The organism is Streptomyces sp. NPDC107517 (genome assembly GCF_055582645.1).
In genome coordinates this window covers 1-51,682 of the sequence record NZ_JBVJPM010000037.1, presented here as the reverse complement: position 1 = coordinate 51,682, position 51,682 = coordinate 1, and the positions used below count along the sequence as shown (strand labels likewise).

Annotated in this window: 46 protein-coding genes and 2 pseudogenes; 28 read left to right on the top strand and 20 right to left on the bottom strand. The window is 69.2% G+C overall.

All coding sequences use genetic code 11. The annotated features are described in order from the left end of the window. Nucleotides 1-344 (bottom strand): transposase (locus ACZ67T_RS41175; protein ID WP_469991531.1); only part of this gene is annotated, 344 nt, incomplete at its 3' end. 103 nt (nucleotides 345-447) lie between these two features. Between ACZ67T_RS41175 and ACZ67T_RS41170 the strand changes: the two genes are divergently transcribed. After that, entirely contained in the window at nucleotides 448-666 is a 219-nt protein-coding gene (locus ACZ67T_RS41170; protein WP_469991529.1) for a hypothetical protein, read from the top strand. 1,591 nt (nucleotides 667-2,257) lie between these two features. Beyond that, a complete protein-coding gene (locus ACZ67T_RS41165; protein WP_469991527.1) occupies nucleotides 2,258-2,527 on the top strand; it encodes a hypothetical protein in 270 nt (89 codons plus the stop codon). 633 nt (nucleotides 2,528-3,160) lie between these two features. Here ACZ67T_RS41165 and ACZ67T_RS41160 read toward each other — a convergent pair. Both ACZ67T_RS41160 and ACZ67T_RS41155 read right to left on the bottom strand, forming a co-directional pair. Next, on the bottom strand, nucleotides 3,161-3,838 hold the full coding sequence (locus ACZ67T_RS41160; protein ID WP_469991525.1) for a response regulator transcription factor: 678 nt from the start codon (nucleotides 3,836-3,838) through the stop codon (nucleotides 3,161-3,163). Next, complete coding sequence (locus ACZ67T_RS41155) at nucleotides 3,835-5,088, bottom strand: sensor histidine kinase (protein WP_469991523.1); 1,254 nt, start codon at nucleotides 5,086-5,088, stop codon at nucleotides 3,835-3,837. The genes ACZ67T_RS41160 and ACZ67T_RS41155 overlap by 4 nt, the downstream gene beginning before the upstream one ends. Before the next feature lie 138 nt (nucleotides 5,089-5,226). Between ACZ67T_RS41155 and ACZ67T_RS41150 the strand changes: the two genes are divergently transcribed. The 4 genes from ACZ67T_RS41150 to ACZ67T_RS41135 all read left to right on the top strand — a co-directional run bounded on the left by ACZ67T_RS41150 (nucleotide 5,227) and on the right by ACZ67T_RS41135 (nucleotide 10,254). Next, nucleotides 5,227-6,174: an ABC transporter ATP-binding protein gene (locus ACZ67T_RS41150; protein WP_469991521.1), complete on the top strand. Its 948-nt coding sequence runs from the start codon at nucleotides 5,227-5,229 to the stop codon at nucleotides 6,172-6,174. A 50-nt stretch (nucleotides 6,175-6,224) separates the two neighbouring features. Then, nucleotides 6,225-7,730, top strand: a complete 1,506-nt coding sequence (locus ACZ67T_RS41145) for a DUF1349 domain-containing protein (RefSeq protein WP_469991519.1) — start codon at nucleotides 6,225-6,227, stop codon at nucleotides 7,728-7,730. After that, on the top strand, nucleotides 7,727-8,563 hold the full coding sequence (locus ACZ67T_RS41140) for an ABC transporter permease (RefSeq protein ID WP_469991517.1): 837 nt from the start codon (nucleotides 7,727-7,729) through the stop codon (nucleotides 8,561-8,563). The genes ACZ67T_RS41145 and ACZ67T_RS41140 overlap by 4 nt, the downstream gene beginning before the upstream one ends. 470 nt (nucleotides 8,564-9,033) lie before the next feature. After that, complete coding sequence (locus tag ACZ67T_RS41135) at nucleotides 9,034-10,254, top strand: metallophosphoesterase (RefSeq protein ID WP_469991515.1); 1,221 nt, start codon at nucleotides 9,034-9,036, stop codon at nucleotides 10,252-10,254. Nucleotides 10,255-10,501: 247 nt separating this feature from the next. Here the strand turns inward: ACZ67T_RS41135 and ACZ67T_RS41130 are convergent, their stop codons facing one another. After that, entirely contained in the window at nucleotides 10,502-12,556 is a 2,055-nt protein-coding gene (locus ACZ67T_RS41130; protein ID WP_469991513.1) for a TerD family protein, read from the bottom strand. A gap of 514 nt (nucleotides 12,557-13,070) precedes the next feature. Next, nucleotides 13,071-13,565, bottom strand: coding sequence for a P-loop nucleotide/nucleoside kinase family protein (locus ACZ67T_RS41125; protein ID WP_469991511.1), 495 nt, complete (start codon nucleotides 13,563-13,565; stop codon nucleotides 13,071-13,073). Between the two features lie 373 nt (nucleotides 13,566-13,938). On the opposite strand from ACZ67T_RS41125, the gene ACZ67T_RS41120 reads away from it, so the two are divergent. After that, nucleotides 13,939-14,544, top strand: coding sequence for a hypothetical protein (locus ACZ67T_RS41120; RefSeq protein WP_469991509.1), 606 nt, complete (start codon nucleotides 13,939-13,941; stop codon nucleotides 14,542-14,544). Nucleotides 14,545-15,008: 464 nt separating this feature from the next. On the opposite strand, the gene ACZ67T_RS41115 is transcribed toward ACZ67T_RS41120, so the two are convergent. Continuing rightward, the gene (locus ACZ67T_RS41115) at nucleotides 15,009-16,112 is read right to left on the bottom strand and encodes a hypothetical protein (protein WP_469991507.1); all 1,104 of its coding nucleotides are present in this window, start codon (nucleotides 16,110-16,112) and stop codon (nucleotides 15,009-15,011) included. 723 nt (nucleotides 16,113-16,835) lie between these two features. Here ACZ67T_RS41115 and ACZ67T_RS41110 point away from each other — a divergent pair. Then, nucleotides 16,836-17,216, top strand: coding sequence for a helix-turn-helix domain-containing protein (locus tag ACZ67T_RS41110; protein WP_469991505.1), 381 nt, complete (start codon nucleotides 16,836-16,838; stop codon nucleotides 17,214-17,216). 136 nt (nucleotides 17,217-17,352) lie between these two features. Next, a complete protein-coding gene (locus ACZ67T_RS41105) occupies nucleotides 17,353-17,613 on the top strand; it encodes a hypothetical protein (protein ID WP_469991503.1) in 261 nt (86 codons plus the stop codon). Between the two features lie 91 nt (nucleotides 17,614-17,704). On the opposite strand, the gene ACZ67T_RS41100 is transcribed toward ACZ67T_RS41105, so the two are convergent. After that, the gene (locus ACZ67T_RS41100; protein ID WP_469991501.1) at nucleotides 17,705-18,019 is read right to left on the bottom strand and encodes a hypothetical protein; all 315 of its coding nucleotides are present in this window, start codon (nucleotides 18,017-18,019) and stop codon (nucleotides 17,705-17,707) included. 395 nt (nucleotides 18,020-18,414) lie between these two features. Next, nucleotides 18,415-18,738, bottom strand: a complete 324-nt coding sequence (locus ACZ67T_RS41095) for a hypothetical protein (RefSeq protein ID WP_469991499.1) — start codon at nucleotides 18,736-18,738, stop codon at nucleotides 18,415-18,417. A 284-nt stretch (nucleotides 18,739-19,022) separates the two neighbouring features. On the opposite strand from ACZ67T_RS41095, the gene ACZ67T_RS41090 reads away from it, so the two are divergent. The 7 genes from ACZ67T_RS41090 to ACZ67T_RS41060 all read left to right on the top strand — a co-directional run bounded on the left by ACZ67T_RS41090 (nucleotide 19,023) and on the right by ACZ67T_RS41060 (nucleotide 23,133). Next, nucleotides 19,023-19,229: a hypothetical protein gene (locus tag ACZ67T_RS41090; protein ID WP_469991497.1), complete on the top strand. Its 207-nt coding sequence runs from the start codon at nucleotides 19,023-19,025 to the stop codon at nucleotides 19,227-19,229. 30 nt (nucleotides 19,230-19,259) lie between these two features. After that, complete coding sequence (locus ACZ67T_RS41085; RefSeq protein WP_469991495.1) at nucleotides 19,260-19,472, top strand: hypothetical protein; 213 nt, start codon at nucleotides 19,260-19,262, stop codon at nucleotides 19,470-19,472. Nucleotides 19,473-19,541: 69 nt separating this feature from the next. Beyond that, on the top strand, nucleotides 19,542-21,407 hold the full coding sequence (locus tag ACZ67T_RS41080) for a hypothetical protein (RefSeq protein ID WP_469991493.1): 1,866 nt from the start codon (nucleotides 19,542-19,544) through the stop codon (nucleotides 21,405-21,407). 106 nt (nucleotides 21,408-21,513) lie between these two features. Beyond that, nucleotides 21,514-22,191, top strand: a complete 678-nt coding sequence (locus ACZ67T_RS41075) for a hypothetical protein (protein WP_469991491.1) — start codon at nucleotides 21,514-21,516, stop codon at nucleotides 22,189-22,191. Nucleotides 22,192-22,284: 93 nt separating this feature from the next. Then, on the top strand, nucleotides 22,285-22,587 hold the full coding sequence (locus tag ACZ67T_RS41070) for a helix-turn-helix domain-containing protein (RefSeq protein WP_469991489.1): 303 nt from the start codon (nucleotides 22,285-22,287) through the stop codon (nucleotides 22,585-22,587). Nucleotides 22,588-22,607: 20 nt separating this feature from the next. Beyond that, nucleotides 22,608-22,877, top strand: a complete 270-nt coding sequence (locus tag ACZ67T_RS41065; protein WP_469991487.1) for an IS3 family transposase — start codon at nucleotides 22,608-22,610, stop codon at nucleotides 22,875-22,877. Between the two features lie 13 nt (nucleotides 22,878-22,890). Beyond that, nucleotides 22,891-23,133: a hypothetical protein gene (locus tag ACZ67T_RS41060; RefSeq protein WP_469991485.1), complete on the top strand. Its 243-nt coding sequence runs from the start codon at nucleotides 22,891-22,893 to the stop codon at nucleotides 23,131-23,133. A gap of 18 nt (nucleotides 23,134-23,151) precedes the next feature. Here ACZ67T_RS41060 and ACZ67T_RS41055 read toward each other — a convergent pair whose 3' ends face one another. From ACZ67T_RS41055 to ACZ67T_RS41045, 3 genes are all read right to left on the bottom strand, one after another. Continuing rightward, on the bottom strand, nucleotides 23,152-23,574 hold the full coding sequence (locus tag ACZ67T_RS41055) for a helix-turn-helix domain-containing protein (protein WP_469991483.1): 423 nt from the start codon (nucleotides 23,572-23,574) through the stop codon (nucleotides 23,152-23,154). A gap of 123 nt (nucleotides 23,575-23,697) precedes the next feature. After that, nucleotides 23,698-24,387 (bottom strand): type 1 glutamine amidotransferase domain-containing protein, encoded by a 690-nt coding sequence (locus ACZ67T_RS41050; RefSeq protein ID WP_469991481.1) that lies wholly within the window; start codon nucleotides 24,385-24,387, stop codon nucleotides 23,698-23,700. 269 nt (nucleotides 24,388-24,656) lie between these two features. Next, a complete protein-coding gene (locus ACZ67T_RS41045) occupies nucleotides 24,657-25,100 on the bottom strand; it encodes a VOC family protein (protein WP_469991479.1) in 444 nt (147 codons plus the stop codon). Between the two features lie 849 nt (nucleotides 25,101-25,949). On the opposite strand from ACZ67T_RS41045, the gene ACZ67T_RS41040 reads away from it, so the two are divergent. Then, the gene (locus tag ACZ67T_RS41040; RefSeq protein WP_469991477.1) at nucleotides 25,950-26,561 is read left to right on the top strand and encodes a muconolactone Delta-isomerase family protein; all 612 of its coding nucleotides are present in this window, start codon (nucleotides 25,950-25,952) and stop codon (nucleotides 26,559-26,561) included. 449 nt (nucleotides 26,562-27,010) lie between these two features. Further along, entirely contained in the window at nucleotides 27,011-28,069 is a 1,059-nt protein-coding gene (locus tag ACZ67T_RS41035; protein WP_469991475.1) for an alpha/beta fold hydrolase, read from the top strand. A 240-nt stretch (nucleotides 28,070-28,309) separates the two neighbouring features. On the opposite strand, the gene ACZ67T_RS41030 is transcribed toward ACZ67T_RS41035, so the two are convergent. The 4 genes from ACZ67T_RS41030 to ACZ67T_RS41015 form a co-directional block, all read right to left on the bottom strand. After that, nucleotides 28,310-30,424, bottom strand: a complete 2,115-nt coding sequence (locus ACZ67T_RS41030; protein ID WP_469991473.1) for a PTS fructose transporter subunit IIABC — start codon at nucleotides 30,422-30,424, stop codon at nucleotides 28,310-28,312. Between the two features lie 166 nt (nucleotides 30,425-30,590). After that, nucleotides 30,591-31,538: a 1-phosphofructokinase gene (pfkB, locus tag ACZ67T_RS41025; protein WP_469991471.1), complete on the bottom strand. Its 948-nt coding sequence runs from the start codon at nucleotides 31,536-31,538 to the stop codon at nucleotides 30,591-30,593. Nucleotides 31,539-31,657: 119 nt separating this feature from the next. After that, nucleotides 31,658-32,419 (bottom strand): DeoR/GlpR family DNA-binding transcription regulator, encoded by a 762-nt coding sequence (locus ACZ67T_RS41020; protein ID WP_469991469.1) that lies wholly within the window; start codon nucleotides 32,417-32,419, stop codon nucleotides 31,658-31,660. Nucleotides 32,420-32,859: 440 nt separating this feature from the next. Next, entirely contained in the window at nucleotides 32,860-33,354 is a 495-nt protein-coding gene (locus ACZ67T_RS41015; RefSeq protein WP_469991467.1) for a PaaI family thioesterase, read from the bottom strand. Nucleotides 33,355-33,446: 92 nt separating this feature from the next. On the opposite strand from ACZ67T_RS41015, the gene ACZ67T_RS41010 reads away from it, so the two are divergent. From ACZ67T_RS41010 to ACZ67T_RS41000, 3 genes are all read left to right on the top strand, one after another. Then, a complete protein-coding gene (locus ACZ67T_RS41010) occupies nucleotides 33,447-33,914 on the top strand; it encodes a winged helix-turn-helix transcriptional regulator (protein ID WP_469991465.1) in 468 nt (155 codons plus the stop codon). 336 nt (nucleotides 33,915-34,250) lie between these two features. Further along, nucleotides 34,251-35,405 (top strand): CapA family protein, encoded by a 1,155-nt coding sequence (locus ACZ67T_RS41005; RefSeq protein ID WP_469991533.1) that lies wholly within the window; start codon nucleotides 34,251-34,253, stop codon nucleotides 35,403-35,405. A 316-nt stretch (nucleotides 35,406-35,721) separates the two neighbouring features. Further along, entirely contained in the window at nucleotides 35,722-36,312 is a 591-nt protein-coding gene (locus ACZ67T_RS41000) for a hypothetical protein (RefSeq protein ID WP_469991463.1), read from the top strand. A 104-nt stretch (nucleotides 36,313-36,416) separates the two neighbouring features. Here the strand turns inward: ACZ67T_RS41000 and ACZ67T_RS40995 are convergent, their stop codons facing one another. Continuing rightward, complete coding sequence (locus tag ACZ67T_RS40995) at nucleotides 36,417-38,840, bottom strand: ATP-binding SpoIIE family protein phosphatase (RefSeq protein WP_469991461.1); 2,424 nt, start codon at nucleotides 38,838-38,840, stop codon at nucleotides 36,417-36,419. A 201-nt stretch (nucleotides 38,841-39,041) separates the two neighbouring features. Between ACZ67T_RS40995 and ACZ67T_RS40990 the strand changes: the two genes are divergently transcribed. Then, a complete protein-coding gene (locus tag ACZ67T_RS40990) occupies nucleotides 39,042-40,133 on the top strand; it encodes a PP2C family protein-serine/threonine phosphatase (protein WP_469991459.1) in 1,092 nt (363 codons plus the stop codon). A gap of 139 nt (nucleotides 40,134-40,272) precedes the next feature. Then, a complete protein-coding gene (locus tag ACZ67T_RS40985; RefSeq protein WP_469991457.1) occupies nucleotides 40,273-40,443 on the top strand; it encodes a hypothetical protein in 171 nt (56 codons plus the stop codon). A gap of 387 nt (nucleotides 40,444-40,830) precedes the next feature. Here the strand turns inward: ACZ67T_RS40985 and ACZ67T_RS40980 are convergent, their stop codons facing one another. Then, nucleotides 40,831-42,057 carry a cytochrome P450 family protein gene (locus ACZ67T_RS40980; RefSeq protein WP_469991455.1) on the bottom strand — a complete coding sequence of 409 codons (1,227 nt, stop codon included), beginning with the start codon at nucleotides 42,055-42,057 and terminating at the stop codon, nucleotides 40,831-40,833. 112 nt (nucleotides 42,058-42,169) lie between these two features. Between ACZ67T_RS40980 and ACZ67T_RS40975 the strand changes: the two genes are divergently transcribed. The 3 genes and pseudogenes from ACZ67T_RS40975 to ACZ67T_RS40965 form a co-directional block, all read left to right on the top strand. Next, nucleotides 42,170-43,402, top strand: a complete 1,233-nt coding sequence (locus ACZ67T_RS40975; protein WP_469991453.1) for an FAD-dependent oxidoreductase — start codon at nucleotides 42,170-42,172, stop codon at nucleotides 43,400-43,402. A gap of 483 nt (nucleotides 43,403-43,885) precedes the next feature. Then, nucleotides 43,886-44,713 carry an alpha/beta fold hydrolase gene (locus tag ACZ67T_RS40970; RefSeq protein ID WP_469991451.1) on the top strand — a complete coding sequence of 276 codons (828 nt, stop codon included), beginning with the start codon at nucleotides 43,886-43,888 and terminating at the stop codon, nucleotides 44,711-44,713. Nucleotides 44,714-44,835: 122 nt separating this feature from the next. Continuing rightward, nucleotides 44,836-45,028, top strand: a pseudogene (locus tag ACZ67T_RS40965) (carbohydrate ABC transporter permease); the annotation flags it as partial. Nucleotides 45,029-45,042: 14 nt separating this feature from the next. Here ACZ67T_RS40965 and ACZ67T_RS40960 read toward each other — a convergent pair. Continuing rightward, nucleotides 45,043-45,354: pseudogene (locus tag ACZ67T_RS40960) on the bottom strand (cupin domain-containing protein); the annotation flags it as partial. Nucleotides 45,355-45,472: 118 nt separating this feature from the next. After that, a complete protein-coding gene (locus tag ACZ67T_RS40955) occupies nucleotides 45,473-46,630 on the bottom strand; it encodes an RNA-guided endonuclease InsQ/TnpB family protein (protein WP_469991449.1) in 1,158 nt (385 codons plus the stop codon). An 859-nt stretch (nucleotides 46,631-47,489) separates the two neighbouring features. On the opposite strand from ACZ67T_RS40955, the gene ACZ67T_RS40950 reads away from it, so the two are divergent. Both ACZ67T_RS40950 and ACZ67T_RS40945 read left to right on the top strand, forming a co-directional pair. Beyond that, nucleotides 47,490-49,721, top strand: a complete 2,232-nt coding sequence (locus tag ACZ67T_RS40950) for an FUSC family protein (RefSeq protein WP_469991447.1) — start codon at nucleotides 47,490-47,492, stop codon at nucleotides 49,719-49,721. Nucleotides 49,722-49,883: 162 nt separating this feature from the next. Next, entirely contained in the window at nucleotides 49,884-50,711 is an 828-nt protein-coding gene (locus tag ACZ67T_RS40945; RefSeq protein WP_469991445.1) for a type II toxin-antitoxin system PemK/MazF family toxin, read from the top strand. A 182-nt stretch (nucleotides 50,712-50,893) separates the two neighbouring features. On the opposite strand, the gene ACZ67T_RS40940 is transcribed toward ACZ67T_RS40945, so the two are convergent. After that, a complete protein-coding gene (locus ACZ67T_RS40940) occupies nucleotides 50,894-51,328 on the bottom strand; it encodes a hypothetical protein (RefSeq protein ID WP_469991443.1) in 435 nt (144 codons plus the stop codon). Between the last annotated feature and the right edge of the window lie 354 nt (nucleotides 51,329-51,682).

Genomic DNA, 51,682 nt, shown 5'->3' with positions numbered 1-51,682 from the left:
TGAGGGGCGACCGCCACCGACATCTTCCCGTCCTTGGGGAACGACACATCATCGACCGCCCAGGCATCCGGGCCGATCTGCGGCACCATCCGCTCCGCGATCCTGCGCCGCACCGGCACCGGATCCCAGGTCGACTGGTTCACGAACTGCTGCAGGTTCTGCTCGTTGCCGTCCGGCAGCCGCTCCGCCATCGCCTGAATGGACTTGCGACGACCGTCCAGCATCAGTCCCCGCAGATAGCAGTCGCCCTTCGCCCGCTGGTCCTTGCGCGGCACCGACGCGAACACATCAGCCACGAATAACCCCAACTTCACCCGAGCACGGTTCACTTCGTGTGTGTCCACACACTCAACATGCTCCCGAAAAGGACCGAGAGGAAGACCTAACGGAGTCCTACTAGACGGATACAAACAACGGCGGCTTGCCGCCTAGCTTCCTGGAGCGCCCATGCCTGTCGACCCCACAGACCCCGACACCTTCGAAGACGAGACCGACATCGGTGAGTTCGACATCGAGGCACCTGAAGCCGAGGCGGCCGAACGACATGCGGACCTAACGCCGCACAGAGATATGGCCCTCATCGGGGCAGACCCCGCCGCCTCCAATGAGGCCGACCTGGCGGAGCAGGCACGCGTAGTCGAGTTGGACGAGGACGAATATCGCTGACCGGGCATCCCCGCGAAGCGCAGCGCTTTCACGCTTCACCAGACGTGATCGCTGTCCCATGTCATGCAGGGAGCCGGGTGTCGGCTTTTCAAGTCTGACGGTCGCCCCTTACGTGTTGCTGCATCCCCCGAACGCCTTGCGCTGCACCTGCCGGTGCGGGGTCCCCTGACCAGACGCAGGCCCCGCACCACGTCCTCGCATAACGCTCCTGACGGCCTCTTGGGCGCTGCAACGGCCCCCTATGAACTCGCGCCCCACCCTGGCCCAGGTAGAGCCGCTCCACGCCCGCAGAGCAGGACCATGTGCGCCAGCCACGGCCGTGTCCGAGCAGAGCGCCGAGCAGTGCATGCGCACCGCGAGCTTCTCCGCGGCCACCGACCGACCCCCTTGCCGGAGGCCCTCGAGCGAGCCGCCGGCATCATCGCCTGCCGCGACGAGGACCAGGTCCAGCACGACTACGCAAACTGACTCCCGCCTGTCACAGGCCCTCGCTACGCTCCCTGCGTGAGCAGCCCACTCACCGAAGCCACCAGCGACTGATTCCCGTCGCCAACCGCTCCGTCCAGGAGCGCAGCCCGGGACTGAGGCCATCCGTCGGACGGAGAGGTCTATGGTCCCCGCGCGCCGCGCGCTTCACCGGGCCCCTGACCGAGCTGGTGCCCCGGCACTAACCGAGCTGGTGCCCCGGCACTAGAAGGGGGCCTGGATTCGGGTCTGGACCTCGGTGTCGCCAGCTGGCTGGACCGCCGCGGCGCAGTCGGCACGCCGACCTGACACCGAACGGAGCCCTCCAACGCGACAAGTACGCCGCACGGTCCTAGCGTCGACGCAGGACGTCAGTACGCGGCGTACCTACTGGCCCCGCGCTCCCCACGCCAACCATGCGCGGGGCCACCGATCTCCTGGGGCCCGTACCCGAGTACGGGCCCCAGGGCAGTTGTCGCAGAGCGTCCACAACGCGATGGGGTGTCCGTCGCCGAGCACGACCCAGCTCAGATACTGCGACGCGAGATCGACGCCAAGCGGCGCATCCTGCATCTGTACCCGGACACTATGAGGCCCGTGCAGCCCTGCGAGCACGGATGCACGAACTCCTCGGCTCCGACCGTGACGAGTTCAGCCGGCCGCACCGAGAGAAGAGTCAGCTCATCGAGAACACGGACCGGCCTGGCGACTGCGAGAACCGGCGGCCGAAACCACACGCGATCAAGCCTCCGAGCAACCTTGACGGGGCTTCATCTTGGCCTGTGAGCGCCAGGCTGTCACGCCCAATGCCTTTCGCTCCCTTACAGGACCGTCCTTCGCTATCCAGCCCTGAACAGGGCAATCATCAACCCTATGAAACCTGCAGCCGAAACCACGCTCAGAGCGACGTAAATGATCCTGGACCACCGCTCAGGAGTCACTGAGCCCCCTGCCTCTGGACAAACGATCCCGGTAACTCTAGGGCCGCGAGACGCCGTCACCGCCGGCATTGCTGACCTTCGCGCCAGGCCCAACATGGGCCGGTGAGGCGCTCTTCACCTGCCTGCAGCTACACACCGGTGCGTAATCTCCTGGGCCATCGCGGAAGCGTCTTAAGATCCCGCCCGTGGCACACACCTTCGATGAACTGGTCGAGAGACAGCAGGCGGCGAACGCTGCGCACCGCGAGGTCCTGCGCCTGCGTGACGAGTACGGCCCGCCAACCGCGGCGGGCTGGGCAGAAACGCAGACGTCGACATATGAGACGGCGTGGCGCGCCTGGCGCGACCTGGCCCGGGACACGCAGGCAGCGGTCACGGAGTACGCGAAGGAGCAGGGCGTTCCTCGGCACGAAGCCGAGCAGGACGTCAAGACAAGGGCTCGGAGCGGCACCTGAGTTGACGGCAGCTACGCGTGCTGTCCGGCCACGCCTTCAGCTCGGCCTACGAGTCGCCCGCGGCTTGCTCGGTCAGCGTGATACGGGCGCCGGGCATGGCCCCGTTTTCGCTGAGCTGACGGTCCCGACGCAGGCCTGTGACGACCTGAACGAAGAATATCCCCGAGCCAAAGCCCCAGGTCACGGAGAGTGGGTCCTGAGGCCTCCACGGGGCCCCGCAGTCACGGGGTGGTTGACGCCCAGTCAGAGGCAGGCACGCCCCAACGCGCAACGGCTGGTTTTCCGCTGCAGCCGGGTACTGGGGTTCCCGCGCAGTTGTTGGGTGTGTTGTTGCGGATGGTGGCGCTGAGCAAGGGGGTGACGGTGCCTGCGTTGTTGTAGATGCCCCCTCCGTCGCCCAGGGCAGTGTTGCCTTGGACGGTGCTGAGCCGGAGGTATGGCGCCATGCCGCCGGCAGCCCTGCGCCTCCACGATCACGTGATCATCCGTGGGTGGTGCGTTGATCACTTGAGGGTGCCAACGTTTGTGAGAGTAACCGCGTGTGTCAGTCTCCGAAGCCGGCTGCGCAGATGACTGGAGTCGGGTGCGGTGAGCACCACTTCCGCTCGCGGGCCGCCGGCCAACGTCGGCTGCTCAGTCGGGTGGGACGGCTGGGTCGATGATCCGATACCCCACGCCGGGCGTGGTGGCGATGACCGGAGGGTCGCCGAGTTTGCGGCGCAGGCGGCTGATGGTCACCGTGACGGTGTTGGTGAACGGGTCGGCGTGCTCGTCCCAGACCTGTTCGAGGAGGTTCTCCGTACTCAGGAAGGCGGGGCTCGCGTTCAGGAGGGCTTCGAGTACCGCGAATTCCTTGACGGAGAGGTCGAGTTGGTCGCCGTCGCGGCTGGCGGTGCGGCGCATCGGATCGAGTTCGATGCCCGCCGCGCTCAGGGTGCGGGACCGGGCGGCGGGGCGACGGCGCGCCAGGGCGCGGATGCGCAGGACGAGTTCGGGAAAGTGGAAGGGCTTGGCGAGGTAGTCGTCGGCGCCCAGGGTCAGGCCGCTGACGCGGTCGCTGGGTGAGTCGGCGGCGGTCAGCATCAGGACCATCACGCGGTCGTCCCGCTCAGTGATCATCTGGCAGAGGGTATCGCCGTGGATGCCTGGCAGGTCGCGGTCGAGCACTACGACGTCGTACGCGTTGATGTCGAGCTTGGCCGCGGCGTCGAGCCCGTCGTGGGCCACGTCTACGGCCATGCCCTGATCGCGCAGTCCCTCGGCGATGACTTCGGCGAGGGGGCGGGCGTCCTCGACCACCAGGACTCTCAACGCGCCACGCCCGTCTCTGTATCGGGGGCTTTCGCCGTCACCCTGCCGTCTGTACGGGGGAGGGTGACGGTGACGCGCAGGCCGCCGTCGGGACGGGCGCGCAGTTCCAGGGTGCCTTGGTGGGCCTGGGTGATGGCCGCGACGATGGAGAGGCCGAGGCCGCTGCCCTGGCCGGTGCCGGTCCGGTCGGCGCCAAGGCGACGGAAGGGCTGGGCGAGGTCCGCCACCCGCCGCTGGTCAAGGACCGGTCCGCTGGACTCGACGACGAGGAACACTGCGTCTGCGTCGTCTCCTTCGGCCCGTACCGTGACACTGATCCACCCGCCGGGGGCGTTGTGCGTGATCGCGTTGTCGACCACGTTGTCCACCGCGCGACGCAGCAGCGTCTGGCTGCCCCACACCCACGCAAAGTCGTCGATCCGGTCTTCACACACGGTCAGGCCCTTGGCCGCGATGTCCTTTGCCCGTCCCGTCAGGGCGGTCAGCGCGAGGTGGCCGAGCGGGAGGTGTGCCGAGTCGGTGAACTCGCCGTGCTGGGTGCGAGCCAGGATGAGGAAACTCTCCAGCAGCCGGTCCACCTGGTCGAGTTCGGTACGCATCCGGACGGCCAGCGTGGCCGTGGTCTCGGGTACCGGACCCGGTTTGGCGAGGGCCACGTCCAGACAGGCCCGCATCGTGGTGAGCGGGGTGCGCAGCTCGTGGGAGGCGTTGGCCACGAAGAGGCGCTGGGCGTCGAAGGAGCCCTCCAGGCGGCCGAGGAGACCGTCGATGGTGTCGGCGAGGTCCTTCACCTCGTCGCCGGGGCCGCCGATGGCCAGACGTTCGTGCAGGCTGTCGGCGGTGATCCGGCGGGTGGCCGCTGTCATCACGCGCAGCGGGCGCAGCACCCGGCCGGCGACGAACCAGCCGAGGCCGACCGAGATCACCGCCATGACGCCGAGGGCGATGGCGGAGCCGATCAGGACCTGCCGGGACTGGGTGTCGTGCGCCTGGGTCAGCTGCTGCTCCAGCTCATCGATGCGGCCCTGGGCCTGAGCCGCCGTGGCGGGCTGAACGGTGCCGCCATCGGGGGCGGTCTGGCTGGAGCGCGATCCGCCGGATGCCACCACGGCCGCGATGGCCAGCAGCGCCGTTCCCGATAGCAGGAACAAAGTCACGTACAAGACGGTGAAGCGGGTGCGGGCAGTGCCACGGCGCAGGCCGAGCTGGGCCGTCAGGCCCGCGAGCCGTCCAGGCGGCCCCCATTTCATCCGCATGCTCCCCTCTCACCACCGCACCAGGGACACGTACCAGGTCACGTACCAAGCCAGGTTAAGCCGTGGCGCCTAACAGCGAGATGACAGTGGCCGTTCGGCCCCTGTAACTCGCTCCGTCACAGGGTGGGGCCCATGAGCGATGCGAGTACGAAGGCGACGATCGAGGTCATCGGATTGCGAAAACGCTTCGGGCCACAACTGGCCCTGGACGGGATGACGTTCACCGTGCGGCCCGGACGGGTGACCGGCTTCGTCGGCCCGAACGGCGCGGGCAAGTCCACAACCATGCGTGTGATCCTGGGCCTTGACGCAGCTGAGGAGGGAAAGGCCCTGGTCGGCGGGGTGCCGTACCGCACCCTGCGTCGCCCGCTTCGGCATCTGGGGGCACTGCTCGACGCCGCCGCGCTGCAGCCGAGCCGCACTGCCCGTAACCACCTGCTGTGGCTGGCCCACTCACAGGGCGTGCCGCCCCGGCGGGTGGACGACGTCATCGACCAGGTCGGCCTGGGCACGGCGGCCCGGCGCAAGGCCGGCGGCTTCTCGCTGGGCATGCGCCAGCGCCTGGGGATCGCGGCGGCGCTGCTCGGTGACCCGCCGGTGATAATGCTGGACGAGCCGTTCAACGGCCTCGACCCCGACGGCATCGTGTGGATGCGCGGCTTCCTGTCGTCGCTGGCCCGGCAGGGCCGCGCCGTCCTGGTCTCCAGTCACCTGATGAGCGAACTCGAAGACACCGCGGACCATCTCGTGGTGATCGGTCGCGGCCGGGTCGTGGCGGACACCAGCGTGTCCGAGCTGCTCGCCGAGGCGTCCGGCGGCCGGGTCACTCTGCGCACCTCCGCACCTGGGCGCGCCGCCCAGGTCCTGCACGATGCGGGCGCCACCGTTCTCGCCACCGGCACCGACACCCTCGGCGTCACGGGCCTGCCCGACGAGGAGATCGTGGCCCTGCTTGCCCGGAACGGGGTGCCGTTCTCCCAAGTGTCCGCGCACCGGGCGACGCTCGAAGAGGCGTACATGGAGCTCACCCGGGACGCGGTGGAGTACCGGGGCATCCCTGCGGGGGAGGCCACGCGATGACAGCCACCCTCACCCCTTGCCCCCCGGCCACCAGGCGCGCTGAACGGAGCGTGTTCCTCAGGACGCTGCATGCCGAGTGGACGAAGTTCCGTACGGTACGCGGCTGGGTCTTCGCCATGGCGGGGGCGCTCCTGGTGACGATCGTGGTCGGCCTGCTCGGCACGGCCGCCCCCGCCCCCGGCGGTCGCGGCGCCGACTCCGCCTCGTATCCGAAGGGCCCCGGCGGCGAGGCCGTCAATGACAGCTTCTACTTCGTCCACAGGACACTCACCGGCGACGGCACCCTCACCGTCCCCCTGCGCTCCCTGACCGGGGTGGCCGACAACGGGACCGGCAAGACGGCCCAGGGAGTTCAGCCCTGGGCGAAGGCAGGGATCATCGTGAAGGAAAGCCTCACCCAGGGATCCCCTTACGCGGCGGTCATGGCCACCGGCGCTCACGGCGTGCGCATGCAGTACGACTACACGCACGACACGGCGGGCCCTTCCGGCAAGGTCACCCAGGAGTCCCCGCGCTGGCTGCGCCTGGTCCGCTCCGGTGACAGTCTCACCGGTTACGCCTCCACCGACGCCTCCCACTGGGCCAAGGTCGGCCATGCAAAGCTGCCTGGGCTTGCGCACACCGTGCAGGCCGGACTCTTCGCCACGTCACCGGAGGCGAAACAGGACACCGCGGCGGGCACAGGCTTCAGCCCCGCCGTGGCCACCGGCACCTTCGGCCGTCCCGGCCTCACCGGCGGCTGGTCCCAGAGCGCGTGGAGCGGCACACAGGTGGGCGGCGACGCGGGCACCTCCGGCAGCTACACGAACACCACCAAGGGCGGCTTCACGCACACCGGCGGCGGGTTCACCGTGACCGGGGCCGGTGACATCGCACCGGTCGTCGGCGGGCCCGTCATGGGCGTCGGCTTCTCCGTCGAGAACTTCCTCGTCGGCACCTTCGCCGGTCTGATCGTGGTGATCGCCGTGGGCACGGTGTTCATCACCGGCGAGTATCGGCATGGTCTGCTGCGTACGACCATGGCGGCAACTCCCCTGCGGGGCCGGGTGCTTGGTGCCAAGGCGCTGGTGGCCGGCGGCGCCGCGTTCGCCATAGGCCTGGTGGCCGCCGCGATCACCGTTCCCATCGGGGAACGCAGCGCCCGTGGCAGGGGCTTCCATGTCTTCCCCGTCGCGTCGGCTACCGAACTGCGCGTCATGGTCGGCACCGGCCTGCTCTGCGCAGCCGCCGCCGTGCTCGCTCTCGGCGTCGGTGCCCTGCTGCGGCGCAGCGGCACGGCGGTCGCCCTGGTCATCGCGTCCATCGTGCTGCCCTTCCTGCTCGCCACGTCCGGCGTACTGCCCCCGGGCGTCTCAAAGTGGCTGCTGCGGGTGACCCCGGCTGCGGGCTTCGCCATCCAGCAGACCCTGCCGCAGTACACGCAGGTGCTCAGCGTGTACGAGCCGTCGACCGGCTACTACCCGCTGGCGCCCTGGGCCGGCCTCGCCGTGCTGTGCGCATACGCCGCACTCGCCTTCGGTCTGGCCATGGTGCGGCTGCGCGGGAGGGACGTATGAGTCTCCTGAGCGGTACACGACTCACGAGCACGGCGGACGGCGCGGGGCGAGGGGACTTCGGCCGCGCCCTGCGCGCGGAGTGGACGAAGCTGCGCACCGCAGGGGAAATGGGCAGGTTGCTCCTGCTCACCGTCGCGCTGACCGTGGCCGTCGGCTGCGGCACCGCCAAAGCCGTGAAGTGCCCGGACGCGGGATGTGGCCAGGACGCCGTCAAGCTCGCCCTGACCGGCGTCACCGTCGGGCAGGCAGTCATCGCCGTCTTCGCGGTGCTGGCCATCAGCGGCGAATACGGCACCGGGATGATCCGCACCACGCTCATGGCAGTGCCGAACCGGATCACCGTCCTTACCGCCAAGGCGACGATCCTCACCACGGTCGTCCTCGCCTCCGGGACGGCTGCCGTCCTGGCCTCGCTCCTTGCCGGCCGCTACATCCTGCCCGGCAACGGATTCACCGAGGAGCACGACTATGCCCCGCTTTCCCTGGCCGACGGCCCGACCCTGCGGGCGGCCGTGGGCTCGGTCCTCTACCTCGTCCTGATCGCCCTGATCGGCCTCGGCGTGGCGACGGCGGTACGGGACGCGGCGAGCGCCATCGGGATCGTGCTCGGGCTCCTCTACCTCTTCCCGGTCGTCACCCAGGTGGTCAACGACCCGGAGTGGCAGCGCCACCTCCAGCAGATCTCGCCCATGACCGCCGGGCTCGCGATCCAAGCCACCGTGCATCTGCACGAGCTGCCCATCGGCCCATGGGCCGGCCTGGCCGTGCTCACCACGTGGGCCGCGGCCGCGCTGCTGGTCGGCAGCCTGCTGCTGCACAGGCGCGACGCATAGCCGAATCGAGCCGTCCGCGAGCACGGTGGCTTCGGGCCCCTCCCCGGCGCGGCGCCTCACCCGGTCAACGACTCGGCGAGCAGGGGGTGGGTGGCGGCCATCTGTCCGACGAGGACGCCGACCCAGCGGGATTGCAGGGGTCGTCGGTGGTCGTTGAGGAGCAGAGGCTCGTTGTCGAGGCGGCCGAGGTGGTGCCAGATCGTGGCGTGGTGACGGGACCTGTCCTGCGAGACCCCGGCCCGTGCCGTCGCCGACTACCTGGCCATCGAGACTGTGCATTGCGCATCTCACCCGGTGCACGGCCAACGACTCCTGATCGATCCGGTCCAGGCCGGTCACCTCGCCGCGCACCTTGCCGATGGAATGAGCTTCAATGCTCGGCAAGACCGCCCCCAGGACGACCGGATACAGTGCGCGTTTCGACAGTCTGGTTATTTGAGACGTTGTCTGGTTGCTTGAGAAGGGGAAGCGTGACCGACACCAGCGAAGCCCGATCCGCGGACGGTGTGGCGCATCCGCCACAGCAGAGCCGACTGCGCCGTCTGATGCGCTACGTCCCTTTGATCGCCCCCATCCTGCTGTGGGCCGTCCCTTGCTGGGTGCTGCTTCACGCCGGCCAACACTGGCCGCTCCCCGTGGCGCTGGGCGGCACCACCCTGTTCGTCCTCGGGCTGATCGCTATGCCACTCACGATGATGCGCGGCCACGGCCGACGGCAGCAGGACTGGGCAGCGATCATAGGAGACACCCTCCTCGGGGCCAGCTGGGTCCTGTTCACCTGGTCCGTCCTGCTCGGCGTCCTGCTACGCCTCGCCCTGACCGTGGCCGGCGTAGGCGACGGTCAGAACCGGGCCCGGATCGTCACTTGGACCGTCCTCGGCGTAGCCGCCGTACTGCTCGCCTGGGGATACGCCGAGGCTCGCCGGGTGCCACGCGTACGCCAACTCGACGTACAACTCCCACGCCTGGGCGCCGGACTCGACGGCACCCGCGTCGCCCTCATCACCGACACCCACTACGGCCCGCTCAACCGCGCCCGCTGGTCGGCACGGGTATGCGAGACGGTGAACACCCTGGAGGCCGATCTGGTCTGCCACACCGGGGACATCGCGGACGGCACGGCCGAACGCCGCCGCGCCCAAGCCGCTCCACTCGGAACCGTGCGAGCCACCCAGGCCCAGGTCTACGTCACTGGAAACCACGAGTACTACAGCGAGGCCCAGGGCTGGGTCGACCTGATGGACGAGCTGGGCTGGGAGCCTCTGCGCAACCGCCATCTGCTGCTCGAACGCGGCGGCGACACCCTCGTCGTCGCCGGCGTGGACGACGTCACCGCAGAGTCCTCCGGCCTGGCAGGCCACCGCGCCCACCTCGCCGGAGCCCTGAACGGCGCCGACCCCGACCTGCCCGTCCTACTCCTGGCCCACCAGCCAAAGTTCGTCGACCAGGCCGCAGCAGGCGGCGTCGACCTCCAACTCTCCGGCCACACCCACGGCGGCCAGATCTGGCCCTTCCACCACCTCGTCCGCATAGACCAGCCCGCCCTCGCCGGCCTCAGCCACCACGGCCCCCGCACCCTCCTCTACACCAGCCGCGGCACCGGCTTCTGGGGCCCGCCGTTCCGCATCTTCGCCCCCAGCGAGATCACCCTGCTCGTACTCCGCTCCCCGCAGCGGACCTCCACGCCATAACCCGGAGCGGGTCGACAATCCCGCATGGACCGTTTCACCGAGTCGAAGCCTGCGTCGTCCCCACATACGCGGACACCGCCGGTCGGCCCTGAGGCCAGCGCTCGTAGAGGCGTTTCTGCATCGCTCCGACGACCGGGCGCTCACGTCCGCGGATCACGCCAGTACAGGCTTCCACTGCCCTTCTCGGCTTGGCTAGCCGGGCCGAGCATGGGTTCGGCACCCATGGTTGAGCCCCTGGCCGACGGGACTATGCCCCGGCAGACGGCTTTGCCGGCGGCCGCCTCCTGGTTGTCATGCGGTGGATGTGGGCCATTACTCCGGTGTGGAACTTGTGGACTGCTTCGTCAACGCTCCGGATGAATCCGGATTCTGTGTTTCCCCGTTGAGTGCCCATGCCCTTGTAGAGGGACAGCCGGAACCCGGTGATCTTCGCCCCGCCCTTGGGGAGCAGGTCGCCGGGCTCGGGGCGCAGCCGTTCCAGTGTTCCCCGGGGTCCTGCGGAGTCGTCATCGACCAAAGTCTCGATGTGCAGGTCTGCCGGCGCCTCAGCCAGTTCGCGGACGATTCGCTTGGCCCAGGAGAGGGGGTAGCCCTGTTCCGGGGGCGGGATGTCGATGGACGTGCGGATCTTGCTCGTGCGCAGGTCGGCGGTGACGGCCAGCACTCCTGGTGTCTGTTCGATGCGCAGCTCGGCCTGGAGCTTGCCGTTGTGGCACAACTCGTCGGCCATGCGGGTGCGTCGGGCTACCGCGTCCGTGCCGCGGCGGGCGCGCTGCACAGGAAGGACCTTGCGCCCCAGTTCACCGCCCAGGCCCAGTGAGACCTGGCGAACCAGACGCTCCCAGCTCTCGACGGCCTCGAGGGCCCGCGGGTCGCCGGGGCCGAGCGTTTCGTCCTGGATCCCGTTGCGTACGGGCACCCACGCGGGTCCCATGTTGTGGAATCCGTGGCAGCCCGAGTTCTCGTGGAGCAGGTAGTGCAGCAGCTCCTCCAGGAGCCAGGCGTGTGTGGGGTTCCCGACGCCCTCGTGCCGGATCAGCATCTGCGCCTGGTGGGTCACCTCGGCCCAGGACAAGTGCCACAGGCTCACCTTGTTCTTGCGCCGCCTGTCGATCTTCACTTCGACCAGCGGGCTGCCTTCCAGCGCCACGTCGTTGGAGAGGGTGATGACCGCCTCGTAGCCCCGTCTGGCGGCGATGTCCGAGTAGTCCTGCACCTGCTCGGCCTTGAGCGGATTCCCGTTCGTCTTGGTCTCGACGAGTGCGGTCCACAGCTTGCCCGCTCGCTCCACCCGGATGACACCGTCGGGGCGTCGGGGCGATTCTCCGTGGGGCAGTGACACCTCGGTAAAGGTCTCCATACGCCCGGCGGGGGCGCCGAACCCGGCGGTGAGCCGACGGCCGAGCTCCGGTACCTGCGCCATCACGGCCAACAGGACCGACGTGGCGCGAGCCTCCCGGTCCCGGTCGCTCTTCAATGCGGACACGGGGAAGAGGCGCGCGCCCCTCCAGGACTCGTTCTCCGCGAGGGACTTCTGCGGCGTCCTGGAAACAGTGACTTTCTTCTTCGACGTGCGAGGACGCGCCGGCTTCCTGGCGGGCGCCGATGTCTCGGCCTCCTGTCGTGGGCCGGGGACTGTCACCGCGGTGGTGGTGGCCGGTGCTGAATCCGGCGCCGGCTCCGTCTGGAGACTGTCGGGGACCGGGAGGTCTTGGGAGCCTTCCTCCACCTGTGCGGTGCTCGCCGACTCGGCGTCGTCATCGATGTCTACGCCGTGATCTCCTGCCAGGGCCGCGAAGCCTGCCTCGTAGCCCTGTCCTACGGCCCGGAACTTCCATTCCGCCCCGCGCCGGTACAGCTCCCCGAAGATCAACGCGCTTACGTCTCCGGCTTCTTCGATCGCGAATCGCAGCAGCGGCTCCCCTGAGCCGTCGCTCAACCTCAGTTGGAGGTCTTCGAGTTCGTCGAATCGGGCCGACTCGTACCGGCTAGCCGCGATGAGGACGGTGGCGACATCGCAGGGGATCGCCGTCAGGTCGAAGCTGATCCGGTCCTCACTGCCTTCTCCCACGGGCGTTTTGCCCAGCAGTTGCACGCTCCCGTCCGGTGCGCAGGCGTTGTTGTAGAAGTAGAAGTCGGCGTCGCTGCGGACCTTGCCGTTCTCATCCAGCAGGAGTACGGAGACATCGGCGTCGCCCTCACCCGTGGGACTCACCCACGCCAGGCTGACCACCACCGAATCGACGTCGCCGCCGTTCAAGCCCCCCAGCCCGACGTTGCCGCCCTTGACCATCTCGTACATGCGGCCTCCCAACCGATCACCCAGGTACGAGGAACCCCCCTCGCTCACCCCCGTCGACACATGTGTGCATTTGGTGAGCCTGGCGTGAAGAAAATGAGCCTACCGGGTAGCAGAGGAGGCTGGCCTTCACATCGCCAAAGCTGGTCGCATGCCTGGAGTCGGCCCAGCGCAGGGGTACGGCTGGCGAGACTCACCTACCCGAACCGCCGACAGCCCCGCACCGCCAGCCCTCATCTCTTCGTCTTCCAGACCACGGGCTGCGGCGTGGAGCCGGTGGGCCACATAGAGATCAATGCCCTGATCGGCATCTCCACCAGTCGACTCCGCGAGGACCGTCTCCTCCACCACGCCGAGACCAGCGGATTCCTAGGTTCGGTGGCATGAGTCGGGCACCCGACGTGCTCGCGGCCCACGGTCAAGGACCGCGCCTGCGGCGAACAGGATTTCACTCAGGCGTCCGGGTCACATCGTTCCAGCCAGTCTTCTGCGCCGGCGACTCGGGTTTCGCCTGTGATCAATTCGAGTCTGCGGACGGCGCAGGATCGCGGTCAAAGGCTGAGAGCTCTTGAGGTGTTGGCCTTTGAAAGACTTTGAACTGTTCTTCGAGCTTGGCAAGTGGGATGCGGTAAGTGCCCGCCGAGACCTGCATGTTGCGGATCTCCAAGCGCTCGCGCAGCACCGCGAGTGGTGGATCGAGGAGTCGCAGGACGACCTTGGCCCCACGGTCCTGGGCATGGGTCCGATAGTGATCGCGCTCGTCCCGTCCCAGCAGCCCCCAGTCGATGACGACATCGATGCCTTGGTCGAGGACTTGCAGGGCAAGGTCGAATTGAAGGTTCTCGACGCGGTCACGGACGGCTGCGGGGGCGAAGGCCGGCAAGTCTGGATAGAGCCGCCGCATCCACTCGTCACCGGTCAGCCGAAGTGCGCCGCGCTCTTGCTCCAGCTTCCGAGCCAACGTGGTCTTCCCGGAACCCGCAACACCGCACGTGAGAAACAAGGTGGCCATGGCCGGTCACCCTACGAGTGCTGCCGATCGTTGCGCGACCGGTCGGGCGTAGGGTCGGTGGGTTTCTCATGTCGTCCCGCTCGGCCGCGCGAACCGGGTGGTTGCGGTGATGGACAGCGGGGCACGGGGCAGCGCCGATGCCGTGGCGGCAGCGAAGCGGTCTGGCTCACCGAGAGGCCCACCTGGATCATATGAGGCTCGCGAACGGGTGTGGTTGTCGGTGCCGTCGGCCTTCGCGCGGAAATGCGGCAGGGCCTGGTCTATGTCTGAGGGTCCATGGGCCGACGCGGGCACGGCGTCCCCCCTGTCTATCGGGGGTAGCCGTAAGGGCATCCGTCGGCCGCCGAGGCCCTACCGGAAAAGGAGCACGCCCATGCGCCTGTATGCCCAGACCACGGCACGTCGGAGCCGCCAGGTCCTCGCAGACCTCATCGCGGTGGCCCTGATCTGTGTTGCGGTGAAGCTGGCCTTGGCCGTGCACGACACGATCAGTCGACTGGCCGATCCGGGCCGCAAGGCGGAGAGCGCCGGCAATAGCCTCGCTGACGGACTCGTCGACGCGGGCGACGCCGCCTCGAAGGTGCCGCTCGTCGGTGGTCAGTTGAAGAAGCCGCTCAGGTCCGCCGCCGAGGCAGGCACCGGGCTGGCCGACGCAGGCCGTTCGCTTCAGGACACGGTGGGCCATGTGGCGACGCTGGCCACGGTCGCCCTGATCGTCATCCCGGTCGTGTTCGTGCTGCTGCTGTGGCTGCCTCCGCGCCTGCGCTGGATCCGCCGAAGCGCCGCCACCAGTCGCCTCGCCGCGAAACCGGGCGGCGCCGACCTCATGGCGCTGCGCGTCCTCGTCGGCTCACAGCGCGAACTCGCAGCACTGCCCACGCCACCCGGCGGCCTCGCAGAGGCCTGGCGGCGCGGCGACGAACAGGTCATCGCCGACCTGGCGGCGATCGGCCTGCGGCAAGCAGGTCTACGCCCCTGACGGATGAGCAGCGGGCGGGACCCGCGTAGGCCACTCGCAGAGGACGGGTCTACGGCACGGTGCTGGTCGATGTCGAGACCCCCCGCCTGTCGATGGGATGGATCTGCTGCCTGATAGTGAGGCGTCCAGCCTGGCTGCATGGTTAGCGAAACGACCCGGGGTTGAGGTCGTCTGCTGGGGCCGCGCGCCGTTCTTTGTCACCAGGGCCGCACCCGGCCTTCCGGCCCCACCACGACCGGGTCGCCGCGGGAACGAACCTGTTCCTCCTCCCGCACCGCGCGCAGGTCAAGATGGCTCTGCGGCAACAGGCGAAGCAGTTACCGCTCGGCCGTATCAGGGTGTTCTTCCAGTTCAGTGTGGGTCCGCGTGCCCGCATCGCTGCACGACAGCATGGTGGTCATCGTGCCGATTGTGCCTGCGGCAGCTGCGGGCGTGCTGTTCTGCGCGCTGAGCAGCACGGGCGATCACTGAGGGAGCGCGTCGACAGGCCGGGTCGTGAAGTACCAGGAGCCGCTGCCCTCGTCCTCTTGGACGATCAGGAAGCCAGGTCGAGGCAGACGCAGCGCCTCGCGTCCGTCGCCCCCGCCGGACACGCGATCGTCCAGATCGTCACCGGGGGTGTCCTTGGGCCATGAGGGTGGGCGGCAATCGCAGTCGGGCCAGGACCGCAGGCACTGGCACATGTAGCGGACCCGCCAATAGTGGTCGGTCTGGAACTGGACGGTGAGCAATGCCGGGCCGCCGTTGTAGTGGAGCACCTCGTCACCGTGGCCGCGGTGTTCGGGTGCGAACTCGGTCGCGGCCGAGAGCGGGACGATGCGGGTCGACCAACGGTGGCCTTCGTCGCTGTTGTTGGTGGTCACACGCAGGTGGGTGGCTTCCGCGGGCAGGTAGAAGCGGCCGCGGTATTCACCAATGACGATGATCTCTTCATCGTGGATGTTCGTCCGATCTTCGGTGCGCGTCACGGGCTGGAGCCGGAAGTTGCCCTCGCCGGTGACATCGACCTCCACCAGGGCGGCGCGACCGGGCTCGGGGCGATCGATGAGCACTTCCGTCTTGCCGTCGCCGAATCCAGTAGACACGTGGCGTTCATCGCTGCCGCCGAATGGCCGCGGTCGGCTGGGCCCGGCGGCCGGCGGGAGGGCATCGATCGGGACAGGTCGCCCATTGAGCCGGGCGTCGAGACGGATCATGGCGGCGCGGCCGTCGTGCAGGGCGGTCAGCGCCTCGGGGTCCGTACGCGCCGCACTGGCCCAGTCGTACGCCGCCAACGCCGCCCGGTACTCCTTCAGGACAGCTGGGGTGGTGTCGGGGCCGTTGACATCGAGCTCCAGGGCCGCCACCTCCTCCCCGAAGGCGGTCACCGACTCCTGTATCGCTGCGGCCAGTTCCACCTCAGGCGGTTCCGCCGCCGTCGGTCTTGCCGCAGACAGTTCCACCGCGGACCGTTCCGCTGCGACGGCTCGGCGGCGGCGCAGCATCGGGTAGAGCCCGCCCACCCCCAGGCCGAGCAGGAAAGTCACCACATAGCCGATCACGCCCGGTATTTTCGCACGGGCGTCCACTGCTCAACTCCCTTTTCCGTCAAGCTAATCGGCAGTGCGGTGAGGCGATCCGGTCACGGCATCAGAGGAGTCGCGGCGAGCTGCGGATCAGAGGGGCCGCGGAATCCCGTGGACTTCGGGCGCATCGGTGTGGCGCTGCGGCTTCGCGTCAGATCGGCATGGAGGAGGCGCAGACGTCACTCAGTGGGAGGTCTGCGAACTGCTCTCGGGGGGGGCGCGCGAGCTGCGCAGGTCGAGGCATGCTGCCGCTCATGCGGAATGGCGGTGCGAAGTGCAGCACGGCATCGACCGTCTACGTGAGCGTGCCGGCCGACCGGCATGACGGTGGAAGGGGATCCCGTGACGGTTCGCGGGGCTCAACCCCTGATCTGTTGCTCCGAGTTGTGCACGGCGACTTCGTCCCCTCTCGGCGACGACGTTTGTCCTTGTGCTGGGACTCGGGCTGGTCCCGGCGAAGATCGACGAGCTGAGGGCGATATTGAAGCGTCTGGCGGAGCGGGGATGGGCGGGGAGGGGCTGCTTCGGGGCGTCGGACGTGATGCGGCCGGCAGCGAAACGAGGGGGCCGGCGTGACGGGTCAGGCCGGGAAGCGTTGAACCCAGTGGTCGTGGTGCCGCCGGACGGAGTGTCCAATGACATTGGACACCTGTCCCTGTAGCACCTGATGGCAAGCCGTTCAAGAGTGTTTGCTCAACCGCCTTGCTAGCAGGAAGAATCGATGTCGTGGCCAACGCACTGCAGGAATTGGTGAAGAGCCGGCTGGAGCAGCAGGGCTGGTCCTACGGTGACGTGGCCCGGCGCGGCGGTATCCCGCGATCCACCGTTCACCACCTGGCGACCGTCACGCACGTGGCCCGTATGCCGCAGCAAGCCACCCTCGAAGGCCTGGCCCGGGGACTGGAACTGCCCCTGGACTCGGTGCGCAGGGCCGCAGCCGAAGCCTGCGGTATCCACCTCTACTTCGAGGATCCTGCCGACACCGCGTCCGACCCGGAGGTCGCGACCCTCATCGCCAGTGTCCAGCGCCTGTCCGATGCCGATCGCCGCCACGTCACCGCGCTCGTCGAGTCCCTCCTGCGCAGTACTTCCGGCGGCCCTCGCTAGGAACTTCCCTGCACAGGCGTCCATTGCATGGCGAAGCGTCAGATCGCCGTAAAAATCGTTCCATTGCGGCTATCCTCTCGTCGCACGGGCCGCGTTGAACCGCCCGAATCCTCCGGGGAGAGAGAGGGGGGTCTACGTGCTTGTCGTCCGTGGTGGGTCCGCGACCGCCGTCGTGCGGGGCAGGACGGGGGAACCGGTGGTCCTGCTGTCCGGTGAGCTCCCTGAGGCCCTCACCCCCGCAGCCCTCGACGGGCTGCTGAATCTGGCCGCGGCAGTGCTGGACGCGGAGGAGCTGCGGCTGTTCCGGAGCTGTCTGTCCGCGCTGCACTGCGGCGAGAAACTCGACGAGCGGCGTATCGAGGTGGGGGGCGCCGTCCTGACCGTCTATCGGAGTTGATTCCGGAACGGCCGCGGGGCTCCCGGGAGTTGCTCCCGGGAGCCCCGCGTTGGGTGCGCCCCATTATCGGGTTCTGCCCGATCAGACCGGCTTAGAAGTCGCGGTCACAGTTCCTGTAGTCGTTGTAGTCGCTGTAGGCACGGTAGTTGATGTGGTGGTAGCGCCTCCAGTCGTTGCGGTAGCCGCAGTTGTCGTCCCAACGGTTCCAGTAGTGCCCGCGGTGGTGGCGGTTGTACCGGTAGTCCCCGCACCAGCCGTTGTTGTGGTGGGCTGAGTTGTGCAGGAGCCGGTGGGCCTGGGCCGGGGCGGCCGTTGCGGTGGAGGCCATGGCCGAGCCCGTCAGGGGGATGGCGACCGCTGCGATGGTCAGGGCGGCCGTCGCAGTGGCGCGAGCCAGTTTTCTCACCGTGTTTCTCCTTGTTTCGATGAATTGCCGGATGGCGTGCCAGACATTACTCGGCGACGGCCCGCATTCATTCATCCAACCGGCTATGGGCGACTTACCGGAGCACAATCGACGTAGGGTTCCGATGCGCCTCAAACCTGCTCTGAGCTTTGCTTATCGAGTGTCTCCGGCCTCGCTTGCGCGGTGATTGGAAGCACTCGTCAGGGTGAAGCAACTCCCGTGTGTCGTAGCCGTGTTGCGCGCCACGATGGGATATCAAAAATAATTTTGGATCGCCCCGGGTAATGCGTTGAAGAATTCTCCGCCGTTTTTACAGGAGGGGAGTTCTGCCTTGCGGAAACGGGAATCTGCCGCAGGGTATTCGCCCCGTGTTGTGCGCAGTCGGTTCGGCGCGGTCAGCTTCGGTAGACGGTGAGGACGGCTCCGCTCACCTCGATGCGGCGTTCGTCGAGTTTCTCGCCGCAGTGGAGTGCGGACAGGCAGCTGCGGAACAGCCGCAGCTCCTCCGCGTCCAGCACTGCGGCGGCCAGGTTCAGCAGCCCGTCGAGGGCTGCGGGGGTGAGGGCCTCAGGGAGTTCGCCGGAGAGCAGGACCACCGGTTCCCCCGTCCTGCCCCGTACGACGGCGGTCGCGGACACTCCTTGGACGACAAGCACGTGCACCCCTCTCGCGGAGGTTTCGGGCGGTTCACCCGTCTTGAGGGTCGTGAGGATAGCCATGGTGCAGCGGGGCAACATGGGGCGAATGACCCAGAGTTGAGCCATTCGGGTGAGCGCGCGACGCGTGTCAGACGGGGTTCGTATCCGGTCATTTGCCCTCTCGCCTGCTGTTTCCCTCAGTGGGCGATGTGTCCGGTGGGGGGCGATGTGCGTGAAGTGGTTGTCCGAGGTTCTTGAACGGTCTACTGTCCAATCTCGTCAGACAGATCGTCCGGCATGGATGGACGTCCGAGACCGTATGTGACCCTCCATGCCCATTCAGTAAAGGAACCACCATGCTCGGCATGCGTGAGCTGGACGCCGAATCCGCAGAGCTGCTGCCCGGCCGTGAGGCCCTGGGCCGGCTGAAGTTCAACTTCGTCAAGACGACGAACGTGACGCGGCACGTCGCCTACGTCCAGGCCCAGAACAACTCGTACGCGCTGAACGCCTGCTCCCCCGAGGCCATCGCCCAGTCCGCGGGCACCCAGACCATCAACGTCCACCAGTAACCCACCCTTTATCCCGAAAGAGGTTTCACCATGAACAACGAACAGCTCAACGAAGAGTCCGCGGAACTGCTGCCCGGCCGTGAGGCCCTGGGCCGGCTGAAGTTCAGCTTCGTCAAGACGACCAACGTGACGCGGCACGTCGCCTACGTCGACGCCCACAACAACTCGCTGGCGACGAACTTCAACTCCCCCGAGGCCATCGCCGCCTCCGAGGCCAACCAGACCATCAACATCAGCCAGTAGCGGCACCCGACGCGTGCGGACCGTGTTCGTGGCGACGCGGTCCGCACCCGGGGGAGGGAGGGCAGGACGATGGCCGACGGTCAGGGGGCCCATGACCCCGCTCCCATGGGAACGGTGGTCCGGGACGCAGACAAAACGTTTCCCGACAACGCGTACGTGGAATCGCGCTTCCCCGTACCGCGACTCGGCGCAGGGCTCCAACGCCTGGGCGAGTACCAGGGATCCGGTTTCACAGAACGCAAGTATCTGGTCCGCCGGGAGGACGGACAGGTGGTCCAGCTCTCCCGGCTGCTCTATCTCGTGGTCGAAGCCATCGACGGCGTACGCGACACCGAGGGCATCTCCCACCGGGTCAGCGGCCGCTTCGGCCGCGAGCTCAGCGCGGACAACATCCACTACCTCGTGGAGCACAAGCTCCAACCACTCGGCCTCACTGTCCCGTTCGGGCAGGCGGACGAGAAGGTCACCGCCGGTCCGCGCTCCGACCTCCTCCTGGTCCTCAAGGGCCACCGGGTGATCTTCCGCGAGTGGCAGGTCGCCCGTATCGCCAAAGCACTGGCCTGGCTGCACCGGCCCTCGGTGGTGGCCCTGGTACTGGCAGCGGTCACCGTGCTGGACGTCTGGCTGTTCGGCTTCCACGGCGCCATGCAGCCGGTGCTCCAGGTACTGGAGCAGCCCGTCCTGATGCTGGCCGTCTTCACGCTGATCGTCGCCTCGCTCCTGTTCCACGAGTTCGGTCACGCCTCGGCCTGCCGGTACGGGGGCGCGCGACCCGGAAGCATCGGGTTCGGCCTCTTCCTGATCTGGCCCTCCATGTACACCGACGTCACCGACGTCTACCGCATCAACCGGGCCGGCCGGATCCGCACCGACCTGGGCGGGGTCTATTTCAACGTCGTCTTCCTGCTAGGGCTGGCCGGCGCCTACCTCCTCACCGGCCAGCCCTTCTTCCTCGGCGCGGTCTACCTGGTGCACTTCGAGATCCTCGAACAGCTGATGCCGGCAGTCCGGCTGGACGGCTACTACATCCTCGGTGACCTCGCAGGAATCCCCGACCTCTACGGCAAGATCAAACCCATCCTCCTGAGCATGCTGCCGGGCCGGCCGGTCCCCCCTGAGGTGGCCGGCCTCAAGCGTTCCGCACGCGTCATCGTGACCAGCTGGGTGCTGACCATGGTGCCGCTGATCCTCGCCGAGCTCGGCTACGTCCTGTGGAACCTCCCGCGCCTGCTCGAAACCGGACTGCGCTCGCTGACCGAGCAGGCGACCGGAACCTGGTTCGCCTTCGCCGACGGACAGATCGCGGCCGGACTCGTCGGCGTCGTCGGAGGGTTCATGATCCTGTGCCCCCTGGCCGGCGCGGCGTACCTCACCGTGCGCCTGGCCGGGCGGCTCCTGCGGGCGACCCGCCGCGCCACCGAGGGCAATCTCCGGCTGCGCCTGGCCATCTGCGCCGGCGTACTGGCCGCGGCCACCGGGCTCGGCGCGGCATGGATGGGCGGTATGACGCCCAAGCCGCTGCCGCCGCGGCCGCCCATCGTGCCCATTCTCCAGCCCGGTGTGCCCACGCTCCGCGCGGCGGCAACGCCGTCGCCCTCGGACGAGGCGCCGCAGGACGACGCCCAGCCGGACTCACCCGTCCTCACCAGCCCGTCGCCGGAGACGAGCCTGCTCTCGCCGTCGCCCGATGCCAGTCCGTCCGACGAGGCTGACACGGCGAGCGGTTCCCCCTCCGCCGAGGACGAGACCGAAACGGCCTCCCCGACACCCAAGAAGACGACTTCGAGCCCGCCTCCGACCCGCAGGCAGAGTCCGACGCCGCCCAGTCCCAGCCCTTCGGCCGGCACGCCGAGCACCTCGCCGTCGGCCCCGCCCTCCACAACTCCCTCCCCGCCGCTGCCCAGCGAGAGCTTCCCCGGCCCCTTCAACTGGTGACCCCGGAGCCCCAGTCCACCCCGGTCAACACCCGCGAACCCCGGTGAACCCCCGCGCCCCTCCCCGACCCCAGTGCCGCCCATACACCCGCACAAGGAGAACTTCAGTGAGCCACCGCAAGCCACGCACCAGCACAGCCGGCCGGACGGCCATGCGCCTGGGCATGCTGACCACCGTCTGCCTGACCGGCCTCGCCACCGTGACCCCCGCGGGTGCGGCGAGCGGATCCCGCCTCACCAGCGGCGTCGGCATCGCCGTGGACGAGGCACGGTCCCTGGCCAACCCCAGGCACCGCGTCGACCACGACGAGGAGTTCACGATCCACCAGCTCGGCACAGTTGTGGGCGCCGGCGTACGCAACCGGGCGATCGCCCGCTCCGTCGGCTGCTCCATCGACGCACCCTGCCGGTCCGTCGCGCTGTCCTTCCAGGTCGTCACCACGAACGGGGCCGCGCGCCTCAACGCCTCCAACACCAGCAAGGCGATCAACGACCACTGCGAGGGCTGCGAGACCTTCGCCGGCGCCTACCAGTTCATCGTCTCGACCCCGTACCGGTTCACTCTGAGCTCGTCGACCAGGAACAAACTCGCCGGGTACGAAGGGCGGCTGGCCGCGCTGGAACGCAGTCGCGAGCCGATCGACGTCGTCAAGAGGCGCTCCGACGCCCTGGCCGCCGAGGTCGTGAGCCTTCTCCAGCAGGCGGTGGCGGCCGCGCCGCGCGGCGAGGCCGTCAACTCGCTGGGTCTGCGGCCCACCGTCACCCTGCGGCGCCACATCGACTAACCCCTGCGCTCCGTACCCACGGAGCCCCACCGCCCCCCGGGCCCGGGCCTGCTCTCCCGGACCCGGGGGCCGACCTCCCCACGGACGACACCCATGCAACCCATGCGATACCCGCCCGAACTGCGCCGCAAGGCCCTTGACCTGCTCGCCGACGGCGAGCCCGTGAAGAAGGTCGCCGTCGCTCTCGGCCTCAGCGACCAGACGGTCTACCAGTGGCGGCGCCGGTACCTGCCGCACCTCAGCAGAGGAGGGCCCAAGCCCACCACGGGCATGGACCTCAGGGCCGCACGCCGGCGTATCGCCGACCTGGAGTCCGAGCTCGCCGCCCTGCGGCGAGCGACCGAGTTGCTGTGCGATGTGGTGTCCCCAAAAGGCGATTCGAGGCAGTTCACGTGATGGCCGGCGAGGGGCTGCCCGTGCGCACCGCCACCCGGGCACTCAAAGTGACCGAGTCCGGCTACTTCACCTGGCGCGCCCGCCGTCCCTCCGCCCGGTCGATCCGTCACACCTGGCTCACCGAACTCATCACCACCATTTACGCAGCCTCCGGCGCCACCCACGGATACCGGCGCATCCACCGCGAACTCACCCAGACGTACGGGATCTCCGTCAGCCACGGCACGGTGGAACTCCTCATACGCCGGGCCGGTATCCAGGGGCGCGCCGGCGACGGCACCCCTTCCTGAAAGGAACCGGAACATGTCCCTGGAACACCCCACGCCCCCGCTGCCCATCTCCTCCCTGCTGCGCCCCCAGATGCGCATGGAAGGGGACCTGCCGGCCACCCAGGCGCACCAGGTGATGCTGCACTGTGCCCTGGACGCGGCCTGTGTCACGGTACTGATGACCGACCTCCACGCCCTCACCCGGATCGCCGAGCTCGACTACCAGACCGTGGCCACGGTGATCAGATGGCTGCGGATCCTCGGAGCCGGGCGGTGAACGGCCCGACGCCGCCCCTCAGTCACCAGAGCCAGCGTCGGAGTCGGAGTCGGAGTCTGTCGGGGCGTCGCGGTCAGGGGCGCTGCGCAGGAGAGACTCGACGAGCGCGGTGACGTGGCGGCGATCGGCATCGGACAGGCGCTGGACACTGGCGATGAGGGTCGCGACCTCCGGGTCGGACGCGGTGTCGGCAGGATCCTCGAAGTAGAGGTGGATACCGCAGGCTTCGGCTGCGGCCCTGCGCACCGAGTCCAGGGGCAGTTCCAGTCCCCGGGCCAGGCCTTCCAGGGTGGCTTGCTGCGGCATACGGGCCACGTGCGTGACGGTCGCCAGGTGGTGAACGGTGGATCGCGGGATACCGCCGCGCCGGGCCACATCACCATAGGACCAGCCCTGCTGCTCCAGCCGGCTCTTCACCAATTCCTGCAGTGCGTTGGCCACGACATCGATTCTTCCTGCTAGCGACAAGCTGACGCGTTCGCGCGAGATCGAGTCTATGCCGGTACGTGTGGGAACGATCACGCGAGAGCGGTCTATCAGTGGCCCGAGGGGACACACCCGGCATCAGAGGACTTTGAGCAGCCGTTCGGCCAAGACGGCTGCCGAAGCGGGGTTTTGCCCGGTGAAGAGAGTTCGCTCGACCACCGTGTAGGGCTGCCATGCCTCACCCTTGATGAAGTCGACGCCCAGGTCGATGAGTTCGTCCTCCAGCAGCCAACGGGCCTTCGGACCCAGCCCGACCGCGTTCTCCTCTTCGTTGGTGAACGCGGTGACCCGGTAGCCGGCAAAGGGCGATACGCCATGGATCCTGGTCGCCAGCATCGCGGCCGGTGCGTGGCAGACGATGGCGAGGGGCTTACCGAAGGCGAGAGCCGCGGTCAGCAACCGGCCGGCGTCCGCATCGACGCACAGGTCTTCCATGGGGCCGTGCCCGCCCGGGAAGTAGACGGCGTCGTAGTCCTCCACACGGGCGTCCGCCAGGCAGATCGGCCGCCGCATCACCTCCGCGGACCGGATGACCGTCTCCAGATCGAGAGCGGTCTGGGCGCTGCCTGCCATCTCGGGGCGCAGACTCATCATGTCCACAGTCGGTACGACGCCGTCGGGGGTGGCGACCACGACCTCGTGGCCGGCATCGGTGAGCGCCTTGTACGGGGCAGCGAACTCCTCGGCCCAGTAACCGGTTGCGTGCCTGGTGCCGTCCTTGAGCGTCCAGTACGCCGCTCCGGTCATCACAAACAGCAGCTTCGCCATCGGATGATCGCCTCCTCGTCCGAGTCTGTCGCGGCTGGCGCAGAGGGCGACACACGGCCTCCTTCTGCGCCCGGGAGTAGTCTCAGCTTCCTTCCCGGCAGATGCTGCGGCCGCTTCCATACCCTCCACCGGCCGCAGCAGTGCTCATTACTGGGCATGCGGGGCTCAAATTCCGCACGTACGAGGGCCCGGGCCGGCCCGTCCGCCGAGGCGCATACAACGAATACCGGTGCCTCTCCCGTCGGCTGCCGGCCAGGGGCGAGGCCGCATCACCGGCCTGGAAGCCGCTCGGTGATTTCCTGCAGCACCCAGCCGTTGCCGTCCGGGTCCGTGAACGAGGCGAACGACGCGTAACTGCGCCGCTCGGGATCCGGACCGGGCACCCGCTCCTTGCTGCCTGCGTGGTGGAACACTCCCCCGGAGTCGTGGAAGGCCTCGCTCACCTCAACGCCGTTCCGTGCCAGCTCCGCTCGTGCAGCCTCAATGTCCGAGACCACGAGATGGAGTCCCTCGGCGGATCCCGGCGCAGCCGAGCTGACCTCGTTGCCGAAGATCACCGAGCAAGGGGAACCCGGCGGTGTCAGTTGCACCACGCGGAAGCCGTCACCGGCGACGAAGTCGGCATCCAGCCGCCAACCCAGCGACATGTAGAAGTCCTTCGAGCAGTCGACGTCGGAGACCGGGATCACTACGACTTCGAGTTTCATGTCCATGGTGAGACCCTCCCAGCCAGCCCTTCTGGCAGTTGTGCACGCCGTCCGTAGCCGCGACTCCCGCGCTCTGACATACGGGAGGGGGCGCCCGGTGACACACCTGGTCAGGTTGTTGAGCACCGGCAGCAGCATCGTTGTGGAAGCCCTGCCATGCCATGCGTGGACATGAGGCTGCCCGTGTTCAACCGGGCCGAGGCACCTGTGGGGCACCCGCCATAGGCGTGCCGGTCTTCGCAACCGAGTCGGCGGAGACGGCACGCCGAAGAGACCACTCCACGATACTGCTCCGCGACAGCGGCGCCACTCTTGCCTCACAGCAACGTCAGGCGTACCCGGGGACGGGGTGCACGGCGGTCAGCGGTCGGATGGGCAGGTCGAAACTCTTGCCGTTCCCTGCCGTACGCAGGCGCTGGCCGACTCATCAGATGCGATCGGCCACCAGGTGCGGCACGGTGGACCCAGGTGTCGGATGTGCGCGCTGGACGCGAGCCGGGACGGGCTTGGGACGGCGGGAGCGGCCGATGGCGGAAAGGACACTTCTGTCCGAAACGGCGCCCGCATCTTCGTCAACTAGGCGTGCATTAGGCGGAGTTCGCCGCCACCTGCCACCAGGTGGTCACCATTTGCGACCAACGACATCCGGGAGCTCAAGGAGTTCCACGCCGCGGTTGGCGCGCAGTGGACATTCCTCTCCGACCGCGCCCGGCCACCAGTGAGATCCGCCCCGGCCGGGATCCGGACACCTCAGCCTGCGCGCTTGCTGGGTGGCCGGTGACACCAGTCCGCGCCACCATCCGTAACAGCCTCCGTCCGACCCGCACCGCAGCACCGGCTCAGTGGAGCATCGCCATGGAATACCTCGTCACCATGACCACCCACGTCCCTGAGGGAACCACTCAGGAGGAAGTCGATGACGTCCGCGCACGTGAGGCCGGGAACTCCCGCAGGCTCGCCGAGAAGGGGCAGCTGCTCCGGTTGTGGCGCCCGCCCCTGGGGCCTGGAGAGTGGCGCACCCTCGGGCTGTTCGCCGCGCCGGACGCCGCACGCCTGGAAGACGTCCTCGCTTCCATGCCACTCCGTATCTGGCGAGATGACGAGGTCACACCCCTGGCCCATCACCCGAACGACCCGGGACCGGCCTCGACCAGAGCCTCGCGTGACACCAGAGAGTTCCTGGTCACCTTCGCCCCGGCCGCCGGCGAGGGCGCCTCGCCCCAGGCACCGGCGGACGCCACCGCGGCGGAGGCGGTCCACGCGAAGGAACTGGCTGGGAAAGGCCAACTGTTGCGGCTGTGGCAGACGCCCGCCGAGGGGCATGCGCTGGGCCTGTGGCGCGCCAGGGACCCCGCCGAGATGCAGGCGGTCCTGGATTCGCTGCCGTTGGCACCATGGCTCTCGATGGAGACGACGCCGCTGAGCGAACACCCGAATGACCCGGGGGCGGGGCTGGCCAGGAGCTGACGGCCGTCGTGTCTGACCTCCCCCGCGCTCCCGGGCTTCGGCGACGACCTTCTCAATCATCTCCACCTGGGTGTCGAGAACTGCTGCCGGCGCTCACGGATGGGTTCGGTCTGGTGCGACGTGCGACGGACGCCACCGTGCTCCACACTGACGAAATCGGCCCGTACGTGACCGATGGCTTCGCAGACGTCCGTGACCTTCGGCGACCGGAAGGTTGGGAGGCGCGGGTGCACCTCTCGTTCGTTCCCTAGCGCACCCACGACGGGACGGATCCGTCAGTGCCACGTCTCGAAGGGGGCGGCACCGGCCCCTGACCTGTTTCGGCTGAGAGTCTGCGCTTTTGCCCGCGAGGAAACCGGTCGTGCGCCCGGCCCGGCTGAGAGACGGACCCGACCATGACCGCGCTCCAGCGGATGGCACCCTCGACATGCCCACACAGGACGGTTCTCATGATCAACAGGCGGGCCTTCGGCAAAACCGTCGCAGCAGGAGCCGTAGCGACCGCTGCTGCGTCGCCGGCAGGCCGGCTCGGCTCCTCACCCGCATCGGCCTCGGCACCCACTCCTCGCGGAGGGGATGCGACGACGACCGGCCGAGCGGAGGGGCTTACCTCGTTCACGTCGTTGAAGCAGGTCAAGGCCGGCGAGTTGGCCATCGGGTACGCCGAGGCCGGCCCGGCCCACGGCCCGGTGGTCATCCTGCTGCACGGGTGGCCGTACGACATCCACAGCTATGTCGACGTCGCACCGCTGCTGGCCGCCAAGGGCTACCGCGTCATCGTCCCCTACCTGCGCGGCTACGGCGCCACGACGTTCCTGTCGGAGAGCACGTTCCGCAACGGCCAGCAAGCGGTGATCGCGCTGGACATCATCGCTCTGATGGACGCCCTGCGGATCGAGAAGGCGCTGCTCGGCGGCTTCGACTGGGGCGCGCGGACGGCGGACATCATCGCGGCACTGTGGCCGCGGCGGTGCAAAGCCCTGGTGTCGGTGTCTGGCTACCTCATCACTAACCGGGAGAAGAACAAGCAGCCGTTGCCCCCGGCTGCCGAGTGGGCGTGGTGGTACCAGTACTACTTCAGCACGGAGCGCGGTGAGTTGGGCCTGGCTGAGTACCGCCACGACTTCGCCGAACTGATCTGGCGCAACGTCTCCCCCACCTGGCACTTCGACGATGCCACCTTCAACCGCACCGCTTCGGCCTTCAACAATCCGGACTACGTCAGCATCGTGATCCACAACTACCGTTGGCGGCTGGGCCTGGCGGCGGGCAGCCCACGACTCGACGGCATCGAGGCCAAGCTCGCCGCAGGCCCGGCCATCGATGTGCCCACGATCACCGTCGACGGCGCGCTGGACCCGTTCACCCCGGCGGGTGACGGGGCCGCCTACCGCGCCAAATTCAAGGGTCCGTACGCCCACCGCACCCTCAAGCACATAGGGCACAACCTCCCGCAAGAGGCGCCGGAAGCGTTCGCCCAGGCAGTCCTCGACGCCGACCGCCTCTGACGTCTGGAACTCCGAAGGCCGGCACCGGTCTCTCTCGGTTTCGACCCTTCCGGTGTCGTAGAGCAACCGGCGCCGAACCCGGCAATGGCGCAGAAACCGTCGGAGCCCGTGAGGCGGGCCAGTCAGCGTCACGGTCCGGGACTGTGGTCCCGGACCGTGACGCATCGTGCATGAGCGGACAGTTGTGAACTGCCAAGTGATTACCGGTATTTGATGTCAGGTGGCCACCGGAATCTCCTGTCAGGCTGCCACCGTTATCTTCGGCTCCTGCCCCTTCTGCGCCGTCGCGTCGCCCGCTCCGTCCGCGGCGCCCCCGGACGCTGACTTCCGCATCCCCTTCAGGATCACGACCAGGGCCGTCGACACACAGACACCGGCGGCGATCGCGATGAGGTAGAGGAACGGGTTGCCGATCAGCGGGACCACGAAGATGCCGCCGTGCGGGGCGCGCAGGGTGCAGCCGAAGGCCATCGACAGGGCGCCGGTGACCGCGCCGCCCGCCATCGAGGCGGGGATGACGCGCAGCGGGTCCGCCGCGGCGAACGGGATCGCGCCCTCCGTGATGAACGAGGCGCCGAGCACCCAGGCCGCCTTGCCGTTCTCGCGCTCGGTCCTGGTGAAGAGCCGGCCGCGCACGGTCGTCGCGAGGGCCATGGCCAGCGGCGGGACCATGCCGGCGGCCATCACCGCGGCCATGACCTTGAGCGAGCCCTCCGTGGGGTTCGCGAGACCGCCGACCGCGAAGGCGTACGCGACCTTGTTCAGCGGGCCGCCCAGGTCGAAGCACATCATCAGGCCGAGGACGACGCCGAGGATGATCGCGTTGGCGCCGGACAGGGAGTTCAGCCAGTCCGTCAGGGCGCGCTGGAGGGCGGCGATGGGCTTGCCGATGACGAGGAACATCAGAAAGCCGACCACCGCGGAGGAGACCAGCGGGATGACGACCACCGGCATGATCCCGCGCAGCACGGTGGGCACATTCACCTTCTGGATCGCCATCACGACGCCGCCCGCGATGAGACCGGCGGCCAGGCCGCCGAGGAAGCCGGCGTTGATGGTGAGTGCGATCGAACCGCCGACGAACCCGGGCACGAGCCCCGGCCGGTCGGCCATCCCGTACGCGATGAAGCCCGCGAGGACCGGGACGAGGAAGGCGAAGGCGACGGAGCCGACCTGGAAGAGCAGCGCGGCCCAGCTGTCGGTCTGGGTCCACACGAAGTGCTCGGCGACGGACGGCGCCTTGTTGATGGTGTAGCCGCCGATCGCGAAGCCGAGGGCGATGAGGAGACCGCCGGCCGCGACGAACGGGACCATGTAACTGACGCCGCTCATCAGCCACTTGCGCAGTTTGGTGCCGTAGTTGTCGCCGGTGTCACCGGCCCGGTCCACGGGGGTGGCGGACGCTGCGCCCGACGTCGTCTCGCCGCGGGCGGCCTTCTCGCGGACCTCGCCGATGAGTTCGGCGGGCCGGTTGATGCCGGCCTTCACGCCGACGTCGACGGTTGGCTTCCCTGCGAAGCGGTCCTTCTCCCGTACGGGCACGTCGTGCGCGAAGATCACGCCGTCCGCTCCCGCGATGACCTCCGGGGCAAGGCGGGTGAACCCGGCCGAGCCCTGTGTCTCGACCATCACTTCCACGTCGCCCGCGTCCCGGCCCGCCTTCTCCAGGGACTCGGCTGCCATGTAGGTGTGGGCGATGCCGGTGGGGCAGGAGGTGACGGCGACGATCTTGAACTTCGGGGCGGGGGCCGCGGGAGCGGACTCGGGCTCGGGCGTGGGCTCCGGCTTAGTGAGGTCGGGCTCCCGCTCAGTAGTGGGCTCGGCTTTGAGTTCCGGCTCGGGAGTGGGTTCGGGCGTGGACGCCAGCTCGGTGACGGGTTCGGGCGTGGGCTCCGGCTCGGGGGTGGGCTCGGGTTCGTCCCCGCGGATCAGCACCGCCGTGGCCCCCGCGTCGGTCGCCGTGCGCAGCGCCGCCTTGAAGTCCTCGTCCATCAACTGCCGTGCCAGCGACGACAGGATGGTGAGGTGGGCGTCGTCCGCGCCGGCGGGCGCGGCGATGAGGAAGATCAGGTCGGCCGGGCCGTCCGGCGCCCCGAAGTCGATGCCGTCGGTGCTGCGGCCGAAGGCGAGGGTCGGCTCGGTGACGTGCTCGCTGCGGCAGTGCGGGATGCCGATGCCGCCGTCGAGGCCGGTCGGCATCTGCGCCTCGCGGGCCGCGACGTCGGCCAGGAAGCCGTCCAGGTCGGTCACCCGGCCCTGGGTGACCATCCTTTCGGCGAGGGCGCGGGCCGCCGCCTCTTTGGTGTCGGCGGACAGGTCGAGATCGACCAGGTCCGGGGTGATCATCTCGCTCATCGCGGGCTCCTTCGCACGCGTATCGCCGTGGCGGCGGGGGTGGGGACGGGGGTTTCGCCGCGGGGACGGCGGCTCCGGAAGGGAGCGTGGGGAGTGATCAGGCCGGAGGTGACCGGATGGGGCTTGTTCACCGGATGGGGCTTGTTCAGGGGCGGGGCGCAGGCCGTCATGGCGCGGGCTCCTTCAGGGCGCGGTCCAGCGGGACGTCCGCCGTGAGGGTCACCGCGTCCGGGTCCAGGTCGGCCGGGGCCGGCATCGCGCTGCCCGGGAGCTGGACCGCAGCGGCGCCGTGGGCGACGGCCGAGGCCAGCGCCCGCGGGCCTGCGCCGCCCGCGATGAGGAAGCCGGCCAAGGACGAGTCGCCCGCGCCGACATTGCTGCGGACGGTATCGACCGGGGCGGTGGCGAACCAGGCCCCCGAGCCGTCCACGAGCAGTTGCCCGTCCGCGCCGAGGGAGGCGAGGACGGCGCGTGCGCCGAGGTCCCGCAACTCGTCGGCTGCCTTGAGGGCGTCGCCGACGGTGGCGAGCGGACGGCCGACCGCCTCGGCGAGCTCCTCCGCATTCGGCTTGACGACTTCCGGCCGTTCGCGCAGGGCCGCGAGGAGGGCCGGGCCCGAGGTGTCGAGCGCGATCCGGGCACCGGCCGCGTGGGCGCGGGCGACCAGCTCGGCGTACCAGGACGGGGCGAGGCCGCGCGGGAGGCTGCCGCAGCAGGCGATCCAGTCGGCGCCCGCGGAGCGCTCGCCGACGACGGCGAGCAGTGACTCGGCTTCTTCCGGGGTGAGTTCGGGGCCCGGCGCGTTGATCTTCGTCAGCGTTCCGTCCGGTTCGGCGAGCGCGATGTTGGACCGGGTCTGTCCGGCTACGGGGACGGGGGCGACGCTGATCCCCTGGGCGTCGAGGAGCTCGGCCACGAGGGCTCCGGGCGCGCCGCCCAGCGGAAGCACGGCGAGCGTGGGGGCGCCGGCGGAGGCGACGGCCCGCGAGACGTTGACGCCCTTGCCGCCCGGGTCCATGCGCTCGCCGGTGGCGCGCAGGACCTCGCCCCGGTCGAGCGCCGGGACCTCGTAGGTGCGGTCCAGGGACGGGTTGGGGGTGACGGTGAGGATCATGCCGCGTGCGTCTTCCGTGGTGGCTTGCGTGGGGGGTGCCGGTTGTGAAGCTGGATCCGGTTCTGAGGCAGGTTCCGGGGCCGGTACCGATTCCGGGGCCGGTACCGGTGTCGTGGGGCTCATGCGCGGACCACTTCCGTGCCGCCCTTCTCGATCGCGGCCGTGTCCGCGTCGCTGAGGCCGCTGTCGGTGATCAGCACGTCCACATCGCCCAGGTCGCCGAAGCGGGCGAAGTGCTCCTGCCCGTACTTGGCGGAGTCGGCGAGCAGCACGACCCGGCGGGCGGCGCCGACGGCCGCGCGCTTCACGGCGGCCTCGGCGAGGTCGGGGGTGGTCAGGCCGTGTTCGGCGGAGAACCCGTTGGCCGCGAGGAAGAGGACGTCCGCGCGGATCTCCCCGTACGCCCGCAGGGCCCAGGCGTCGACGGCGGCGCGGGTGCGGTGGCGGACGCGGCCTCCGACGAGGTGCAGCTGGATGCCGGGGTGGTCGGCGAGGCGGGCCGCGACGGGCAGGCCGTGGGTGACCACGGTGAGCGTCGACTCCAGGGGCACCGCCGCGGCGAGGCGGGCGACGGTGGTGCCCGCGTCGAGGATCACGGTGCCGTCCTCGGGGAGTTCGGCGAGAGCGAGCCGGGCGATGCGGTCCTTCTCGTCGGCCGCGGTGCCTTCGCGCTCGGCGACGTCGGGCTCGAAGTCGAGCCGCCCGGCCGGTATGGCACCGCCGTGCACCCGTCGTACGAGACCGGCCCTGTCCAGAGCCTTCAGGTCGCGTCGGATGGTCTCCGCGGTGACCTGGAACTCCTCGGCGAGCGACAGCACGTCCACACGCCCGCCGTCACGCGCGAGACGGAGGATCTCCTGCTGCCGCTCCGGTGCGTACATGTCCGACTGCCTCCGCCTTCTCGCCCGGTTGTGCCCGAGTCTGTGGTTTCAATCTGAGGCTACGACTGGATTTGCCGAAAGTAAACAGACTCGGGCATGCCGCAGACACAATCGGACTTTGATCACGCGTGCGACAGACGGTTCTACGCGGCCCGGACATCGGTTGTCCGTGAGGAGGCACGGCGAAGGGCCCGGCCTCCTCAGGGAGAACCGGGCCCTTCGGGGCATCTGCCGTACAGCATGGCGCGCACTGCACCTACCGCACCTACCGCGCCTGAGGAATCACGCCATGGCGCGGAAGCACCGCATGAACCCCCTGCGCTTCACCCTTCGGGACCGCGACGGCAACCGGGACGGGGAGCGCGGCCGGGACCGGGACCGCAAGGGGGCCACGTCACGCTCTGCGCGTCCCCTCAGCCACAGCGCTCAGGCGACACCGGTCACGCGGTCGGCAGCGGGAACAGCATGCACGTGCTGGTCGCATGGGCGAGTACGCGGTCCGTCGCGTCGAGCAACTGGGCCTGCGCTAGGGCGGTTTGGCGGCCACTGCTCACGACCGTGCCGATGGCGCGGACCCTGCCGGTGTCCACGGTGATCCGCCGCAGGAACTTCACGGTCAGGTCGAGCGAGGTGTACGCGACGCCCTGGGGCAACGTCGACTGGACGGCGCAGCCGGCCGCCGAGTCGAGCAGGGTCGCATAGACCCCGCCGTGCACGCTGCCGATGGGGTTGTAGTGCTCTTCCCCGGGGAGGAACGAGAACTCCGCGCGCCCCTTCTCCACCTCGTCGAGGCGGAAGTCCACCGTCGCGCTCACGGGCGCCGCGGGCAGCCGTCCTGCCTGTATCTCACGCAGGAAGTCCAGGCCGGAGGACTGCCCCACGGCGGCTGCCGTGAACGCAGGGTCCTCCCACTCATACGTACGCGTCCGTCCCACAGCCCTGCTCCTCCCGATCTGACTTTGCAACTTGAAGTTAGCTCTGCGCCATCTGGCTGTCAATCATGAAGTCAGGGTCCTAGGATGGGCGGATGGAGTGGCTTGAGACGAGCACGGAGAACTGTCCGGTCCAGCTCACACTCGGCGTGGTCGGGGAGAAGTGGACGCTGCTGATCCTGCGCGATGCCTGCAACGGCGTCCGCCGCTTCGACGACTTCCGCCGCCACATCGGCCTGTCGGAAGCGCTCCTCAGCGACCGCCTGCGGAAGCTGACCGCCGCCGGCATCCTGAGGGCCGTGCCGTACCAGGAACCCGGCAGCCGCTCCCGCAACGAGTACCGGGTGACCCGCAAGGGCTGGGACCTGTGGCCGGTCCTGGTGGCATTGAAGCAGTGGGGCGAGGCGCACGCGGGTGAGGGGCAGGGACCGGTCATCGACCTGCGTCACTCGGAGTGCGGAGCCCCGGTGTGCGTGGCGGTCGAGTGCGAGCAGGGGCACGCTGCCCTGTCCCCCACCGACGTCACCGCACGGCCCGGCCCGGCGGCCCGCCCCCGCACCTGAGCCGGACGCCGGACGCCCTGACGCCCTGACGCCCTGACGCCCTGACGCCCACGAGCGTGTCGAAGAGCGGGCGTCTCCTCGACGTGCACGTCACCGTCATGCCTCAGACCCGACCGCATCGACGTGACAGCGGCCGGTGAACTGGATCTCCCCCAGCAGGATCACGAAGCGCATACCGGCACCGCGAACGCCCCTCCGGGGTGCTGTCCGTCATGGCGTCTGCGAGTGCGCCGCCTCGGGCCGATCTGGCCTGCCCTCAGAGTCCGAACGGTGCACAGCCGCCTGAAGGGGGGCCGGGCCTACGGTGGAGATGTGGAAGCAAACGGCGGCCGGGGTATGGACCGCGAAGTCACCGTCTGCCTCGCCGGCGACGTGATGCTCGGCCGGGGCATCGACCAAGTGCTGCGGTACCCCGGCGACCCGCGGCTCGCCGAGCCGTGGGTGAAGGACGCACGTACGTACGTCGAGATGGCCGAAATCGCGCACGGGTCGGTGCCACGGCCCGTCGGGTACGACTGGCCGTGGGGCGATCTGCTCGAGGAGCTTCGGGCCGCCGGGCCGAGTGCCTGGGTGCTGAACCTGGAGACCAGCGTGACCCGGGCAGACGGCTTCGCCCCCGACAAGGGCGTCCACTACCGCATGAATCCAGCGAACCTGCCGTGCCTGACCGCCGCCCGGCCCGACGTGTGCGTACTGGCCAACAACCACGTCCTCGACTTCGGCCGGGACGGGCTGGCCGAGACCCTCGAAAGCCTCGGTGCCGCCGGTCTGCGCACGGCCGGTGCGGGCCGTGACGCCGCCGAGGCGTGGCGGCCGGCAGAGGTGGAGCTGCGGCCCCCTGCGTCCTCCCCAAGGACCACGACCGGCCACGGGCCGCGCCTCCTGGTGTTCTCGGTCGGCCTGCCCTCCAGCGGCATCCCGCTCGACTGGGCAGCCACCCCGGACCGCAGCGGCATCGCGCTCGCCCTCGCACCCTCACCGGCCGCCGCGGCCGGCCTGATCGCCCGCATACAGACCGCCCGCCGGCCCGGTGACCTGGTGGCCGTCTCGATCCACTGGGGTTCCAACTGGGGTTACCGGGTCCCTCCCGACCACATCCACTTCGCCCACGACCTCATTGACGGCGGCGCCGACCTCGTCCACGGCCACTCCTCGCACCACCCCCGCCCCCTGGAGGTCTACCGCGGCCGGTTGATCCTCTACGGCTGCGGAGACCTGGTCGACGACTACGAAGGGATCACCGGCCACGAGCAGTACCGCGACGACCTCCGCCTCCTCTACACCGCCCGCCTCGACGAAGCCACGGGGACGCTGCGAGGGCTGCGCCTGACCCCCTTCCAGGCCCGCCGCCTCACGCTGCGTCGAGCCCGCCTCCGCGACGCCCACTGGCTGCGCGACACCCTCACCCGGCACGGCGCCCACTTCTCAACGGCGCTCACCGTTGGCAGCGACGCGGCGCTCACCCTCGCCCAGGGAAGGCACGAGGTGTGAACGCAGAGCGGCCTCCCGCGCAAGCGACGGCGCCCCGCCCTCGGATGCCGCCGGCCAGCGCATCGCAGGCGCTGCGGCGGCGGCGCCTCTCCCTTCGAAGCCGAGGAGACGGAGGTAGGGAGGTGCTGTTCAGCGCGCCCGAGCGCCTCGGATGAACGCCCGCTGCGAGCGGGAGATCGCCACGATCCGCCAATAAGCCCTGGACCACGCAGTGATCACGAACGAGGCCCACGCCCTACAGGTCCTCGCCGAATACCGGATCGCTTGAAAGAACCGAAGACCAGTCCCCCGGCCCTACCGCAAAATGGACGGCACCATGAACCTCCCCACCGACGGCACACTCGACGTCTTCCGCGTCATGCCGGAATTCGGCGACCGCTACAAGGGGCTCCTGGTCGACGCGCTCCCCCTCATGCGATGGGAGATCGACAGCAATGCCCACCGGCTGCCCGGCGCGCTCCTCGCCGATTGGCACGGAAATCCCGACGGCACGGTGTCGGACTACCCCAGCGGGAACGTCGTCGCGCCGGTGTTCAGCCGGAAACTGGCCGCCGAGACCCGTGCCTCCTTCCAGCCGTTCGGTACGTACATCCCCGTGCACGTGCCGGACGGCGAGCCGAACGAATTCTGTGCCTACATCCCCAAGGTCGTGGCCGACTGCCTCGACCACGAGGCTTCGTCAGAGCCCGCCGAGACCGGTGAGATCGAGCGCGCCGTTTTCGTCCCGGACCGGATCCCCTCTGCCGCTCCGTGCTTCCGTCTGACGGACAACGAGACGTTCGTCTACTGGAACGGCTGGGCGGCACGCCTGATCCAGTCCCTCGCCGGACCGGAGAACGTCGAACTCCGCCTCGTGTGGTCGGCCGACCCCACCGTCGAGCCCCACCCCCGCCCGATGGGGTTCTGACCAGCGACGGAGCCGATGCCCAACGCACCACGACGCCCGCCCTGTTCGACTTCGACGGATTGGTCACGGACCTGCGCTCACACACCGGATGAGGGGTGTTCCCATTACAAGGTCAGCGCCTCCTGCAGCTGGTCGGGCGTGACGGTGAGCGACTGCTCGGCCCAGATGACCTTGCCCAGGGCCGTGTACCTGGTCCCCCACCGCTTGGCCAGTTGAGCGACCAGGAACAGCCCCCGGCCGCCCTCGTCCGTCGTGGCGGCGTACTGCAGGTGCGGTGAGGTGCTGCTGTGATCGGAGATCTCGCAGACCAGGCCGCCGTCGCGCACCATGCGGACGCGGACCGGCGGCCTGCCGTAGCGGATCGCGTTGGTGATCAGCTCGCTGAGGATCAGCTCGGTGGTGAAGGTGAGGCTCTCCAGCCCCCAGTCCGAGAGCTGCCTGACGCATTCGGACCGGATGCGCGAGACGGCGGACGGATCGCTGGGAACCTCCCACTCGGCAACCTGGTCGGACGCGAACTGGCGCGTGCGGCCGATGAGAAGGGCGACGTCGTCGCTCGGCCGCGTTGGGACCAGGGCACGAACGACCGCGTCACACATGCCTTCCGGGGAGTCGCCGGTCGCGTCCCGCAGCGCGGCGCGCAAGGCGGCGAGCCCCTCCTCCATGTCGTGCTCGCGGTTGTAGATGAGCCCGTTGGTGTAGAGGACGAGCCCGGTTCCAGCCTCCAGCTGCAGCTCCACCGCTTCGAACGGCAGACCGCTCACGCCGAGCGGCGGCCCGGCGGGCAGGTCGGCGAAGTCCACGGCGCCGTCAGGCCGCACGAGAGCGGGCGCGGGGTGGCCTGCCCGTGCCATGGTGCAGCGCCCGGAGACCGGATCGTAGATCGCGTAGAGGCAGGTGGCTCCGGTGACCTCGGCGGCCTGCTCGTCGTCGGTGCCTGGCGGGTCGAGGCTGGTGACGAGGTCGTCGAGGCGGGCGATCAGCTCGTCGGGTGCCAGGTCGAGGGTGGAGAAGTTGTGGACCGCGGTCCGCAGGCGGCCCATCGTGGCCGCCGCGTGCAGCCCGTGGCCGACGACGTCACCGACGACAAGCGCGACCCGGAACCCCGGGAGCGGGATGAGGTCGAACCAGTCCCCACCGACTCCCTGCCATATCGGGCAGTAGCGGGAGGCCGCGTCCAGGGCGCTCTGTTCGGGCAGGTCATGCGGAAGCAGGCTGCGCTGGAGCGCCTCGGCCATCGTGTGCTCGCGGGTGTAGCGGCGGGCGTTGTCCACGGAGATCCCGGCGCGGGCGACCAGCTCCTCGGCGAAGGAGAGGTCGTCGTCCCCGAACGGCTCGGAGGATCCGGCGCGCCAGAAATTGACGATGCCGAGGTTCAGGCCCCGTGCACGCAGGGGCGCGGAAAGCAGCGAGTGGATGCCGTCGGCGAGGACGCTGTCGGCATTCGCCGGGTCGCGCTCCCGCCAGGCGCGTGCCCGGCGCAGATCGGCGGCGACGGCGGGATGACCGGTCACCAGGCCCACGCCTTCCGGTGTGGTCGGCAGGAAACTGACCATCGATCCCATCGGGTACAGCGGCGCATCGTCCCGGACGCCGCTCACGGCCGTGCGGCGGAGCGCCAGGCCCCCGCCCGCGCCCGTGGTGCCCGGGGACGGCTCGTCGCCGTTCAGTACGGGGTCGGCCAGCTCGACGGTGGCGAAATCCGCGAAGCGGGGGACGGCCACGTCGGCCAGCTCCTGGACGGTCCGCTTCACGTCCAGCGTGGTGCCGACCCGTCCGCCGGCGTCGTACAGGAGCTGCATGCGGGCCCGCGCCCGGTCGGCCTCCTCGTACATGCGCGTCATCTCGGCCGGGTCCAGGCCGTGCGTCTGGCGGTGCAGCCGCCGCCGGACCAGCACTGCTCCGCCCATGCTCAGGCAGAGTGCGGCCGCCGCGCCACCGAACACGACCGGCAGCTGGCCGATCACCCCCTGGTTCACCCGCGCGACGGTGATGCCCACCGAAACGTATCCGGCGACCTGGCCGCTCTGGCTGTGGACGGGCGCGGTGGTGTCCACGATGTGCGCCAGAGGGTTGGTGAAGCTACTGGTGTACGGGCCGTTCCGGGCGAGCTGGTACGGGCCGTAGATGTGCTTGCCGATGAGGCCCGGGATGGGCGAGGTGTAACGGATCCCGTGCGGGTCGGTGATGACGACATAGTCGAAGCCCGCGCTCTTGCGGGCCCGTTCGGCGATGGGCTGCAGCGTCGCCGTCGGATCGCGGCCGGCCAGGGCCTTCGCCATACCTGGGGACTCCGCCAGCGCAATGGCCGCGGTACGGGTGCGGTGCTCGGCGTCGGTCGTGCTGTAGTACCGGGCCTGCAGGACGAGTGCCGACAGCGCCGAGGCGATCAGGAGCACCACGGCGGCGACCTGCCACAGGAACACCTGCCCCGCGATGCTGCGCACCCGCAGCCGCGAACGCACGAGCCCGAGCGGACGGCGCCACGCAGGTCCGTCCGTCCGTGCGGGCCGTTCCTGTACGTCCATGGCTGGTCGTCTTCCACGCTGCCACACGGCCGGAGCACACGCATGCCACACATGCCACGGCACCAGGTACACGACCGAAGAAGCGGGTCGATCAGTGACAGCAGAGTTTGAGCGGCGCGAGCCATAGGGGCGCTCGCTCATCGACTGTGCCGCGGGAGGGACAGGGCGCTATGCCCTTATTGTGCAGATACTCTGGGAAGCGTGATCGAGTCTGGACGGCTGCGGCTCCGTCGGCGCTTCAGCCGGGGGAGGCTTGTGCGGCTGTCGCCGGTCATTCTGACCGTCGTCATCGCGAGCCTGGCATACGCCACTCCGCCGGAACTGGCCTTCAGCCGCCTCCTGCCCGCAGCACCAGCTCTGGCCGCCGCCATGTGGCCGGTCCTTCCCACCGTCCTGCTCGGGACGGTCTGCCTCCTTCTGATGATCGGCCTCAGCCTCGTCTTCCCCGATCTGGGAACGTGGTGGACGGCCGCAGGGATCATCGCGGTCACCGTGGCCGCCGCCTACGGAAGCCATGTCCGGCTCAAGCGGGAGCGCACCCTCATACAAGTACGGCTCGTCGCCGACGTCGCGCAACAGGTGGTCCTGAGCCCCATGCCGCGCCGCTTCGGGAACGTAGAGATCGAGTCGCTCTACCTCGCGGCCGCGGCGGAGGCCCGCATCGGCGGGGACTTCTACGAGGTCGTCGACACGCCGCACGGGGTCAGGCTGCTCATCGGAGACGTACGGGGCAAAGGGCTGCCTGCAGTAGGGGCGGCCGCGGCGATCGTCAACGCCTTCCGGGAAGCTGCGTACACAGAGACCGACATGGTCAACGTCGCACGCAGGCTGGACGCCAGCAGCACCCGTTACAACGCCGCCTTTCCCTCCGACGGGTCGACGGAGCGCTTCGCCACCGCCCTACTCGCCCAGATCCCGCACGACGGCAGACGCATCGACATCCTCAACTGCGGACACCCACCGCCACTGCTCCTGAACCACAGGAATCTTCGCGTCCTCGAATGTGCCATCCCCTCGCCACTGCTCAACCTCGCGGAGCTGATCGGCGATCACTACACCATCGACACGTTCGACTTCGCCCCCGGCGACCTGCTGCTCCTCTATACGGACGGGATCGCCGAGGCCCGCGCCCGTGACGGCGAGTTCTTCCCGCTGACAGCGTGGATGCGTCAACAGAGCCCGAGACCGCCCCACGAACTGCTCATGGCTCTTCACCGCGACCTCCTCCGCTACAGCAGAGGACGCCTTGACGACGACATCGCCGCCCTCGCCGTACGCCTCGGTAGGCCCTGATCGACCACCACCGGGGATCGGCTGGCCTGCGCATCCGGCGGCTTCATCGACTTGGGACGCGAGATGCGATGCCGGCTGGTCTCGCCCTGACGGGGTCGACGGAGGAGCATGGGAGGTGAGCGACCGAGGGAGGCCCGCCATGAAGTCCGAAGCCTCGGATTACGACACCTGGCTGTACTCTCACACACCCTCCCAAGCCGAGGGCGAACGCGACGAGCTGGCTGAGCGCGCAGCCCAGCACCCGGACGTCCCCAGGACCGAGCCGTCCCAGGCGGAGGGCGAGCGCGTGGACGACATCAAGCCCACATGACCGCGGCGAGCCGGGCTGGGCGCTGCCGGGCCCGGCTCACTGCTGCTCGGCCCGGACGGCCGTCCCGAAGGCGTCGCGTGTCACGGCGGCTTCGGCTGCGGCGCTCGTTCCGTCGCTGTTCGCGGGGCTCCTAGGTGCGTACTCCCGCAGGGTTGCTCACACGGCTGGTGGGGGCCTGCTGCCCAGTGCGGTGCGGCAGCGATGGCTGCGGCCGGCAGGACAGGGTGGCGTTCCGCCCGCCACCGGCGCACCCGCGTGTGCGGTGCCCCGCGAGACGCCCGTCTCAGCAGCCACACGAGCGGCTGGGCGGGCACAGAGCACATGTGCAACGAGCAGCCACCTGCCGTGATCGGTGGGCCTCGAAGACTCGGACTCCGTGTGGTGCAGTCAGCCGGAGGCGTCGGCGGTGAACGTGACGGGCAGCTGTTCGGGGCCGCGCAGAGCGCCCGGGCGCCATCGCAGTTCGCTGGGCGGCACCGCCAGGCTGAGGTCAGGCAGGCGGCTCAGCACGGTTCCCACGGCGATCTGGCCCTCGAGCCGGGCCAGTGGCGCCCCCAGGCAGTAGTGGATGCCGTGCCCGAAGGCGAGGTGCGCGTTGTCGTGCCGGGTGATGTCCAGGCGGTCGGGATCCGGGAACTGCACCGGGTCACGGTCAGCGATGGCGGAGGCGACCAGCACGGTCGCGCCGCGCGGGATCGCCACTCCCGCGATGACGACGTCCTCGCGGGCGAACCGGGCGATGCCGGGGTTGACCGGGCCGTCGTAGCGCAGGAACTCCTCGATGGCACCGGGCAGCAGTTCCGGATCGTCCCGGAGCATCTGCAGCTGGTCGGGGTGGGCGAGCAGTGCGGCGATACCGCTGCCGATCAGGTTGACCGTGGTGATGTATCCGGCCACCAGCAGCAGGAAAGCCATGGCGATCAGCTCGTCCTCGTCCAGCCGGTGTTCCTCGTCCCGGGTGGCGATCAGCGCGCTGAGCAGGTCGTCTCCGGGCTGGGCTCGCTTGTCCTGGAGGAGTCCGGTCAGGAACGAGCGCATCTGCCGCCACGCGCGGTCCACCCGGGCCGGGTCCGGCGGCGCGGTTCCTTGAAGGATCATGTCGTCGGTCCACCGGTGGAAGTCGCCCCGGTCGGCGAGGGGCACACCGAGCAGTTCGCTGATCACGGTGACGGGAAGCGGCAGCGCGAAGTCCTCGACGAGTTCGGCCTTGCCTGCGGGCACGATCGCGTCGAGCAGTCCGTCGGTGATCTCCTGGATGCGTGGCCGCAGCTCGGCCACCCTGCGGGCGGTGAACGCCTTGGAGACCAGTCGGCGCAGGCGGGTGTGGTCGGGCGGGTCGGAGCGGAGCATGGTGCGCAACATCGACTCTCGCTCCGTGGCGGGAAGCCGCTCCAGGAGCCGGGGGTCCGAGGCATCGCGGACGTCGCTGCTCAGCCGTGGGTCGGAGAGGGCTGCGAGGCCGTCTTCATAGCGTGTGACCAGCCATGCCTCGAGGCCTCCGGCGAGGACGGCGCGCCGTACCGGGCCGTCCTCGCGCAGCTGCCGGTAGAGCGGGAAGGGATCCGTCATGAAGACCGGATCGCCATAAGGCAGAAGGACCGGCTGCTGGCTCATCAGGCCTCCAGGGGTCGTCACGAACCCACACGGCAAAGTTGTCATTTTTGAGGGTATATGCCCTATTGACTCAGGGCGTGGATGTTGGATGTCACCGAAGGGAAGGGCTGCGATGGAGCGGACAACGTGCTGCGTGGTGGGCGGCGGCCCGGCGGGAATGGTCCTCGGTCTGCTGCTGGCCCGTGCCGGCGTGGACGTCACGGTCCTGGAGAAGCACGGGGACTTTCTGCGCGACTTCCGCGGCGACACGGTGCATCCCTCGACCCTGGCGCTGCTGGACGATCTCGGTCTGGCCGAGCGCTTCGCCCGGCTGCAGCAGCGGCGGGTGACCACGGTCCAGCTGCCGCTCGGCGCGGACGATTCGCTGATCACCGTCTCGGACATCAGCGCGCTTCCGGGCCCGTACAACTATGTGGCGATGGTGCCGCAATGGGACCTGCTGAACCTCCTCGCCGACGAGGCCCGCAAAGAGCCGTCCTTCTCCGTGCGGATGAGCACCGAGGCGACGTCGTTCGTCGTGGAGTACGGGCGGGTCACCGGGGTGCGGTACCGCACGTCCGACGGCCGTACCGGCGAACTGCGGGCCACCCTCACGGTGGCCTGCGACGGTCGGGGCTCGCTGGCCCGCTCGCGGCCCGAACTTCGGCTGCGGCAGTTCACCTGCCCCATGGACGCCTGGTGGTTCCGGCTGCCACGGCGGGAAGGCGACCCGCACGGGCTCGTGGGAGGCGCCGGCGGCCGGCTCCTCACCGCGATGATCGACCGTGGGGATTACTGGCAGTGCGCCGCGCTGATCCCCAAGGGGACCGACGCCGAGCGCCGCGCCGCCGGTCTCGAGCGGTTCAGGGCCGACTTCTCGGCCGCCGTGCCCTGGATCGCGAACCGGGTGCACGCGCTGCGGTCATGGGACGAGGTGAAGATGCTCGACGTGCGGCTCGATCGTCTGCGGCGCTGGCACCGGCCGGGACTGCTGTGCATCGGCGACGCGGCGCACGCGATGTCCCCTGTCTTCGGCATCGGCATCAACCTCGCCGTCGAGGACGCGGTGGCCGCCGCGCGGTACCTCGTCGAACCGCTGAGCAAGGGTGTGGTCGGCCTGCGGGACGTACGCGGCGTCCAGCGGCGCCGGTGGCCGACCACGGCGGTGACGCAGGCACTGCAGCGGTTCGCTCACGCGAGGGTCATCGCGCCCGTACTCGCGGGACGCCCGCCTTTCGGCAATGCCAGGCGGGCGGAGCGGATGAGCGAACTGCTCACCACCTCGACGTGGCTCAAGCGCGTGCCGGCGTACTTCATCGGCTACGGCGCCGTGCGCGAGCGTCCGCCCGCCGAGTCGGTGCGGTGAGCTGCGGCGCACGACCAGGCCGTTGCGGAGGGCTGTCCACGTTCCCTTGGGGTTCGGGCATGTCATCTGTATGCGTGGGGTGTTGAGTGCTGAGCCGTCGCGGGTGAGGACGTTCACCGGCCCAGCGCCCCGGCCACGCGTCAGCGAATGCCGCGATGTTCCTGAGCAATGGAGCAATGGAGCAATGGCCTCCAGCAAGCAGAGTGGCCACAGGGCGCGTCACCCCGATGGCGTACTTGGCGGGGCACGCAGACCTGAATACGCACGTTGAACACCCAGCGGAATTCGAGACGCATCACAGCGTTCCGCACACCCATGCTTCAAGCATGCAATCTCGGCTGCTGTTGCGTCTCCCGCGTTGCCGGTCAGGATGGTGAACGTCGGCAGCACGCTCGTCAGCGCACCCTGCCGCCCCTTCAGCACTCGCCTCAGTGCCTCGCTTCCGGGCTGTGCCCGGACCTCCCCGCAAGAACGGAGAACAGCATGCCCACGTGCACGACTCGCGACGGGGTGGAAATCTTCTACAAGGACTGGGGGAAAGGCCGCCCCGTGGTCTTCATCCACGGATGGCCGCTGAACGGCGACGCGTGGCAGGACCAGCTCAAGGCGGTCGCGGACGCCGGATACCGCGGCATCGCGCACGACCGGCGCGGACATGGCCGCTCCACCCCGGTCTTCGACGGCTACGACTTCAACACGTTCGCCGACGACCTACAGGACCTCATCACCGGCCTCGACCTGCGCGACGTCACACTGGTCGCCCACTCCATGGGCGGCGGTGAACTCGCCCGCTACATCGGACGCCACGGCACCGACCGGATCCGCTCCGCGGTGCTGCTCTCAGCCGTTCCACCGGTGATGATCAAGTCGGACACCAACCCCGAGGGCGTTCCCGAGGAGGTCTTCGACCAGATCAAGGCGGGCATCATCAACGAGCGTTCGCAGTTCTGGGAGGACACCGCGGAGGGCTTCTTCTCCGCCAACCGGCCCGGCAACAAGGTCACCCAGGGCAACAAGGACGCGTTCTGGTACATGGCGATGGCTCAGACCATCGAGGGCGGCGTGCGGTGTGTGGACGCGTTCGCGTACACCGACTTCACCGACGACCTCAAGGCGTTCGACGTGCCCACGCTCGTAGTCCATGGCGACGACGACCAGGTCGTCCCGATCGACGCAACCGGCCGGAAGTCCGCGGAGATCATCCGCGACGCCACCCTCAAGGTCTACGAGGGCGGCTCGCATGGCATCGCACTGGTGCCGGGCGACAAGGAGAAGTTCAACAAGGACCTGCTGGACTTCCTCAAGAAGTGACTCGCACTCCCTCCTGAAGGAGGGAGATCCTGGCGGCCGGTCCCGCTCGTTGCTGCGCCGCTACGCGGCACGTGCTTGGCGCGGGACTCCATGACTTCCTGCTTCTTCGCACTGTGCCAGAACTGCTTCTGGTGTGGTCGGCGCTCCGAAGGCCGATGCCGCTGGGCCTGGCTCCCTTCAGCGCAACCTCGGACCGAGCCAATCTTCCTAGTCCCCACGGGAGTTGTAATGTCGATGACTCCCGCGGTGACGGTGTTCGTGATCGGGCAGCGGCCGCTTCGGGAGGGCATCACGTCGTCGGGCCAAAAGGGCTGAGCAGCCGCGCAGAGTTACTTGGCGTCCTGAAGGGCTGCCTGCAAGACAGGGCTGTCGACGTAGTTGTTGTCGTACAGCTCCGAAGAGTTCTTGATCTCCTCGAACCCGCCTCGCCACCCATCACACATCCCAGCAGACGCAGGTAGTCGAAGCGCGGCATGCCCGGACTGAAGACGAACAGCACATCCGCCTCGCGGCCCGGGGCCACAGCAAAAGCGTGCGGAGTGTACGGCGGCACCAGCAGGAAGTCGCCCTTCTCCAAAACCTTGGCCTCGTCGCACGCGCAAGGCGCCGGCCACGACGAAGAACAGCTCGGACGCCTTGGTGTCACCTTCTCGGCCGTGAACGACCGAGCGTGTGCGCTCGGTGGTCCACGCTTCGTTGCGCTCCCGACTGCCCACGACGACAGGACGGTCACGGGTCGCATCTCCTGCCTGCGGCCGGTCAGGCCGGAGGCAGGACGGGCATGGTGACAAATGCCCACGCCGAGCGCGCGCGATTGCGCACGTTGACCCCGGCGACGTGGTCGGCGGGCCCAGCGAGGCCGCACCGACGACAACAAAAGTGGTTCCGGTCGGGCCGGTTGGCCCTCTCGGTGTGTCCGCAGCGCGGACAGCGCTGCGAGGTGTAGGCCGGATCCACCTCGAGGAACGGCACCCCGGCCCGGCGGGCCTTGTAGGTTAGATGCTGGCCCAGCTGATGGAACGGCCAGTTGGCGAGCGTGCCCCGCTGGTCGCCGCGTAGCCGTACCCGGTCCCGGATCCCGCCGAGGATCTCGACGGCGATACCGCGACCGGTGCGTTGGGCGACGGACACGATCTCCTTGCTGATCTTGTGGTTCATGTGCGTGGCATGCCGGTGCTCCCTGCGTTTGCGGCGGGCCAGACGCCGCCGGGACGAGCGGGTGTTGCGCTTTTGCAGTTCGGCGCGCTTGACGGCGTGCCAGCGGCGGTAGCGGCCCAGGCGTCGGCCCTGGTAGTTGGTGTTGTCGCTGGTGGTGGCGAGGTTGACGATGCCGCGGTCCACGCCGATCCAGTCGACCGGCTCGTACACGTCCGGCTCCGGGATCTCACACGTGGCGATCAGGAACCACGTGCCGTCCCGGCATACCAGGTCACTCTCGCCCTTGCGGCGCGCGGCCAGGGTCTTGAGCTGGTCCGGACAGCCAACGAACGCCACGTTCTTGGTCCGGCCCGCCACCGTCCAGATCGACACGGTCCGTGCGTCGGCCTGCCAGGACAGACAGCGGTCGTCGAAGGGCTGCGCCGCGTCCGCACGGAAGGCGAGGGGCGAACCGGTCGCCTTGCGATACCGCGGTGAGGTCGCCTTGCCCAACCGGCCTGCCGCCAGGTGGGCCCGCAGGGTGGTGTAGGCATCGACGACCTTCTTGACCACGCGTACGGCGGGCTGTGCCGACAGGCCGAAGTCGGCCTTCAACGCCGTGTACACCTCGCGCTGCAGGCCGTTACGGTCCGTGAGGTCCTTGGCGAACGCGACCGCGGAGGCACGGTTAGCGGCCTGGTTGCAGGCGTGCAGGGTCGCTTCGAGGGCCGCCGCCTGCTCGGGCGTCGGCAACAGCTTCACCTGCACCACCGTCTTCACGACCTCGGACGGTAGTACGACAACCACACAGCCGGCCACGCGCGAGCCACCTGATCACCAACACCGGTGACGAGCAGAACAGTTGTCCGCATTCTCCGGCTCCACCGGACCGCCGTGCGGGCGCTCCGCGCCCTGGAACAACATGATGCGGCGACGCTCCGCGTCGCAGCCACGACAGGCGATTCCTCCCCGGAGCAGAGGATTGCGGTCCGTACCGCTACGCAGTACCACTCTGGGCCCCTGCTTCACGGGCCTCTGCCGACCGGTGAGGGTCGTTCTTACAAGGCCTCCGCAGGCCTGGCTTTCCGCCCGTCCGGCGGTAGGCCCGACAGCACACTGGGCAGCACATGGTCCACGTCCACCAGCACGCCCGTCAGTGCGCGGGCCCCTGGAGCTGGTAGGAACGGCCTCGTCGACACGGCCATGAGGCCACTGGCCCGGATCCGGCACGCATCGCTGACCGTGATTGGCCGTGACGACCTCGTCGGCGGTGTCGACCACGGTCTGCAACCACGAGACCGCAAACACCACCGCGGGCGCAGTGCCCGTCAGGGCGACGTCGCCCCAGATCAGCGCCCTCAGACAGAGCATCGCCGCGCAAACGCCCCAGGTTGGCCAGAGTGACGGCGACGACACAGACCGCGTTCATCAGGTCCACCAGCACTCCGTCGTGCACGGCCGCGATCAGCCACGGCACTCGCCGCGACGGAGACGATGCGGCCGCTCGTCCGCACTTCACCCGACATCGTCAGCCCGACGATCGACAGCGCCGTCAGCTGGAGCCGGATGGGTGAGTTCCAGGTCTGTCTATTGACCTCCCGAGCGGGCGGCCCGGACGGCTGGGGGTGATCCTGGTGGCATGGGTGGTACCGGTGGCGTTCCCCGGATCAGGCTGCCCGCCGCCTACCGGGCGGCGGCCCGCCGCTCCGTGCGGGTCACGGTGGCCGCCGGCGCCGGCTTCTACCTGTGCCTGTACGGCTTCGGCTCGACCGAGGCGGCGACCTACGCGCTGTTCGCCGCGGTGTCACTCGCGGGACTGTCGCACATCCCCGGGACAGGCCGGCAGCGTGCCACGGTGGTGGCGCGGCTGCTGCCGGTCTGCCTGGTGCTGATCACCGTTGGCACCTACCTGTCCGTGCAGACCTGGACCGCGACGACGGGGATGCTGGTGATCGGCTTCGCACTGGCCTTCTCCGCGGTGGGCGGTCCGCGCCCCGCGGGGGCCGCGCCCGGGCTCCAGCTGATGTACATCCTGCCGTCGTTCCCGCCCTACGACCCCGGCTCGCTCGGCGTCCGGCTGGCCGGAGCCGCGGTAGGCATCGTGTTCCTCGTGCTCACGGAGAGGTTCCTGCTGCCGGACCCGCCCACCATCCCCTACCGGGAGCTGGCCGCACGGGCCGCCGACATCGCCCGCCGGTGTGCCGAGGAACTGACCGGGCCGCCGTACGCGATCACCGACCGGACGGTGCAAGAGGCCCAGGCCGCCAGTACCTCGCTGCGATCCTCGCAGGTGCCTGAAGCCGAGCGGCCGGCCGGGCCGGGCGTGCGGGACCGGGGCCTGACGCACACCGGCCTGGCCACCCGCACCCTGCTGGCGCGGCTGACCACTCCCCCGCAGCCGGATCCCGGACCGGCCGAGTCCGAGCTCGGGCCGGCCGTACTGCGCGCGGTGCAGGACACGGCCCGCGAGACAGCCGACCGGCTGCGGGGCCGGGCACCCGAGGCCGGGGACGCGCACGCCGAGCTGCTGCGAGCCCGTACCGCCCTGGCCGCCGGCCCGGACGCGGTCGCCTCGCCGGCCGCGCTGCGCCGGCACGCGGCGATGCTGGAGCTGGCGGACGCCGCGCTGGCGATGTCCACGGCGGCAGCCATCGCCGTACGGGGCCGGGCAGGCGCGGCACAGGCGGCCCCGGGCCGGTTCTGGTACGCCCGAAAGCGCGCGCCGCAGCTGTGGTGGAGGCGGATGGAGGGGCACGCCAACGCCCGGTCGGTGTGCTTCCAGAACGCGGTACGGATCAGCCTGGCCCTCGCCGCGGCCCGGGTGATCGCGGGGGTGGACACGCTGCCGCACGGCTTCTGGGTGCTGCTGGCGACCTTGACCCTGACCCGGACCACCGTGCGGCAGACCCGGTCGACGGTGCGGGTGGCACTGACCGGGACCCTGATCGGCGCGCTGATCGTGGCCGGGCTGTTCACGCTGGTCGGAACCAATATCGCCGTGTACGCGGCGGTGCTGCCGCCGCTGATGCTGTTCGCGTTCACGCTGGGGCCCGTCAAGGGCGTGGGCTGGGCCCAGGCGACGTTCACGCTCGTGGTCGCCCTGGCGTTCGCCCAGCTGGCGCCCGCGACCTGGCAGCTGGCCGAGTTCCGGCTGCTGGCCGTGCTGACCGGCAGCGCGATCGGCGCCGTCTTCGGGCTGCTCGCCTGGCCGCGGGGTGCCCAGGACGAACTGCGGCGGTCGATGGCAGTACTGCTGCGCGGTGCGGCGGAGAACGTGGTGGCGACCACCGCCCAGCTGGCCGCCGGCGGAGTGCGGGCACCGGTGACCGCCGCGCCGGGCCACCGCTCGCTGATGCACGCGCTGGTCATGGCGGAGGCGGCGTACGCGCAGTTCCAGAGCGAGCCGAGGGGCCTGGCCGCCAGCCACTCCGGCGAGGATCCGCACGACTCGGCAGGCCCCCATGAACCCGCCGCCAACCAGGACCGCCCCCAGGACTGGCAGGCGACCCTGATGGCCGCCCACCACACCCTGTGGGGAGCCGACCGACTGCTGGTGCCGCCCGAGCGAATCGTCGTACCACCCATGGAGCTGGAGCCGACTGCGGCCGTGTCCCGCCTCGGGGACCGGGTGGCCGGACGGATGCTGCTGGTGTCGGCGCGGCTCGATCCGAGCGGCGACACCCCACTGGACCCGGTGCCGCTGCGGGACCCCGACTTCGACGGTTTCGAGGTGGAACCACCGGGCGCGCCGCGGGTGTATTACGCGGCCGTCTCGTGGCTCGACGCGCTGATGACGGACCTGGAGCGGATCACCGGACCTCTGACCTCTGACCCAGCCACCAGGTCTGGTGGCGGAGTGCGTCAAAAGTGACGAGTATGCAACAACTCCCTTTAGAGGGAGCCAATTTCGGCTTTGCGTACGTCCACGAGTCGTGGGTGTCGCTGCGCGAGCCATCGAAGTGGGGGAGCTGGGATGCACAGGGCGAGCTGGGTGAAGGCGCTACGGAGCTGTGCGGTCATTCTCGGTGTGTGCATGGCGCTGAGCGTGCCACTCGCGAACGTCATGGCGACTGAGGGAAGTGCCGGCAGCGGGTATCCGGTGTGGGCGTTCGTCGCGACCGGGGTCGGGATCGACGCCGTCGTGGGGCTGGGTGTAGTGAGCGCCGGGCTCCAGACGATCGTGCCGACCGCGGGAGGGCAGCGCTGGACCTTACGGGGCCTGCCTCTGGTGGGGCTCGCCGCCGTGCTGGCCGAACTTCACGCCTCAGTCGCCTGGGCACTTGGCGGTGTGGTCGCCACCGGCAGTCCGTTCACCGACACGGCCTCCGCGTTCGGACTCAGCCTGCTGGTGCCGGGTGTCCCGTTGATGGTGCTCTGCCGACCAGGTCTTCAGGCCCGCCTGTGGATACCGCCACGTCGCCCGGCCCCTCGGGCATACGGCTCCGCCTGGCGCGCCCCCACGGGTGTGCCCTACGCGCCACTGCCGCCGTTCCCACAGACGGGGACGAGTCCACTCCCGGGGCAGGTGTGGGAGGTGTTCTTCCCTTACGAGGAACAGCCCGGCGGCAAGCGCAGGCCCGCCCTCATCGTGGGGGTGGGTCCGTATGGAGTGACCGCACTGAAGGTCACCAGCCAGGACAAGAGTCAGCAGACGCGCTATTTCGTCCCCATCGACAATTCAGGCTGGCGGGCCATGAACGCACCGGGCAAACGGAGTTGGGTGGAGTTCGGAAAGCCGACTCCGATCCGGCGCAACCAGGTCCTGCGCCCATTGGGCCTGTGTTCTCCGCACACGCTGTGGAACCACATCGTGGCCCGGTATCGGCTGCCGGTGGCGTCCGCTTACTTCACGCCACGCTGAGAGCCTGCTGAACTGCGGCCCCGGAGATCGAGCACGTCTGGGTCCGGGGGCGGCAGATGAGAGATGGACATCATCACGCCGGCCTCTCCCCCTACTTACGTCGGCCTCTCCCCTTGTCTTGCTCCGCAGGGGTTCGCGCGTCGACGCATACCCGGACCGTGGGGCCGGCCGGCTCCGACCGTTCAGGGGCCGAGGGGGCTCCAGTCGAACCAGCCATGAGAGGTCTCATAGACGATCGTGGGTTCGTCACAGGTCTGGGATGCCGAAATCTGCGCGGCGACGGCATCAGCACGCGCCGTATACCCGTCCGCCCCAACCAACAGAACCAGAACCGCAGACAGCGCGAAAGCGGGCAGGATCCGCCAGCGGCGCACCCGTGAGACGACCAGCGACGCCACGGCCAGCACCAGCCCGGTCAGCAGAAGCCACCGGTTCACACCCGCCTCGCGGTCGAGCCTCTCAGAAAGGCCGACGACGTCATCGCACAGGACGTACATCTTCGGCCCGTCGAACAACGACAGGCAGCGTTCCAGCACCGCCGCCAGCACGATGAACACCCCCAGCACCGGCAGCAGACTCGGATCCCTGTCCGGCCCCACGTTCGCCTCGCCCCCCATGCCCCCTCATCCCGACTCGACCTACCCTCTGCGCTGCGTACAACCTGCCAGATGTGTCCGCAGCCCACGCGCGAAATGGACGACCCGACCACGAAGACCAGTCCATGAGTGCTGCCCCGCCTCAGGCCGGCTCCGCATGGGGTAACAGGGATGGAAGCTCGACAGTTGCTCACTTGGAGCAGTTGGAGCTGGAGTTGGCGCGCGAGCGGTTAGTGGGTGGTTCTGTTGGCCGGCGCCAACCAGGCGACGAAAGCACAGGTGTCCCTCCCCTCGTAGCGTGAAGACCATGGCTGCAGGGGAAGTTGGGAGTCATGGCGGAGAAGCGACGGAAGTTCGATCCGGAGTTCCGTGAGG

Coding starts and splice junctions, on each gene's coding strand:
- ACZ67T_RS41170 (WP_469991529.1), top strand. CDS start 448: ATGCCTGTCGACCCCACAGACCCCGACACCTTCGAAGACGAGACCGAC.
- ACZ67T_RS41155 (WP_469991523.1), bottom strand. CDS start 5,088: ATGAAATGGGGGCCGCCTGGACGGCTCGCGGGCCTGACGGCCCAGCTC.
- ACZ67T_RS41150 (WP_469991521.1), top strand. CDS start 5,227: ATGAGCGATGCGAGTACGAAGGCGACGATCGAGGTCATCGGATTGCGA.
- ACZ67T_RS41140 (WP_469991517.1), top strand. CDS start 7,727: ATGAGTCTCCTGAGCGGTACACGACTCACGAGCACGGCGGACGGCGCG.
- ACZ67T_RS41130 (WP_469991513.1), bottom strand. CDS start 12,556: ATGTACGAGATGGTCAAGGGCGGCAACGTCGGGCTGGGGGGCTTGAAC.
- ACZ67T_RS41125 (WP_469991511.1), bottom strand. CDS start 13,565: ATGGCCACCTTGTTTCTCACGTGCGGTGTTGCGGGTTCCGGGAAGACC.
- ACZ67T_RS41120 (WP_469991509.1), top strand. CDS start 13,939: ATGCGCCTGTATGCCCAGACCACGGCACGTCGGAGCCGCCAGGTCCTC.
- ACZ67T_RS41095 (WP_469991499.1), bottom strand. CDS start 18,738: ATGGCTATCCTCACGACCCTCAAGACGGGTGAACCGCCCGAAACCTCC.
- ACZ67T_RS41090 (WP_469991497.1), top strand. CDS start 19,023: ATGCGTGAGCTGGACGCCGAATCCGCAGAGCTGCTGCCCGGCCGTGAG.
- ACZ67T_RS41085 (WP_469991495.1), top strand. CDS start 19,260: ATGAACAACGAACAGCTCAACGAAGAGTCCGCGGAACTGCTGCCCGGC.
- ACZ67T_RS41080 (WP_469991493.1), top strand. CDS start 19,542: ATGGCCGACGGTCAGGGGGCCCATGACCCCGCTCCCATGGGAACGGTG.
- ACZ67T_RS41070 (WP_469991489.1), top strand. CDS start 22,285: ATGCAACCCATGCGATACCCGCCCGAACTGCGCCGCAAGGCCCTTGAC.
- ACZ67T_RS41060 (WP_469991485.1), top strand. CDS start 22,891: ATGTCCCTGGAACACCCCACGCCCCCGCTGCCCATCTCCTCCCTGCTG.
- ACZ67T_RS41050 (WP_469991481.1), bottom strand. CDS start 24,387: ATGGCGAAGCTGCTGTTTGTGATGACCGGAGCGGCGTACTGGACGCTC.
- ACZ67T_RS41045 (WP_469991479.1), bottom strand. CDS start 25,100: ATGGACATGAAACTCGAAGTCGTAGTGATCCCGGTCTCCGACGTCGAC.
- ACZ67T_RS41040 (WP_469991477.1), top strand. CDS start 25,950: ATGGAATACCTCGTCACCATGACCACCCACGTCCCTGAGGGAACCACT.
- ACZ67T_RS41035 (WP_469991475.1), top strand. CDS start 27,011: ATGATCAACAGGCGGGCCTTCGGCAAAACCGTCGCAGCAGGAGCCGTA.
- ACZ67T_RS41030 (WP_469991473.1), bottom strand. CDS start 30,424: ATGAGCGAGATGATCACCCCGGACCTGGTCGATCTCGACCTGTCCGCC.
- pfkB (WP_469991471.1), bottom strand. CDS start 31,538: ATGATCCTCACCGTCACCCCCAACCCGTCCCTGGACCGCACCTACGAG.
- ACZ67T_RS41020 (WP_469991469.1), bottom strand. CDS start 32,419: ATGTACGCACCGGAGCGGCAGCAGGAGATCCTCCGTCTCGCGCGTGAC.
- ACZ67T_RS41010 (WP_469991465.1), top strand. CDS start 33,447: ATGGAGTGGCTTGAGACGAGCACGGAGAACTGTCCGGTCCAGCTCACA.
- ACZ67T_RS41005 (WP_469991533.1), top strand. CDS start 34,251: ATGGACCGCGAAGTCACCGTCTGCCTCGCCGGCGACGTGATGCTCGGC.
- ACZ67T_RS41000 (WP_469991463.1), top strand. CDS start 35,722: ATGAACCTCCCCACCGACGGCACACTCGACGTCTTCCGCGTCATGCCG.
- ACZ67T_RS40995 (WP_469991461.1), bottom strand. CDS start 38,840: ATGGACGTACAGGAACGGCCCGCACGGACGGACGGACCTGCGTGGCGC.
- ACZ67T_RS40985 (WP_469991457.1), top strand. CDS start 40,273: ATGAAGTCCGAAGCCTCGGATTACGACACCTGGCTGTACTCTCACACA.
- ACZ67T_RS40980 (WP_469991455.1), bottom strand. CDS start 42,057: ATGAGCCAGCAGCCGGTCCTTCTGCCTTATGGCGATCCGGTCTTCATG.
- ACZ67T_RS40975 (WP_469991453.1), top strand. CDS start 42,170: ATGGAGCGGACAACGTGCTGCGTGGTGGGCGGCGGCCCGGCGGGAATG.
- ACZ67T_RS40970 (WP_469991451.1), top strand. CDS start 43,886: ATGCCCACGTGCACGACTCGCGACGGGGTGGAAATCTTCTACAAGGAC.
- ACZ67T_RS40950 (WP_469991447.1), top strand. CDS start 47,490: ATGGGTGGTACCGGTGGCGTTCCCCGGATCAGGCTGCCCGCCGCCTAC.
- ACZ67T_RS40945 (WP_469991445.1), top strand. CDS start 49,884: ATGGCGCTGAGCGTGCCACTCGCGAACGTCATGGCGACTGAGGGAAGT.
- ACZ67T_RS40940 (WP_469991443.1), bottom strand. CDS start 51,328: ATGGGGGGCGAGGCGAACGTGGGGCCGGACAGGGATCCGAGTCTGCTG.